The sequence below is a fragment of the Bacillus aquiflavi genome, assembly GCF_019915265.1.
Lineage (GTDB): Bacteria > Bacillota > Bacilli > Bacillales > Cytobacillaceae > Bacillus_BT > Bacillus_BT aquiflavi.
The window spans coordinates 1,960,831-2,018,501 of the sequence record NZ_CP082780.1 but is presented as its reverse complement, the minus strand read 5'-3'; the positions used below and the strand labels follow the sequence as shown (position 1 = coordinate 2,018,501).

Sequence of the window (57,671 nt, the reverse complement as noted above, 5' to 3'; positions counted from 1 at the left end):
GATGACAGCATTTGCAAAGGGAGACCCTATTATTGATATACCTTATTCAAAAAAAAAATGAAATCGGAACATTGATTACTCATTTTAATAAAATGAGGAAACAAATAGAAAAAACGAAAGAAGAAGCGAAAAATCACCAAAAAGAAAAAGAGTATATCGTTGCAGCGCTATCGCACGATTTAAAAACACCTTTAACAGCAATTCGTGCTTATACGGAAGTTCTCCAAGGTAAAATGCATATGTCCCAAGCAGAAAAACAAGAGTATACAAAGATTTTATTTACAAAAATAGATTATATGAAACAAATGCTTGATGACTTAGTCATGTATACAGCCTTACAGTCATCACATCATGAGGTAAATTTTGTGGAAGTTGACGGAGAAGAGTTTTTTGATATGCTGCTTCCAAGCTATAAAGATCAATGTGAGCAAAGAGGGATCTCGTTAACAGTCTCTCAATGTGTAAAAGGTACTTATTACATTGATGCAAAACAAATGATAAGAATTGTCGATAATTTAATGGCGAATGCGATTCGTCATACAGAGCGGGGAAATCATATATGGATTGGTATCATTTCCAGTCAGAGTAAGCTGCCCGATTGGGTATTTCTTCCTTTTCAAACTTCTATTAACGAATGGCGTAGCAATGGAACTGTACTTATCATTCAAAATGAAGGCAAAGCAATTGCGAAAGAAAACCAGAAGCGAATTTTTGAACCGTTTGTCCAAGTTGAAGAAGCGAGAACAAAAAGTGGAGGCTCAGGTCTTGGATTAAGTATTGCAAAAATGTTAGTCGAACAACAACAAGGGAAAATTGCACTATGGTCGACACCTAAATTCGGCACGGTGTTTGCCTGTTTGTTAAAAGAAAGGAAGGATAAAGGGAATGGAAATAAAAAGCATCCTACTTAGCAGTGTCATTACATTAGGACTATTATCAGGTTGTTCAGAAGATATGGCAATGTCAACAGATAAGATGATTTCAAATGTATTAGAATCAGACAATAAGCTCGAATCTTATTATGCTGAAGGCAATATGAATGTCTATGAAGGGGACACTCTTATAGAAAAAATGACTTTCCAAGAGTGGCACAGCTCAGACGGAAAAAAGAAAATTGTGACAAAAGATGAAATAAAACAGAAGTCATCATATGTTATGAATGATGGGAAGCAATTGCTCATTTATGAAGAAGGTAGCGATGTTGCTAATTCAATTGATATTTCCGATGAGGAGTTTGTAAGTTCAATGCCGTCACAGCGGGAAATATTAATACAAATGTTAGAGCAGCAAAAAGACACACACTCGTATGAATTCACCGGAGAAGAAGAGGTGAATGGGGTCAAAACTAACCATATTAAAGTAACTAAAAAATCAAAGAAATCGATTCTTGGAGATATGGAGCTTTGGATTGATCCAAAAGGATGGTTTATTATGAAATCTAAAATGGTGAATGGTGAGAATAAAATTGAGCATGAATATACAAAAGTGGATGCCTCTCCTCAGTTTACTGATGATACATTTACATTAACTTTACCAAATGATGTAGAAATTCAACCGGTAAAGGATGAGACTGTTACGTTAGAAGAGGCTGAAAAAGCGCTCGATACATCATTTTTAACCTTAAATAAGGAAATAGCTGAAATAGAGAAAATCGAGTTAGATGAATTAAAGGGTGAAATAAATCGATCTGAAGTTACTGTCTATTATAAAAAGGATGATATTCCTTTACTAATGTTATCAATTTTTCCAACACCAAAGGACGATGAAGATGAGGTAGGTTTTTCTGAGGAAGAAGAGATTACCGTACGTGGATTAAAAGGTTTAGCGATGAAAGAACTAAATATGTTTCAATGGGATGAGGAAGGCTTGCGCTACTCGCTTATAATTGAACATCCAGATATGTCGGTAGATGAAGTCATCACACTAGTAGAGAAGATGGAATGGAGCTCAGATCGTTAAATAATGTTTGATGGTGAATAATGAATAATAAGGACTGTCCGAACTTATAGACAGTCCTTTTGTGTCATTCTTAATACTCAAAAGCATGACGAACGGAATTAGTTATCATGTACCTTTAGACTATTGACAAACGCTCGTATTCTTCGATGAAAGCTGATGACCGGCTTGTTCTCTTTGCTCCTGCCTCGTTTGCTCGGCGTCTCGACTGACAAGCGTTTTTAAGAAATCTTTTGGGGATTTGCTGTAAATATTTGACCTTGTCTACAAGCTGGAACGAAATTCATTATCATTTGCTTCTAAAAAGAAAGCGCTCACAAAATATTCATTCAATTTTATTGTTAAATATCATTAATTTTCAAAAATATGATAAAATAGTGAAGATATTTATTTGTTAATGTTTTGTAGAACTACAATTCATAAAATAGTGCTTCGTTCTAAAAGACATTGATGATGAATAATTGAACGATTGCATTTTATAGCAATGAAACTTATTATTCAAGGAGGAAAAGTAATGTCAGAGATAAAAAAAATAGAAACAGAGTTTTTAAATTATGTAAAAAAGATGACTGCTTATCAAGAAGCTATCCATTTAATTTATTGGGACTTGCGGACAGGCGCTCCAAAGAATGGAGTAACTCACCGTTCTGAAGTGATTAGTTTACTTTCCTCTGAAGTATTTCAGATGTCGACATCTGAAGAAATGGCAGCATACATAGCAAAGCTTTCACGTTTCAAAAATGAAGTGTCAAAAATAACTCAAAAGACATTAGAAGACTGTAAACAAGAATATGATCGAAATAAAAAAAACCCTATCGAAGAGTATAAAGACTATGTAATGCTTCAATCAGAAGCTCAAAGTATTTGGGGAGAAGCAAAGGAAAAGTCAGACTTTAACTTGTTCCGACCATATTTGGAGAAACTCGTTGACACGAATAAGCGTTTTATTGAATATTGGGGATATGAAGGTAATAAATATAATACACTTTTAGATCTATTTGAACCAGGTGTTACCGTAGCTGTTTTAGATAAAGTATTTGAAGAATTAAGGGAGAACATTGTTCCTCTTGTTAAAGAAGTTTCTGAATCTCCGTATCAGCCAGAAACAGCATTTTTGTTTGAGCACTTTTCTAAAGAAAAACAGCGTCAATTCAGCGTAGAAATTTTAAGGCAGATCGGATATAATTTTCATGCGGGCCGTTTAGATGAGACGATTCACCCATTTGCAATCAGTTTAAATCCTGGTGATGTTCGCGTGACGACGAACTATAATGAAAAAGATTTTCGTTCTGCTGTGTTTGGAACAATTCATGAAGGGGGACACGCATTATATGAGCAAAATATTTCCAAAGAATTGATCGGTACATCATTATGTACAGGGACATCTATGGGAATACATGAATCTCAATCTCTTTTTTATGAATATTTCATCGGCAGACATTATTCTTTTTGGGTAAAAAATTATGATTTACTTAAAAAGTTTTCAAACGGACAATTTGACAATGTAACGTTAGAAAACTTTTATCGAGCAATTAATCAGTCAAAACCATCACTAATTCGAATTGAAGCTGATGAACTGACATATCCACTTCATATTATTATCCGCTATGAAATTGAAAAAGGCCTTTTCAATGATGAAATAGATGTGAAGGATTTGCCGCAAATTTGGAATGATAAATATGAGGAATATCTCGGAATTCGACCAAAGAATGACGGTGAAGGTGTTTTACAAGACGTTCATTGGGCCGGGGGAAGTTTTGGTTATTTTCCTTCATATGCTTTAGGCTATATGTATGCCGCACAATTTAAAGCAGCTTTAGTAAAAGATATACCGAGTTTCGATGAACTGCTTGCAAAAGGACATTTGCAGCCAATTAGAAAATGGTTTACTTATCATATTCACCAATATGGAAAAATGAAGAAACCGTTAGAAATTTTAACGGATGTAACTGGTGAAGGTTTAAATGCAAAATATTTAATTGACTATTTATATGATAAATATCGTAAAGTGTATCAATTAATCTAGTATTTAACAAAGGATGACTACAATGCTACCTTATATGATGATTGCAGCCGGTGCTGCTTTATGGGGGTTAATTGCCATCTTTGTAAGGGGGCTATCCGAGTATGGTTTCACTGCGATGGAAATTGTTACGATTCGGGTAATTACAGCTTCACTATTATTAATAATCATTGGACTTATTCGCTATCGCAGTGAAATGAAAGTGAAAGTAAGAGATACTTATTTATTTATTGGGACGGGAATATTAAGTATTGTTTTTTTTTACTGGAGTTACTTTACAACTATTAATGAAATGAACGTTTCTTTAGCGGTGATTTTGCTGTATACATCTCCAGCTTTTGTTACAATCTTATCTTATATTTTTTTAAAAGAACCATTGCATATGAAGAAAGTGTTTGCGGTAATTGGAACGATTTTCGGTTGTGTATTAATAGCGGGTGTTTCAGTCGGAGAAGCAAATAATGTAACAATGCTAGGGATTGTAATCGGTCTTTGTTCGGGATTAGGTTATGCTTTATATAGTATTTTTGGTAAATTCGCATTAAGAAAATATGAACCATTTACAGTAACATTATTCACATTTGTCGTTGCAGCTCTTTTTCTGTTACCAGTTACACGGATTTGGGAAAAGGGAGCATTGTTGCAGCCTGAAGTAATCGGTCATGCAATTGGATTAGGGCTTTTTCCAACAGTTATTGCTTTTATTTTATATACGAAAGGGTTGGAAAAAGTTGAAAGCAGTAAAGCAGGAATTATTGCAACAGTTGAACCGCTTGTTGCGACTTTTTTAAGTGTTTTCCTTTATCATGAATCATTAACGATCTTTCAAATCATTGGCTCTGTTTTCATTTTATCGTCTGTTTTAATCGTTAACTTTCCAATAAAAATGAAAAAACATCGTACAGTAACATAATAGAGTAGTAGCAATTAATAAACGCCCCCCAGCGACTTTTATTTTCTCTGTGGGGCGTTTTTATTTCTTTTATCATGCTCGTCATTTAGAAGAGTTTAAATCCTTTTGCTCCAGGAGGCGCATTTTGGATCATATCGATTAACGGGATTGTGTACGCAAATAGAATTAATAAAGCTGTGATTCCAAGCCATAATTTCCAGTTTTCGAAAACAAGAGGTGTAGCTTCAGCCTTTTCAGGAGCTTCCGCAACCGGAAATTCTTCCTCACCTTTCGGAGCAAAGAAGGCTAGGTTGATAAAGATGATTAGGACTAAAATGATCCCGATAAACAAAATCGTTCCACCTACTGCTTGAGCAATTTGATAAGGAATCCATTCAAGGGCTTGTGGTGCATCACCATAAGTTGAGAAAGAAGAACGGCGCGGTGCACCTAACAGTCCCGCAAAATGCATTCCTCCAGACATAAACGTCATTCCGACAGCCCAAACAATCCCTTGAATGATTGCAAGTTTGTTCATTTTCTTTGTTAGCTTTCTTCCAGTTAAGTGTGGAATGAGCCAGTATGAGATTCCGAAGAACGTTAAGACAACTGATGTTGCAAGTGTTAAGTGAAAGTGTCCTGTAACCCATACAGTATTATGAACAACTTGGTTCATTTGGAAAGAAGCGTTTACCATTCCGCCTGCACCTGCTGGAATGAATGCAACCATTCCGATAAATGGTACTGTAAAACGAGCATCGCCCCATGGGAGTTTTTTAAACCAGCCAAGTAAGCCTTTTGCTCCTTTTGCTCGGCCGACTGTTTCAAACGTTCCAAATAATGAAAATGCTGTCATTAAAGATGGTATTACAACTAAAAATGTTAAAATAACCTGTAAAAACTTCCATGCAGGGTCAATTCCTGGCTCTGTTAATTGATGGTGGAATCCGACAGGTATTGAAAATAATAAGAATAAAATAAATGACATACGTGCTAACGAGTCTGAGAATAGCTTTCCGCCGATTACTTTTGGGACAATGACATACCAAGCCATATAGGCAGGTAACAACCAGAAGTATACAAGCGGGTGACCAAAGTACCAGAATAACGTCCGGCTTATTAATACATCAATCGTATCAACTAATCCTAAAGACCAAGGCAGGATTTGAACAAGGACGGTTGTTGCTACACCAATTGTCGCAACGAACCACATCGCCGTATTAATAATGGCCATAAACGTCAATAATGGACTTACTTTCCCAGGGTTTGCTTTCCGCCATTTTACGTAAGAGGCGATTAACGCACTACCTTCAATCCACGTTCCGACAATCACTAATGTTAAACCAATATAGAAAATTGGATGTGCTTGCAATGGTGCATAGAACGTGAATAATACAGAAGCTTCATTTAAAAGAATCATAGTTGCCGCAAGCAATGTACCAATTGTCAAAACGAAAAACCCAATCCAACCAGCTTTACGTGCTCCGTTTGACAATGTACCTGCAGTCCGGCTTACAGCAGATATTTGAAACCCAAAAATAAAGTACGTTGTCATAATGAGTGCTAATAGTACCCCATGAACGGTTAATACTTGATAGTAACCAATTCCAAAAGGAAGTTCGAATTTGCCAGAACGTACGAGAACTTGTAGCAATCCTGCTAACCCACCTAATGCTAAGGCGATAAATGACGCATAGAAGTGAGCCATTGAGAGCTTAGCATCGCGGCGATCAACCTTTGCTTTTGTTTTTTTAGAAGAGCCAAGCATTATTCAACCACCTCAATTTTTGAAGACATCATGTGGTGCCCAACACCGCAATATTCATTACATAACACTAAGTATTCGCCAGCTTTATCAAATGTTGTGACAATCTCACTAATAAAGCCTGGCTCAAGCATCATGTTAATATTAGTTCCTGCAACTTCAAAGCCATGGATGACATCTTTTGTCGTTGCAATGACTTTTACCTTTGAACCTTTTGGAACTTGAACTTCACCGGGGTTATAAGCAAATGCAGAAGCAACAAAAACTAACTCATAATCCCAATCTTTTCCTTCTACTTTATTAAGCCCTGGTTTAGTAAACGGAGCTGTTTCGTCCACTTTTTCAGGGTCAATAGTTGCCAAACAACTTGGCGGTTGGTTGCCCATGTAGAATGCACTTACACCTAAAACAGATAAGAAGACGAGTAGCGCACCTACCCCAAAAATAAGCCAAATCTTTTCAAATTTGTGCATGTGCATGGCTTTTTTTCCCCCTTTTAATTCTTAAAAAAAACGATCTAAGAATACGAAATAAACGCTTACCCAAGTAGTAACAACAATAAATAATCCTACAAAGAAAACGGAAACTAAAGTCCCTTTTAAAGAAGAATCGTCTTCAACCTCAATGTTCGATTTACGATCGAGTTCCGTTTTCGCCATCCTCCCTCACTCCCCTCATCTATCTGAAAAAAACTTATGAATACACTTTCATAATACAAAACATTTTCAAGAATTCTATCGAGTTTTGGGGATTTCACAAATATTTCATACCTCATTTTACAACTATGGTAATAGTGTAAAATTGATAAATCAGTAAAAATTAACGCATATTCTGACGGATAATTGTGAAAAATATGTGAAGCTTTTGAGGGTAAAGTAAGTTTTTTAAAGGAATTTCGATTAAGCAAAAATATAAACTCACACTTATTAACATATAACTTTGTTGATTTATTGGTTTGTCTCCCTCCTGAATGATCTAAGTCGAAAAAGGAAGCAAGATTTTTTTCTCGTTCCAGATCATTAAAAAGGTTCTTTTAATTGAAGCCGCGCAGGACTGCAGTTTGACCCGAATGAGTTAGAGCAAAAGTAGATACGTGAAAAACTCGCTTTATTCATAAAAATAAGCTATAATACATCCATGTTAATTTCATATTTTTACTCTCTCATATAATGGCGGGGATTGGCTCGCGAGTTTCTACCAGATTACCGTAATAATCTGACTATGAGTGAGCAAAACGTCTTTTTTATAATGTTTTTTTTTCAAGCCTAAAGGTCGTTGCTTACTCATTTATTTTAAGTAATGCAATAGACCTATAGGCTTTTTTTGTGAGGAGGAATAGGATGAAAGCACTAAAAGATAAAATTCTGACAGAGGGGATTGTACTGTCAGATCACGTATTAAAAGTAGATTCATTTTTAAATCATCAAATCGATCCGTTTTTAATGATGGAAATCGGAAAGGAGTTTGCGAATCGCTTTAAAGAAGCAAAGGTGACAAAAATATTAACGATAGAATCGTCTGGTATTGCCCCTGCTGTAATGACTGCATTAACGTTAAATGTCCCAGTCATTTTTGCAAGAAAAAGAAAGTCATTAACTCTTATTGATGATTTATTGACAGCACCGATTTATTCATTCACAAAAAAAGAGACAAACGAAATTTCGGTTTCAAATAAATTTATTGAAGCTGGGGATCAAGTGTTAATTATTGATGATTTTCTAGCAAACGGAGAAGCGGCTAACGGATTAGTAACAATCGTTAAAGAGGCGAATGCTCATGTTGCAGGAATTGGAATTGTAATTGAAAAATCGTTCCAAAATGGAGGAAAAAAGCTGCGGGAGCTAGGGTATAGAGTGGAGTCGCTTGCAAAAATTCAAACGCTTGCAAATGGAAAAGTAAATTTTGCAAATGAGGAGGCACCCCTTAAATGAAAGAGCATCCTTTGAAAATTGCATCATTAGGGTTGCAGCATGTTTTAGCTATGTATGCTGGAGCGGTCATCGTTCCGTTAATTGTTGGCGGTGCTCTAGGTTTAACAAGTGAGCAGCTAACTTACTTAGTTTCGATTGATATATTAATGTGTGGAATCGCGACAATCTTACAAGTATGGAAAAATCGTTTCTTTGGAATTGGCTTACCCGTTGTATTAGGTTGTACGTTCACCGCTGTTGGTCCGATGATTTCAATCGGGGGAGAGTACGGCATTTCTGCCATTTATGGCGCCATTTTAGTTTCTGGATTATTCGTTGTTTTAGTTGCGAAATATTTCGGGAAGCTTGTAAAATTTTTTCCGCCCGTTGTAACAGGATCAGTAGTCACAATTATCGGAATTACATTAATTCCTGTTGCAGTAAATAATATGGCTGGAGGAGTAGGCAGCCCTGATTTTGGATCATTACAAAATATTGGACTTTCGTTCGGCACGCTATTATTTATTATTATTCTGTATCGTTTTTTTACTGGATTTATTCGCGCGGTCGCTATTTTATTAGGATTGCTTTGTGGTACAGTTGTCGCTTACTTTATGGGGATGGTTAATTTTTCAGCGGTTTCAGAAGCATCAATGTTCCATATTATTAAACCGTTTTATTTTGGAATGCCTACTTTTGAAGTGACAGCGATTTTAACAATGATTCTTGTAGCAATTGTCAGTTTAGTAGAGTCGACGGGTGTTTATTTTGCACTAGGAGATATTTGTAAGCAACAATTAGGAGAAAAGGACTTAGCAAATGGATACCGTGCAGAAGGGCTTGCGATTATTCTTGGCGGGATTTTTAACGCATTTCCATACACAACATTTTCGCAAAACGTTGGGCTTATACAGCTGTCGGGGGTAAAAACAAAGAATGTCATTTATACTGCAGGTGTCTTTTTAATCATACTCGGTTTAGTGCCAAAAATCGGGGCTATAACAACTATTATCCCTGCATCTGTTCTTGGCGGTGCAATGATCGCGATGTTTGGAATGGTCATTGCTTCAGGGATTAAAATGTTAAGTCATGTTGATTTTTCATCACAGGAAAACTTGCTTATTATCGCATGCTCGGTTGGAATGGGTCTAGGAGTAACAGTTGTTCCTGACTTATTTGCAAGTATGCCAGCAAGTGTTCAAATCTTGACAGAAAACGGGATTGTAGCAGGCAGTTTAACTGCAATATTTTTAAATATTATTTTTAATATAACGAAAAAAAATAAGCAGGAAATTCCTATTTTAAATAAATAATCTAAAGTGTAAGGATAGGTTTAACAAAAATTTCATTTCATCAAATTGGTTGAAAACACTTGTCAGTAAAGGCGCTAAGTAATAGAACAAGTCGTTCATCAGCTTTCAACAAAGTGCCAAGTTATAATGAATTCGTGCGTTTGTCAACAGCCTAAAACCACTTCTTTTTAAATAAAGAGGTGGTTTTTTAGTATATTTTACATACTTTATTAGAACGATTTTATGTATAAAGTAGCGATAAATGTAAATATTAAGGTAAAAATATAAGGAGAGAAAAATATGCCTACAATTGTTTCTGTTGCTGAAGCTGTGCCTCCATATGAAATTGATCAAGAAACAGCGATTCAATTTGCCAAACAGTTATTTTCAGGTTCTTTTCGGGACATCGATAGACTGCTACAAGTGTTTCAAAATGGCCAAATTGAAAAAAGTCATTTTATTAAAGGGATTGACTGGTTTCGTCAAAAGCATGGCTTAGCTGAAAAAAATAAGGCATATATTGAAGGGGCAGTGCAATTAGGAACAGAAGCAATTCAAAAATGTTTAGGTGAGAAAGCCTATATTAAAACCCGAGTTCCCTACGATGAAATTGATGCGATCTTTACTATTTCAAGCTCAGGCATTGCGACTCCAAGCATTGAAGCAAGAATTATGAATATTCTTCCTTTTAAAGAAAGTGTAAAAAGGATTCCAATTTGGGGTCTTGGCTGCGCTGGTGGAGCAGCAGGCCTTTCACGGGCATATGAATTCTGTCTAGCTTTTCCAAAAGCAAAGGTACTCGTTCTATGTATTGAATTATGTAGCTTAACGTTTCAGCACAATGATCGTACGAAAAGCAATTTAATCGGGACAAGCCTATTTGCAGATGGAGTAGCATGTGCTCTTTTGTGCGGTGATGAGGCATTTGATGATAAACATTTCCAACAAATTTTATATCCGAAAATTTTGGCAACGGAATCAATTACAAAACGAGATTCGTTAAATGTCATGGGATGGGATGTCAAGGATGAAGGATTATATGTTGTATTTTCTAAAAGTATTCCAACCATTATTACGAATTGGTTAAAGCCAAATGTTGATTCTTTTTTACAAAAAAATAATTTGCAAATGAAGCAAATGAATCATTTTATCGTTCATCCTGGCGGGAAAAAAATATTAGAAGCTTACGTTCATGCTTTAAATATTCCACAAGAGATGGTAAATATTAGTTTTAATATTTTACGGCAATACGGCAATATGTCATCTGCGACAATTCTTTACGTATTAAATCGTTTTATGAGGCTCAATCACAAAGAAGGGGAGTACGGCCTTGCTCTCTCCCTTGGTCCAGGGTTTAGCTCCGAATCTTTATTGTTAAGGTGGGGAAGGTAATTGGCACTATTTTTGTTCCTGCTGTTTATTATACTGCAACGGCTTAGTGAGCTATTGATTGCTAAGCGAAATGAAAAGTGGATGAAACAGCAAGGCGCTTTAGAATTTGGCGAAGATCATTACTTACTTCTGGTCATGATGCATGTATTCTTTTTTATCTCTCTAATTGTTGAAGTTCAAGTACTTGAAACAACAATTTCGCCTATTTGGCAACTGTTGTTAATTTTATTTTCCCTTACGCAAGTATTGAGATTGTGGGCACTTACATCACTAGGGAAGTATTGGAATACAAAAATAATTGTCCAACCGAAGGCAAATATTGTGATCAAAGGTCCGTACCGTTTTATGAAGCACCCTAATTATGTTGTCGTTACTTTAGAATTGCTCATCATTCCCTTTTTATTTCAAGCATATATAACTGCGGTAGTGTTTTCACTCATGAACGCGATAATACTTTCAATTCGAATTTCTGTAGAAGAACAGGCGTTAACGGAATTAACCGAATATCGTTCTGCTTTTCACGAGTCACGCCGATTTATACCGCGCCTTTCCAAAAGACTGTGACAAATTAATGAACGGATTGAAAATCATTCTCGATCATGGTATGATATAAGTGAAAATAATTCTCAATATCATTTCATCGAAGGAAGGTGTTACATATGATTTGGTTATTCATTTCTTTTATAGCAATGACTTATATCTTTGTAACTAAATATATATTAAATCACGTATTACAGCCGTGCCCTATTGAGCAACACGACGAAAATAAGCTTGATTTAAATCGTAAATAATGTTTCAACTTATTTACCCTGAATGCAAACGCTTTCAATAACCTTAGGGAAAGCTGCATTAAAATCTTACTTTTTAAATATGCCTAAAGATTCGAATTGTGCGCAACGAGCCAATAAGTCAATATTCAGGTCTCAAAAAGAGGAATTGTCCGATAAGTTATCAACAGACTTATTAGATAATTCCCTTTTTGTATAATTTTAGATATTTATGCAGAAGTATCTTGCTTTTTCCGATGTTTTCATCATCCTAATGATAGGAAAAGTTTTAAAAATCGTTTAAAATAAAGACATCGATAAATAGTAAGGGGATTTTTATTCATGGTTCAAACAATAGAACAACAAAATACAAGTTTATTAACAAAAGTAACTGCGTTGCACACATTATTTCAGAAAGCTGGTGATAAGGAAGTTCGTGAAAAAAGTGCACAACTAGCTTTAAAGCTACATGAAGGAGAATTTTCAATCGCTTTTTGCGGTCATTTTTCAGCTGGAAAATCAAGTATGATTAATAAGTTAACTGGCGGAAATTTACTTCCGTCAAGTCCAATTCCTACAAGTGCCAATCTAGTAAAAGTAAAAGCGGGAGACGACTATGCAAAAGTGTATTTCCATCACGATAAACCCAGTCTTTATCCTGCTCCATACGATTACGATGAAGTGAAGTCTTATTGTAAAGATGGAGATCAAATCAAATCAATTGAAATTAGCTATTCACATTCTAACCTTCCGAAGGGAACAGTGATATTAGATACACCTGGGATTGATTCAACTGATGATGCCCATCGAATTGCAACCGAGTCTGCTTTGCATTTAGCGGATCTTGTATTTTATGTAATGGATTATAATCATGTTCAATCAGAATTGAATTTTTTGTTTACGAAAGAATTGACGAGCGCTGGAAAAGATTTATATTTAATCATTAATCAAATTGATAAGCATCGTGAAGAGGAATTAAGTTTTGAAAGCTTTCAAGCAGGTGTAAAAAATTCATTTGCTTCGTGGGGAGTAGAGCCGGAAAAAATCTTTTATACATCATTAAAAGATGAAAATCACCCGCTTAACCAATTTTCTGAATTGCAGCAATTTATTCAGGAGAAAATTAACATAAGGGGAGAGTTGTTGCCAAAAAGTGTGTACTACTCGTTAAAAAAGCTTACTGAAGAACATTTACAATATCTTTCAGAACAAAATGAAAAGCTTTTGCATAAGCAGGAGCAAGTTTTAGCGAACTTATCAAAAACTGAACGGGATAACGTGAGAAAACAACTGCCAGCTTTAAAAAAAGAACTTAAAGAGCTGCAGTCGATGTTAGAAAACAGAGTTGACCATTTTGATAAAGAAACGAATGAAATTTTAAAAAATGCATACTTAATGCCATATCAAACGAGAGAGTTGGCTGAAAACTATTTACAAGCTTGTCAGTCTGACTTTAAAGTAGGATTATTTTTCTCTAAGCAAAAAAATGCCGCTGAGCGTGAAAAAAGATTAAATGTTTTTTATGATGATTTAGCGGAAAAAGTAAAGTCGCAACTTGAATGGCATTTAAAAGAACATGTTTTAAATACGTTAAAAAAATACGAGCTTCATAGAGCTGAATTAGGAGCACTGGCACAAAGTTTTTCACTTACGTTTCATAAAGAATTTCTTGAAAAAATAGTGAAAACAGGGGCAAGGCTTTCAGGAGATTACGTCTTAAATTATACGAATGATGTTGCAAACGAACTGAAACGATTAGCAAAAGCTGAATTGTCTCATATACGGACAGAGCTAATTAGCGCTTTAAAACATAAATACGAACAGCAAGAACAGTTATTAAATAGAGAAATACAACGTCTTAACAAATTATTTGACGCATTAGCTCAAATTGACGAAATTGAAGCAGAGCTTGTTGCTATCAAAATAAAAATGGAGAAATTTTTACGAGGCGAATTTAATGAAGCTGATGATCAAGCGTCAGTTAATGAACTGTTAGATGAAATAAAGCAGGAAGAGGTTAACGTTCAAACAGGACACAAAAAGAAACAAAGTATGAAAAATAAAGTGAATGAGCAAAAAGAAACAGAAATAAGTGAACCGAAAGCGACAATCGAAACGAATGAGGCCCAAGTCAAACAAGTGTTAAATCAATTACAATTAACAGCAAAGGAAATTCAAGATGTCCCCGGCTTTAAAAAGATTGCAGCACAATTAGAGGAGAAAGCGAATCGTCTAAAAAGTAAAGGATTTACTGTCGCTCTCTTTGGCGCATTTAGTGCAGGAAAGTCATCTTTTGCCAACGCGTTAATCGGTGAAAAGCTACTGCCAGTTTCTCCAAATCCAACAACTGCAACAATTAACAAAATTATGCCTGTTGACGAAGAACATCCAAACGGAACAGCCCTTGTAAAGCTAAAGGATCATGATGCTTTATATGAGGATGTATCCCGCTCATTAAAAGCTTTTGATCTAGCGGCAAATGATTTAGATAGCTGTTTTGTGAAAATAGAAAAAGTATTAAACAATGCCAATGATTATGATTCGTCAGTGAAGACACACTATGCGTTTTTACATGCATTTTACAGCGGATTTCGGTCGTATCGTCATTTATTAGGGGAAGTCCTAAAAGTGGATTTGCAACAATTCCAAGAATTCGTTGCAAAGGAAGAAAAGTCATGCCTAGTAGAATGGATTGAAGTTTATTATGATTGTGAGTTAACACGGAAAGGAATCACTTTAGTTGATACTCCCGGAGCTGACTCGATTAATGCACGCCATACAGGGGTAGCGTTTGACTATATAAAAAAATCAGATGCCTGCTTTTTTGTAACGTACTATAATCATGCCTTTTCAAAAGCTGATCGAGAATTTTTAATCCAATTAGGCCGTGTAAAAGATACATTTGAATTGGACAAAATGTTTTTCATAATTAACGCAATTGATCTTGCCAATAATGAAGAAGAAATGGAGTCAGTAATAGATTATGTAAATAATCAGTTAATGACTTATGGGATTCGCAAACCAAGCCTGTTTCCGGTTTCCAGTCTGCTCGCTTTAGAGGAAAAAATAGCAGGAAAAAGTACAGATTTATCAAGGATGAAGCAGTTTGAGCAAGCTTTTTATTCATTCTTATCTAATGATTTAATGAATATTGCCATTTCTTCAGCACAAGCGGAAATAGATAGAACGGTTGAGCTGTTAGATAATATGATCGCTTCTTCATATGAAGACCAGGAAGTGAAAGAAGAGAAAAGGCGCCTAATTAAGGAAGAGAAAGTGTTTATAAATAAGCTGCTTGACGAACAGAATTCACTGTTTTTGCAAAATCGACTCACACAAGAAACAGATGAGCTAGCTTATTATATCAAACAGCGAGTGTTTTTCCGCTTTGGTGACTTTTTTAAAGAATCATTTAATCCATCAATATTAAAGGATGATGGCCGTAACTTGAAAAAAGCAGTCCAAACTGCACTTGAAGATTTTCTATCATTTATCGGTTTTGATTTTGCTCAAGAAATGAGAGCGACCACTTTACGTTTGGAAGCATTTATTCATCAGCTCATGCGGGAGTATCAGCAAACGTTAACGAAACAAATAGCGGAAATTAATCATAATTTATCTTTTTCACAATATGAAGCATCTTCGTTAGAAAGTATTGACTTTGAATCAGCGTTTATCAAGACTGATAGAGTTATCTTTAAAAAAGCATTATCTTATTTTAAAACCCCTAAAGGATTTTTTGAGAAAAATGAAAAACAGCTTATGAGCGACGAGCTTGAAAGGCAATTACAAGAGCCGGCAGAAATGTATTTACAGTTAGAAAGTAAACGAATGAAAGATCATTATTTAAATCTTCTTAACAAGGAATTTGAAACTTTTCTTCAAAATATCAATGAACAAGTTAGTGAATTTTACGAAGGTATTTTAACCGTACTTGGAGAAGGTTTCCCAGTGGAGCGTTTACTAGAGATTAAGGAAACAGTTTTAACATCTCGCCAATAAAGGAGCTTTCATTCTATGAAAAACAAGTTTCATGCATGTGCTTCTTGTGTTCATTTTAGAGCACAACGGATCGGGGCGAAGATGAAATATGAATGTGCTCGTCTTCGCTACGAGACAAATCCAAAATATCAATTTAACTGTTGGACTCCGAAGGGATCTGTAAAGAAATTAATGGAGAAAAGGGGTATGTAAGATGAAGCACTTTACCGTTGAAAAAGAATGGCTATTGGAACAGCTGGCTGATCCAAAGATAAAAATTGCTGATTGCCGTTTTAATTTAGCTAATCCTGATGAAGGAAGACAAGCTTATGATAATGGACATATTCCAAGAGCCGTCTATTTCCATCTTGAAGAAGATTTATCCGGTCCTGTAAAAGAGCATGGGGGACGTCATCCTTTGCCAGAGTTGGAACAGCTTAAGAAAAAGCTTGAAGCAGCGGGGATAACGAATCAAACAACTGTTATTGTATATGACGATGGCGCCGGGGCATTTGCAAGCCGGTTTTGGTGGCTGTTAACATATATGGGACATACGAAAGTGTATATTTTAAACGGAGGTTTTTGCGCTTGGAAAGAAGCTGGTTATGTCTTGACTGAAGAAATTCCTAAAGCGGAACAAGCTTCATTTACAATAAATATCGTTCCTAATATGCTAGCTTCTTATCAAGAAGTAAAAGATATTGTTTCTACTGAACAAAGTGAAACGGTATTAATAGATTCAAGGGAAAGAAATAGATTTCTAGGCATTGAGGAACCGATTGATAAAAAAGCTGGTCATATTCCTGGTGCTATTAATAAATTTTGGCTGGATGGTTTTGAAAATGGCTTTTTTAAATGTAAATCAGAACAAGAAAAAAGGTTTCAAAATATTGATAAACAAAAGCCAATTGTTGTCTACTGTGGTTCAGGAGTAACCGCAACCCCTAATTTTATTGCGCTAAAATTAGCCGGTTTTCAAAATGTAAAATTATATGCAGGCAGCTTCAGCGATTGGATTTCTTATGATGAAAACAAAATTAATACAGGGGAAAACTAACAATATCTTTCCGGGAGACCGTGTCTCGTGACACAAAAATAAAAAATATAAGTTAAATATGCAGGCGTACAGGCAAAAGCGAACCCGAGCAATGTGAACGTCATCATAATGTAAGCTCACCTTTTCATAAGGTGGGTTATGATTATGTTATAATTCATAATGGAAGAGTAAATAAACAGTCTGGGGGCATTTATAGTGAATTCGAAAAAGCCGTCACTTATGCTTGTTGATGGAATGGCATTACTGTTTCGTGCTTATTTTGCGACAGCTGTGACAGGTCAATTTATGTTTAATTCAAGGGGAATCCCGACAAACGGAGTTTATGGTTTTATAAAACATTTCATGTCAGCAGTTTCTGCATTTCAGCCAAGTCATGTTGCTGTTTGTTGGGACATGGGGAGCAAAACGTTCAGAACAGAGATGTATTCTCAATATAAGGCTAATCGATCAGAGCCTCCTGCCGAATTAATTCCTCAATTTGAACTTGCTAAAGAAGTAGTAGAGGCATTTGACATACCAAGTATCGGTTTGAAAGGTTATGAAGCTGACGATTGTATCGGAACAATCGCTCATCAACACCGTGATAAGGCAATGATCTCGATCTTAACAGGTGATCAAGACATATTACAACTTATTGATGACGATATATCCGTTATTTTATTAAAAAAAGGCTTTGCAAACTATCTCGTTCATACGAAGGAAACTTTTATGACAGAAAAGGGAATTTTTCCCAAGCAATTGATCGATGTGAAAGCTTTTATGGGTGATCCGAGTGATAATTATCCTGGAGTGAAAGGAATCGGTGAAAAGACAGCGCTCAAATTAATAAAAGAATTTAACAATGTCGATGGTGTTTTACAAAACATCGATAAACTAACAAAGAATCAAAAATCAAAAATTGAAGCAGAAATTGAAATGTTGTATTTAAGTAGAAGGCTTGCTGAAATAAAATGTGACGTTCCAATTCAATGCTCATTAGATGAAACGGAATTTAAATTTAACTGGAAAAAAACGTTTTCAGCATTAGCGGAAATCGAAATAAAAGGTTTACATCGACTGCTAAATGTCCATAAAGAAACTGCGGCATTAAAAAAAGCTGACTAATAGTTATAAAAGTCAGCTTTTTTTACCCCTTATAAAATATAAGGATTGTATTACTTTGTATTTTTCTTTTTTGCGGCATTTTCAAGTTTGCTTTTCGGATCTTCTGTAAAATCAGCATCTTGACCATATCCTTGCGGGGTTACACTTGGAGCTTTTTTACCTTGATTGTTTTTTTGGCTCACGGTTATGATCACCTCCGATTTATAGTATTTCATTAAAATGGGATTCTAATCATAATGGTCAAGCAATGAAAGAAAAGCACTATAAAAAAGGGTAAAATCGGAAAAGATCAATCATCGAGATATGGGAGAGAGGGATGTTGAAGTTTATTCAGACAGTAGAGGAATATTTGCTTTATTTAAAATGGAAGGGGTTTCATTTTCATGAAGATGCCATTGGATTTATTTACTTTGGTAAGCATTACACGAATGCATCTGACAAGCTCGTTAACATCGCTATTGAACTTACATTAAAAGCCCAAAAACGATTTGACGGGAGCTTTTATGTTTCGTTGCTGGAATTGTTTGCGGAAAACAAAATCCATAATCGACAAGCAGCCATTTTATTTGCGCAAAATAAAGGCTTGCTGCAAGTTCAAAGTAAAGTAAGAAACAACTAAATACATTTTGAAATGATCTATTTCAGTAAGCCCCTAAAAAAGCAGGCGGAGAAAAACGATTTTTTGTTTTCCCCATCTGCTTTTTTTATCGTTTTCATTTCTTTGCTTTATTCGTAAAAAGACTGCGGTTTTAATATAAAAGAGTTTACATTGCATTTTTACGTTGAAACAACATGTTTTTCTTTGGTAATTCAGCAAAAATCATCCCAAATAAAATAAGTAAACATCCGAAAATTGCGCTTCCGGATAAACGATCACCTGCCCAAAAGTATCCAGTTGCAGCGGCAAACACGGGCTCAGTTGCAAAAATTAACGCTACTCTCGTCGGTTTTGTATATTTTTGGAAATTTGTTTGGATAAAAAACGCTACTGCAGTTGCAAATATAGAAGTAATCACTAAAGCGACAATGACCTCACCCGTTAATAATACGTCAGTTCGAAATGCATCTTCCCAATCTTCAAATAGAAAGGCAAAAATCGACGATAAAAAGGCGACAGTTAAAATTTGAATAGCTGTTAAGAGCAATGTTGGAAACTGCTTGCTGAATTTACCTATAAAAATAATATGAAGCGCAAAACCAGCTGCACATATAAAGACAAATGCATCACCGACATTTAACGATGCAGAGTCAGTCATTGTTAATAAATATAATCCAATTGTTGCGATAAAAACACCGACTATTGCAAGTATATTCGGACGCTGTTTTAATAATATGTACGACAGGAACGGTACAATGACAACACTTAAGCCTGTAATAAAACCAGCTTTAGAGGAAGTTGTATAAAGCAGACCGAGAGTTTGAAATGCATACCCTAAAAAGAGCCAAAACCCAATGAACATACCAGAAAATATTAATCTTTTATTTATATAAGTAAATTGGTGCCGCTGGAATAAACAAAGCCATCCAAAAAGAAGTAATCCTGCCAAAAAAAAGCGAACGCCGTTAAATGAAAAGGGCTCCAAAAAAAAAAGTGCATTTTGTACTAATACGAAAGTTGAGCCCCAAACTAACGCTACGAACAGTAAACTAATATCTGCAAATAATGACTTATTCAATGTCTTCCTCCTCATTTTTTCGAATTGCCATTCTCGCTAGTTCATCTGCCACTTTATTTTCTCGGCTGGGCACCCATTTTATAAAAAATAAATCGAACTTTTTTGTCAATTCAAGCGCTTGATAAAGAAGGGGTGCAAATTGTTTATTTTTTATGTATTCTTTTTCAACTGCTCGATTAACTACAGCCGAATCAGTCCGAAAGGAGACGATTTTATATTTCTTTTCAAAGCAAATTTCTAATCCTTTTATCAAAGCATAAAATTCTGCTTCATGGTTCGACATCATCCCCAGTGGAATTGAATATCTGTCTACATGACCATTTGCTTTAATAAAAACACCTGCACCACTAGGTCCAGGATTGCCTGCACTAGCACCATCGATATATACCTCGATCACATCATTTCCCTCCATTAAAATATTCTAACATGTATTGATCCCCCCGCTATTTGCGAGGGGATCTTGGGTGAAACAGTAACAATCAGCTAATCCTACATATTCTCTCTAGTTTATTTCGGGAATTTTTTAGCTATATATCCAAATGGAGTGTCTAAAAGGGCAACAATCCATTTTAGTAAATATGTCGTAATAAATATTTGTGTCCATTCGTTAAACGGGACAACACCGATGAAGGCAATACTTGTAAAAATGAGCGTATCTAATAATTGGCTCACCATCGTACTGCCATTATTACGAATCCAAAACTGGTGATCTTTTGGAAACCTTTTCCTAATAAGATTAAAAAGGTACACATCAGCAAACTGACTTACTAAGTAAGCACATAAACTGCCAAGTGCAATTCTGGGCAAAAGGTGAAAGATTGTACTTAAGGCATCTTGTGCAAAATCAATTTCATGGGGTTTAAATAATAAAAATAGCTGCATAATAACAGTCATCGATAATAATGTTAAAAACACAAGCCAAACCGCTTTTTTTGCATCTTGCTTGCCATAGCGTTCGTTTAAAATATCTGTAACGAGGAAAGCTGTACCGTACATTGTATTTCCGAGAGTCGCTGTTAAACCAAAAATTTCGATCATTTTTACAACTTGAAGGTTTGCTAAGACGGTCGAGATCCCAATCCAAACAAACAATCCTGTTTTTCCAAATAATCGATAAAACATTAAAACAAAACAGAAGTTGATGATGACGAAAATCAACCCAAACCATTCATTAAACATGTTTATTCCTCCTGTAGTTTTGATAACGCGGGAGATCACGAACCGCGAATAGGATATATTTGATTGTCCTTGACCATTATAGCTTTAAATATTCAAAATGAATATAAATTAACATCTTTTTTTTTTTTTCGCTTGAAAAAATTGGACCGGTGAAAAAGAAAAGATATAAAACCATATAATATATAAAAATAGAAAATTTTATGATACTCATCGTTTGAAAAATGTTTAAAGGTGAGTGAACAAACTTCTAGAGAAAGGAAATTTATACTTTATTACAAGAGACCTTGACTAATTATTGCAATCATTGCTTTTTATCTAAACATGATAAAAAAGAATTTGGGCGCAGCTATGCACACCGCTTTTGTATGATAAAATGTACTGTGAGCAGTAAATTAAAACATACGGGAAAAAGTAGTAAGTTGATTTCATTCGCTTTAGCTGATGTATCGCCCAGATGTTTTGGCAAAAGCGTGGAGAAGAGTGAAGCGATATGGCGGAAGTAGCGGTATCGAAGGATAAGTGATTGATTAAATAGGAGATCGAGATTAGTATTCAAATTGAGAAGCTAGTCTATTTTTCTTCCTAATTGTCAAAACTAATTAGAAATATTAAGCAGTTTAAGAAGATATCAAAATTGATAGAAGATTTAAACTATAAATTTTTTTAACACAAAAAGATGATATTCTGCTATACTCAGATAATAATAAAAACAATTAAAATACTTTGTTTAAATTCATTGACGAGATAGAGTAAGTTGTGAAAACTGTTCCACAGAGAGCTGATAATTGGTGAAAATCAGCATTCAGTCCATAGCTGAAAATCCTCTCCGAGAAGACATGCTGAACAATCTGAGTAAGTGTGTTCGGGTTTCCACCGTTATTTCGGAACACGTATGAATTCGTACGTTGCAGAGTGCCGCGGTTTATTTACTGTACGCGGAACCAGGGTGGTAACACGGGAAACTAATCTCGTCCCTTTTAAGGGACGAGATTTTTTTTATTGTCTTTTTCAGGTGTTTGGAAACCAAGTTTATTTTTTCAAGGAGGAATGATAATGGAACGTTTATCCAAAAAGGATATGTTGTTTATTAGCCTAATGCTCTTTTCGCTTTTCTTCGGTGCTGGTAATTTAATTTTCCCGCCATTTTTAGGGCAATCAGCTGGTACGTCTCTATGGGCTTCTATGGCTGGCTTCATCCTTTCTGCAGTTGGATTGCCGATTTTAGGCGTCGTTGCAGTTGCAAAAGCAAATGGTTTACATTCACTTGCTAGCCGTGTCCATCCCTTATTCGCAGCCATTTTTACATTCATCATTTATTTAGCAATCGGCCCGTTTTTAGGGATTCCTCGGGCAGGAAGCTTAGCATTTGAAATGGGAGTCAGCCCATTTTTGCCAAAAGATATGAATTTAACTTTCGCTTTATTTATTTATACATTTGTTTATTTTGGTTTATCATACTGGCTCGCCTTATCTCCATCAAAGCTTGTTGACCGGTTTGGGAAATTGCTGACGCCGATCATTCTTTTGTTAATTTTGTTTATTTTTGTTCGAGCTTTAACTCATTCATTCGGTGCTCCTGCTTCACCAACAGCAGATTATGCTAAAATGCCATTTGCAAAAGGATTTTTAGATGGCTACTTGACAATGGATACAATCGCAGCCTTGAATTTCGGAATTGTCATCTCGCTCACTCTAAAACAAAAAGGGGTGAGCCAATCTAAACAGATTGTCTCGTATTCAATCCGTGCAGGTCTGTTAGCGGGGCTCGTTTTAACGCTTATCTATGTCATGCTCGGATACCTTGGTACAAATAACCACGGAACGACAGAAAATGGAGCTCAAACTTTAACACAAGTCGTCTTAACATTATTCGGTTCATCAGGAGCCGTTTTACTGGGAGTTGTCTTTTCACTTGCTTGTTTAACAACATCAGTCGGACTCATTACATCATGCAGTCAATATTTTACGACCATCATTCCAAAAGTTAAGTATCGCACTTGGGTAACGATACTTACAGGGTCAAGCCTTGTTTTTGCAAACCTTGGCTTAACAAAAATTTTACTGATCTCAGTTCCTGCCCTAACGGCTATTTATCCAATTGCGATCACCTTGATCATTCTAACACTGTTGAATGACTTGTTTGGGGGGAGTCGTACGGTCTACGCAACAACAACACTTTTTGTATCAATCGTCAGTATTTCTGATGCATTTATACAATCAGAGGTCAATCTCGGTCCAATTAATACTTTAATTCAATCATTGCCATTATATATTTTTGGTTTTAATTGGCTTGTCCCGGCGGCAGTTGGAGCGCTAATCGGTTTTATTATCAAAACTTTGACTAAACAGCAATCTATTAAAAAATCCCAACAAAGCAAGGTATGAACCACTGCCGTGGAGTTATGAAATGCTAATAAAACTGACCGGCAGCTACCTTCTCCCTTTAAAAAATGGTGTTTAATTTTTTAGGAATCATCTTAAAAAAGTCTGGTCATGCATAACCAATGGATTGATTTTCATGGTTATGCATGACAATATAACTTATAGGGAATTCATACAAAAAAGGGAGTTAGACTATTCACATGAATCTGTCCACTGTGCAGTTTAACAATGATAATATCAATTGTTAGCCTTCATCCTGTTCGCTCAACTGTTCGTGAGCGTGCGGTATCGACTTGATAAAAACGATTAAAAATTCTTTTCTCTTCAATTGATACTTGCATTAGATTTATAATATTTGATGGAATTTGTTAACAGGTTATTCCCTTAGAGCAATAAAAAAAGCCAGTGATCGATCAAATCACTGGCTGGTCATTTGTCTTTATTTATAAAGAAAAGAAACCTTACAGTTTTACAACATTAGCTGCTTGAGGTCCACGGTTTCCTTCAACGATTTCAAATGAAACTTCTTGTCCTTCTTCTAATGATTTGAAGCCTTCTCCTTGAATTGCAGTGAAGTGAACGAATACATCGTCTCCGCCTTCAACTTCGATAAAACCGTAGCCTTTTTCGTTGTTAAACCATTTTACTTTACCATTTTGCATATTACTTTATTCCTCCTAAGCCATTCAAGACACATTTAGTGTCAGGGTTAAATATTATCATTTAACGTCAATATAAGACCAAAAAGCAATTAGAAGTATATTTATGTTAAATGATGTTTCTAATATACACGAATGTATGTCGTCAGTCAAGAAATGAAGGTAATTTTTTCGAAAAGAGGTTATAAAATTCTAAATATTTAGGATTATCTTAATTTTAAATCAAGGAAAATTAAAAAATGTTATCGATATGATGATCTAAAAAATTGTTCATAAATCGTCGCCCTATTGCGGACTTTAAATACATTCCTTCATCATTTCTTGTTTTCTGTTTATGAAGTGCCATATAGTATAAAACATATGATATGATTGTTTATATAATTGATTGAACAAAAAGAAAAGTAGTCCATTAAACTCCTCATAGTTATCATAGTTTGCGTTATGAGAGGAATTAGAAATAATCTTCAATGGATACCCCGTCTTTTCAGCCCAGTTATTACAGTACTTTTTAACATAACCTGTATTGTCATATTCTCCATAAGTAATCAAAACTGGACAATTAAATTGAACTTCATCATCTATCTTCAAAAACTCACCATAAACTCGACTAACCGCCTTCAACATGTCTTTTTTACCCAAACTAACTAAGGTTTTGTACATACTTGTCCTTGCTTCATCAGTTACTGTAATAGCTTTTGCACCTGCTTTACAGTAATAACTAAATGGGTACAGTCTGGCAATAGTAGAATAATGCTTTATCCAAAACAGTTCTGATTTTTTATAATAACATTTATCATAAGGAGTTGTGCCTATTCCGATAAACCCTATTACCTTGTCCCCATATTCATGAATAAAGGATTGTGCAATATAACCTCCCGCTGACTGTCCCACTAAGACGATTTTTTCTATATTCTCCTGTTCGAGTATAGTTAACATCTCTTCATTCACATTTGCGAAAGAGAAATCTTTATACGGTCTTGATTTTCCATGCAAAGGAAAATCCCAAGTTATCAACTTATATTCAGCAGATAAATGCTCAACTTGTTTATCGAAAAGGGTGTGGTCTGCTGTTAATCCATGACAAAAAACAATAGCAAATTCTTGTGGAGGAACTATTTCATTCGTCCAGTAATAGATCGTTCCTTTTGATGATTGTATCTTTCTCTCAATCATTTGCTGCCCCTCCCTATAATTATTGTATTTTAAATTTTCTAATGTTTTCTTATATTAAATCATTTGTATGTCAGTATCTTGTAACCACTGCTACTTATAGTGAAGAACATCTAACCTGCTGCGTTCAATAAATTCTTCAATAATTGCTTTGACTCTTTCATCTGCTGTAACGACACCATTTCGCCTGATAATAGCCAATCATAGATACGATAGCCCTTTTTGTTCGTGAGATAAATGCTCTAATCATTTCTTAGGTCTCCATATCCTAAATCCATTGTGAAATCCTCCCGAAAATATATGTTTATATTTCAAAAATTCAATACTAATCGCTTAAATTCCTTCTTAAAGTATTCTGCTTCGTTTTTAGTGTAGTCCTTCACAATTTCAGTTATTATTCAACATGAATACGTAAGGGCGTTCCTAACAATATGGCTCGTATGCGGAACTGTCACAATCCTGCCCATTAACTTTTGTATTAAACCTTTTTGTGAATTATAGGACTTTATTCCAAATGATCAATCCTTATTTCAAAGCTTTACAGGCTTTTTGTTTTATAAACACCTTATCTAAAGCTCATTATTTTAATCTATTTAAACATTAACCTGTTCTATTCTTCATATTTGAAAAGAATGTCAGCACTTACTTTTAAAGAATGAACTAATTTTAATTTTTCAATTTCGGATTTGTTGGGGAAAAATAAAATATATGGAAAAGGGGGGGGAAGGGAAAAAGAATCGGAGTAGAAAAAAATCCCCCAAAGCAATGTTTTTGCTTGAGGGGATTTAATGATGAAACGCTCTTTAAGAGCCTATTCCAGAGCGTTTAACTACAATGTAACTGATTCGGGAGACCATTCTGGGAGCATACTTCGCAGCTGCTTATCTTTCCGATAGCCGAGCACGTATTCTGCTTGCATAATCGTATGAATTTCTCGAGTACCTTCGTAAATAACCGGTGCTTTTGAATTTCTTAAGTAGCGCTCCACTGGGTATTCACTTGAATAGCCATATGCTCCGTGGATTTGCACAGCGTCATCTGCGGCTTTGTTGGCGAAGTCGCAAGCTTGCCACTTTGCAAGCGAAGTTTCTCGGGTGTTTCGTTTTCCTTGATTTTTCAAAACGCCGGCACGGTAGACGAGAAGACGGCTCATTTGAAGTCCTGCTTCCATATTTGCAATCATTTGTTGAACGAGTTGATGGCGGCCGATCTCTTTACCGAAAGTTTCCCTTTCATGACAATACTTTAAGCTTGCTTCAAGGCTAGCCATAATGAGACCGACAGCTCCAGCAGCAACAGTAAAGCGGCCATTATCAAGCGCTGACATTGCAATTTTGAAACCTTCTCCTTCTTCACCAAGAAGGTTTTCTTTAGGGACGCGAATATGATCAAAGAAAATTTCTCCGGTGTTGCCTGAGCGAATCCCAAGCTTCCCTTTAATGGCTTTAGAAGAAAAACCGGGCATTGTGCGTTCAACGATAAAGGCAGAAATGCCATGATGTTTTTTCGCTTTGTCTGTATAGGCAAACACAATAAAGTGGTCAGCGAGGTCACAAAGGGAGATCCATGTTTTTTGTCCATTCAGAATATAGTCATTTCCATCGCGGACTGCTGTTGTTTTAAGCGCAGCAACGTCAGAGCCTGCACCTGGTTCTGTTAACCCGAATGCACCGATCTTTTCCCCTTTTGCTTGTGGAACGAGATATTTTTGCTTTTGTTCTTCTGAGCCCCATTGAAGGAGGGTCATACTGTTAAGCCCGGTATGGACAGAAACGGCTGTCCGAAAAGCAGTATCGCCGCGCTCAAGCTCTTCACAGACGATGGCAAGCGAATTATAGTCCATCCCGGCACCGCCATATTTTTCAGGGATACAAACACCCATAAGATTTAAGTCGGCTAAACGTTTCATAATGTTTGTATCGAAATAGCCGCGTTCATCCCATTCTTGCATATAAGGGATAATTTCTTTGTCAACGAATTTTCTAACGGTGCTGCGAAGCATTTCCTGTTCTTCAGAAAAGTCAAAGTTCATCATCTTTTATTCCTCCGTTTTTGTTATGATCGCTTTCTGTTTTAAGCCTATTTCTTTAAAAATTTCTTCATTATGCTCCCCGGCAAGTGGTGGGGGCAGGCGATAAGATACTTTCGTATCCGACATTTTTAGCGGGCTTCCGACAAGCTTGATGTTTCCGACTTCTGGATGGTCCATTGAAACTTGCATTTCTCTAGCCGCCGTTTGCGGATCTTGAAACAGTTGCTCCATCGTATTCACTGGTCCGCAGGGCACTCCTTTTTTTGAAAGGAGCTGCTGCCATACAGCTTTTGATTTTTTACGAATTTCCTTATTTAAACGTTGATTCAGCTCTTCACGAAACTGTAGCCTCCCGGCGTTTGTTTGAAAGCGGGGATCGCGGCCAATTTCAGGATCCGAAAATAGTTCACATAGCGACTGAAATTGTCGATCGTTTCCAACAGCGATCACAAGCTTACCGTCGCTTGCTTCGTAAGTGGAGTATGGAACGATATTTGGATGATCGTTCCCAAGGCGTCTTGGGACTTTACCAGTCATTAAGTAGTTTGATGCAACGTTAACGAGTGTGCTGATAGCTGAATCAAAAAGTGATAAATCAATTTTTTGTCCCTTGTTCGTTTTACCACGTGCAAGCAGTGCGGCTTGGATAGCAATTGCGGCATAAAGCCCAGTAAAAATATCTGTAACAGCAACACCGACTTTTAATGGTCCAGATTCTTCTGTTCCCGTAATACTCATCCATCCGCTCATCGCTTGGATAATGTAGTCGTACCCTGGCAGATGACTATTTGGACCTGTTTCCCCAAATCCGGTAATCGAGCAATAAATAAGGCGCGGATTAATAGTAGACAGCTTCTCATAGCAAAGTCCAAATTTCTCCATAGTTCCAGTTTTAAAGTTATGGATGACAACATCAGCGGTTTTCGCTAGACGGCGAATGACTTCTTTCCCTTTTTCCGTTTTTAAATTAACAGTAATACTACGTTTATTACGGTTTGCACATACATAATAAGCACTTGCGCCATTTTGAAAAGGCGGTCCCCAGAATCGTGTGTCATCAGATCCGCCGGGAGCTTCCACTTTAATGACATCTGCGCCTAAATCGCCAAGAATCATTGTCGAATATGGTCCCGCGAGAACCCTGGTCATATCGAGAATACGGATGCCTTCAAGAGCTCCTGCCATTGGTTCACCTCCTCATGAATAGAAAATAAAAAGCCGCTTCACTTCCTAGTCTTATAAGTTAAGAGGTTGGAAGGAACCGGCTTGATGATTTGGGAGATGGTTTCGGTAAAGAAACTACTGCCAAATCAGAACAGTTCTCGTAAAATATAAAATTAGAAAAGCTTAGGCCGCTCGATTGTTACCGACTGAAGATCGGTTAAAGAGACGGTTTTCTGTTAGATGTAATTATAATGGAGAGTAAGACAAATGTAAACACTTTTCTGTCAAAAAACAATATTAAAAATTATTTGACAATTACAGGTCATTTGTTTACAATAAAAACAACATAAAAATCTTCACCAAAAAAACTGTGGAATCTATTGAACTCGTCTTGCCAGCGAGCACTAAAATGGATGCTAGCCAGTTTGGTCATTATCTAATTAATGATTAAGCTGGCTTTTTTGTTTTTTTCAAAAAGTAAAGGAGGCTTTATTAAAATGTCAGTTTTTCAAACAATGTCTACACCCCAATCAGAAAAGTGGATGGAAAGAAGAAATATTGCTGTTCCCAGAGGACCGTATCATGTTACTGGCTTGTTTATAGACCATGCTAAAGGAGCAACTGTCATTGATATCGATGGCCGTGAATACATCGATTTTGCTGGCGGAATAGGTGTTCAAAATATCGGTCATTGCCATCCAAAGGTTGTTGAAGTAGTACAACGTCAGGCAGAAGAGTTTCTTCATCCATGCTTTCATGTGACTGCATACGAGTCTTATGTTGAGCTTGCAGAACGTTTAAATACATTAATACCAGGTGAATTTTCTAAAAAATCAATTTTTTTAAATAGTGGTTCAGAAGCTGTAGAAAATGCGGTTAAAATCGCCCGTAAATATACTGGACGCCAAGGAGTGATTTCTTTTGACCGGGGCTATCACGGCCGGACACTTCTTACAATGTCGCTAACAAGTAAGGTGATGCCTTATAAAAAAGGCTTCGGTCCGTTTGCCCCGGAAACGTATAAACTCCCTTATCCTTATTATTATCGCGATCAACATCTGACAGAAGACGAAATTGATGACATGTTCATTAAACAAATAGAACATTTTTTTGTTGCTGAAGCTGCTCCAGAAAATATTGCCGCAATTATACTTGAGCCTGTACAGGGAGAAGGCGGTTTTGTCGTACCATCGAAACGTTTTGTAAAGGCAATTCGCGACATTTGCAATAAGCATGGCATTGTGATGATCGCCGATGAAATTCAGACCGGATTTGCTAGGACAGGGAAGCTATTTGCGATGGAACATTTCGATGTAGCGGCTGATCTTGTTACTGTTTCAAAATCGATGGGTGCTGGTATTCCAATTAGCGGTGTTGTCGGTCGAGCCGAGATCATGGATGCACCTCTAGGAGGGCAGCTTGGCGGAACATTTGCTGGAAGTCCTCTAGGCTGTGCTGCTGCATTAGCTGTTCTTGATGTTATCCAAGAGGAAAATCTCGTTGAACGAAGCCGAATGCTCGGTGAGAAGATGCAGGCACGTCTTAGAGCGATGCAAAAAAAAAACGAAATAATTGGAGATGTCCGCGGCCTTGGATCAATGTGTGCTATTGAGCTCGTAAAGGATCGTAAATTGATGACGCCAGCCAAGGAGGAAACGGCTTATATTGTAGCGAATGGCTGGAAACGGGGAGCTATTTTTCTAAGTGCAGGTATTGATAGTAATGTTCTTCGCTTCTTACCTCCTCTCGTTATGACTGATGATCAACTTGAAAGCGGTTTCGACATTTTAGAAAAACTATTAGCTGAAGTGCAAAATGGAGGGAACAACGAATGAAAAAGACAGCAATAAAAGAAACTAGAAACTTTATCGGTGGCCAGTGGATATCCGCTAAAGATGAATCCATTGCTGTTTACAATCCTGCAAACCCTGAAGAACTTGTTGCCGTTTTGCAAAATTCATCGACTGAGGAAGTGAATCTTGCTGTCGAGGCAGCAGTAGCAGCAAAGGAAAAATGGGGTTTTACCTCTGGTCCTGACCGAGCTAAATGCTTAGAGCAAGCAGCTAGCTTGTTCGAAAAATATGCTGATGAATTGGCTGAATTAGCAACGAAAGAAATGGGAAAACGTTTGGCTGAAACGAAAGGAGAAGTGTATCGAAGTGCAGCTATTCTCCGTTATTTTGCTGGTGAAGGATTTCGCAAGAGTGGGGAGTTGCTTCCTTCAGCCGATCCGACAAATCTATTTTTCGCAAAGCGAGTGCCTGTAGGCGTTGTCGCCGTTATTGCACCATGGAATTTCCCCCTCGCTATTCCGGTGTGGAAAATGGCTCCGGCATTAGTGTACGGAAACACGGTCGTTTTTAAACCAGCTTTAGAAGCAAGTGCAACAGGTGCTCGGATCGTAGAGATTTTTTCAGAAGCTGGGTTCCCTCCTGGCACGATAAATCTTGTCATCGGTCGAGGAAGCCGAATTGGTGATGCGATTGTTGATCATAAGCAAGTTGATGCCATTACATTTACCGGATCGAATGAAGTAGGCAGTGAAATTGCGAAAAAAGCCGCTGCCCGCGGTGCGAAATACCAGCTTGAGCTTGGTGGGAAAAATCCTGCTATCGTTTTAAAAGACGCCGACATTGATCTTGCAGCCCGCTTAGTCGTTGAAGGAGCGATGAAACAGAGCGGTCAGCGTTGTACGGCAACAAGCCGCGTGTTTGTGGAAAAAGAGATATTATCGGCTTTTCAGGAAAAAGTGCTGGCAGAAATTCAATCTATTCAAGTTGGAGACGGCATGAATCCTGAAGTAACGATGGGGCCTGTTGTCTCTAAAAGACAATTTAATTCTATACTTCGATACATTGAAACAGGGAAAAGGGAAGGTCGTCTCCTTACTGGTGGGAAGGCATGTGAAGGTCTTGACGGATGGTATATAGAGCCGACGGTATTTGATAGGGTGCGTAGTGACGCCGTAATAGCTAAAGAAGAAATTTTTGGACCAGTCCTCGCTATCATTGAATCCGCTTCGCTTGATAAGGCGATTCAAGAAGCTAACGATTCAATTTACGGATTGAGTGCTTCTATCTTTACGAATGATCTATCGAAAGCGTTGTATTTTATTGATCGCATCGAGGCTGGCATGATTCAAGTGAATGGAGAAACTGGTGGTGCAGAACCACAGGCTCCATTCGGCGGCATGAAGCAATCAAGCTCAGGAACGAGAGAACAGGGGCAAGCTGCTGTAGAATTTTTTACTGCCTATAAAACCGTTTCGATTCGATCTCATTGACGATAAAATTTTCCTGCTCTCTTGCTATCGACAAGGGATGCAGGAAAAATTAATAACTCTAGTAATGTCCGTTTTAAAAAATATATAAATCGACTAAATAGAAATGATCGATGAAAGGAGAGAAACCGTGGAAAAGAAGCCTGATGTGCAGTTTGATCGAGTGTTGACACGAGTTGATGTGCTGTTTCTCGCATTCGGAGCAATGATCGGCTGGGGATGGGTTGTTTTATCAGGAGAGTGGATTATTGGTGCGGGATCAGTCGGAGCAATTATCGCATTTTTAATTGGCGGATTGCTTGTAATGTTTGTCGGCTTAACATATGCAGAGCTGTCTTCTGCGATGCCAAAAGCAGGAGGGGAGCATTCTTTTGTTTTAAGAGCTTTAGGACATAACGCTTCGTTTATCGCAGCATGGGCCATTGCCCTCGGATACATTTTTGTTGCTGCCTTTGAAGCTGTTGCTTTGCCGACAGTAATTGAATATGTTTTTCCAAACTTTAAATTTGGCTACATGTGGACGATTACAGGCTGGGATGTATATGCTTCTTGGGTACTCATTGGTGTAATCGGTTCCATTTTTATTACGGCTATAAACTACAGGGGGATAAAAGGAGCAGCCCTTATACAAACAATTCTTACAGTTGTCATATTTATTGTTGGGATCATGCTTATTGGTGGTTCAGCAGTAAGCGGTGAGAAAGAACTGCTTCAACCTCTATTTAAAGATGGCTTTGGCGGACTTTTAACAGTCATGCTAATGACGCCGTTTATGTTTGTCGGTTTTAACGTCATCCCGCAAACAGCCGAAGAAATGAACATTCCTTATAAATCGATCGGACGAATTCTAGTCTTTTCTGTATTCCTTTCCGTTCTCTTTTATATCGGCATTATTTTCGGGGTTTCTTATGTTTTGCCATTAAGTATAATTAGCAGTTCATCGCTGCCGACAGCAGATGCTATGGGCGCCGCTTTTGGAAGTTCGATCTTTGCAAAAGTACTTATCTTCGGTGGATTAGCAGGAATTTTAACAAGTTGGAACGCTTTTATTATTGGTGGGAGCCGTGTTCTGTATGCGATGGCAAAATCAAAAATTCTCCCGTCTTGGTTTGCGAAAATTCATCCAAAGTATAAAACTCCAGCGAATGCAATTATTTTTATTGGTATTTTAACGACGTTTGCCCCGCTTTTAGGTCGACCGATGCTTGTTTGGCTCGTTGATGCTGGTGGATTAACAATTACATTAGCCTATTGTATGGTTGCTTTATCGTTTATCGTCTTGAGAAAAAAGGAGCCTAATATGATTAGACCGTTTAAAGCTGGAAGGCTTCCGATCGTTGGATGGATTTCTTTCATTCTTACGATAGGTTTTGTAATACTGTACATGCCGGGTATGCCGTCTCAGCTAGTTTGGCCGTATGAATGGATGATTTTCCTCGGCTGGTGGCTTATTGGCGCCATATTTATCGTAAGGATGAACCGAGCGGAAAACAGGGAACATCTTAAAGAATATTTGAATGAAATGATAGATAGTTTGAAATCAGGAAAAATTGATGCTTAAAAGGAGGATGAATGGTTGATGGAACGTTACCGAGTAGCTATCGATGTAGGCGGCACTTTTACAGATGTGTTTATTTATAATGAAAACACAAAACAAATGTATGTTACGAAAACATCTTCAACGCCTGCAAACCCAGAAATCGGCATGCTTCAAGGACTTGAAAAATCAGGTGTGAAGGGAAATGAAATTATTTCCTTTTCCCATGGGACGACAGTAGGAACGAATGCTTTAATTGAAAGAAAGCTTCCGAAAGCAGCTTTTGTTACAACAAAGGGATTTCGGGATGTGCCAGAAATCCGCCGAGGAACAAAGCTTGATCTTTGGGATGCTTATGAAGATGTAGCTCCTCCGTATATCCGTCGCCGCGACCGTTTTGAAGTGACAGAAAGAGTGGATTATGCTGGGGTTGTAGTCGAGGAAATTGATGAACAGGAAGTTCGTGCTTTAGCAAAAAAGTTGCAAAAGCGGGGAGTTGAAGCGATAGCGATCAGCTTTATAAATGCTTACATGAATAGCTCTAATGAATTAAGAGTGAAGGAGATTTTCCAAGAGGAATTGCCAAATGTCTATATTTGTACATCGAGCGAGACGTTACCAGAAATATTTGAACACGAGCGAACGAGTACAACGATCGTGAATGCGGTTCTCGGTCCTATTGTGAGCCGCTATATTCAAAAGCTTGAAAATGAGATGGAGAGCCGCAATTACGAGGGCGACATTCTTGTGATTCATTCAGGAGGAGGTGTTATGACAAGCGAAACGGTTCCGCGCTATTCAGCCCGTCTAGCAAGTTCTGGTATCGCAGCTGGGGCGATTGCGAGTAAATATATTGCTAATCTTTGTGGATTTCAAAATGCTATCGGTCTTGATATGGGTGGAACAAGTACCGATATTTCTCTTATGTATAATGGGGAGCTGAGGGTAACGAAAGACTGGTATATCGAATATGGCTATCCAATTGGGTTTCCTTCGATTGAAATTTTAACAATTGGGGCTGGAGGCGGCAGTCTTGCCTGGGTCGACCAAGGTGGTTCGTTAAGGAATGGACCGCAAAGCGCTGGTGCAGCACCTGGACCTGCCTGTTATGGAAAAGGAGGAACGGAACCGACAAATACTGATGCCAATCTCGTGCTTGGCCGTCTAAATACTAGACTGCTAGATGGGCAGATGGAGTTGGATAAGAAAAAATCGCTTGAAGCAATAAATAAAATTGCAAACGTTTACAATTATTCTGTTGAGGAAGCGGCAGACGCTATTTTAAAAGTAGCAAACGCTAATATGTGTGATGCTATCCGTCTTATTTCTGTACGTCGTGGCTATGATCCTCGGGATTTTGCTCTTGTCGCTTTCGGCGGCGCCGGTGCACTTCACGGTGCATATCTTGCTAAGGAAATGGAAATTCCGACTGTTATCGTTCCCCCTCATCCAGGAGTGGCGGCTGCAATGGGTTGTCTTCTTGTTGATGTCCGCCATGACGTAACGAAAACGTTTTTAGCGAACGCCAGTAAAGTTTCTGCAAAAGATCTAGAAGAACAATTTACGGCAATGGAAAAAGAAGCGGATGCCCTTCTTGCTGAGGAAGGAGTGGAAAGAGAAAACCGCCATCTCGTTCGTTATATGGATATGCGCTATGCAGGTCAATGGCGTTCGCTTGCCGTAACAACTGCCCGTCCGCTTCAATCCCTTGCCGAAGAGCTTGATCATTTTCACAAGGAGCATGAGCGAGAATTCGCTTTCTCTGATCGGAATCAACAGGTAGAAATTTACGGTCTCCGAGTCGCAGCTATCGGCGTTGTGCCGAAGCCAGAAATTCCAGCTAGTGAGCCTTTAGGTAACCTTGCCGATGCTCTTAAAGAAGTACGTCAAGTGTATTTTGAAGAAGCTAGCGGATTTGTGCAAACAAATATTTACAGCCGGCTTCATATCCCTGTTGGAGCTCTCATTAACGGACCTGCTATTATCGAACAACTTGATTCAACGATTGTTGTTCCGCCGGAGTTTACTGCGGAAGTTGATCGCTATGGAAATATTTTAATTCATTCAATGTAAGGAAGGAGAATCGTATGGAAACGAAAAGCGTATCGGAGTTTCGCAGCAAGCTAGACCCGGTTACTTTTGAAGTGTTGAAAAATGCCTTTGTTAACCTTGTCGATCAAATGTCTGAACAAATTTTGCGGACGTGTTACTCTTTTGTCATTTACAACCGCGACTTTAGCTCGGCACTGTGTGATGCTAATGGAAACACGATTATGCAAGGAACGCAAGACATTTCTGTTCACGTCGGTACATTGCATTTAACGGCAAAAGCGGTACTCGAGGATTTCGGTGATGATATTCATCCAGGAGACATTTTTATTATTAACGATCCTTACAGAGGAGGAACCCATTTTAATGATACTCGTCTCATTCGTCCTGTTTTTTGTGAAGGAAAAATCATTGCCTTTATGCAATGTAATGGACATTGGGCGGATATGGGAGGCTCTGTCCCAGGATCATTTGATATCCAGTCAAAAGACCATTACGGAGAGGGAATGCGGATTCCGCCGCTTCGTATTTATTCGCAAGGCGTCTTTTTAAAAGATGTAGCTAACATGCTCGTTTCTAACATGCGTGTTCCTGAGGAGCGTCTCGGTGACCTTCGTTCCCAAGCTGAGGCAACAAAAGTCGGGGAGAAGCAGCTTCTTGTCCTTGTAAAAAAATACGGTTTAGAAACAGTCCTTACTGCTTTTTCTGAGGTTCAAGATTACGTAGAAAGATTAACCCGTGCTAGAATTCGTGAACTTGCAGATGGGACGTGGGAGACAACTGATTTTATTGATATGGATCCGGTTCAAGGAGATGGATTGATTCCGATTAAAGTGAAAATGACGATTCACGATGATGAAATCGAGTATAATATGAGCGGTAGCCATCCGTATATTGGCTGTTTTTTAAATGCTGGTTTCGGGGCCTCTCTTTCAGCTGCGTATGCTGGGACGAAAACCTTTTTCCCTGATATCCCTCTTAACTCAGGTTTTTATCGAGCCGTGAAAGTTTATTTGCCTGAAAATTCAGTCGTTAATGCCCCATGGCCTGTAGCAGTGACTGGATTTTGTTCAGGTGCTTATGAAAAAATTTTAAATTCATGTTTTGAACTTTGGTCCCATATTATGCCGGAACGAGCAATCGCATGTTCTTTTAATCTCGAGTATCTCCTTATTGGCGGTTGGGATAAGCGCCCTGACAGAGATCATTATTTTATGTGGTATGACTGGATGGCAGGAGGACATGGAGGTCGTTCCGATCGAGACGGAGCAAATGTGATGTCGCCGGTATTTGGCGTTGGACTTAGCATTCAGCCGTGTGAAGGACAAGAGCGCCTTTCTCCTGTTCTGACGACGAAACATGAAATTATTCCTGATTCAGGAGGGCCCGGCCAATTTCGTGGCGGCTGCGGTTTAGAAAAAGGCGGGATGATTACAGAGGCATCTAACACGGTTATGTCTTATTGCTGTGATCGTTCCCGTTCAATCACTTGGGGAATTTTTGGCGGCCTGCCGTCCAATCCCCATGGGGCAGTGCTAAACCCAGGTACGGATAAAGAAAAATACCTTGGCGCCATTTTTTCAAACGTAAAAATCCAATCAGGCGATGTTTTTACACGTCCATCCGCTGGAGGAGGAGGCCTTGGAGATCCGCTAAAACGCGATCCAAAAGCCGTACTTGAAGATGTAATTGACGGTTATGTAACGATTGAAAGAGCAGAAAAAGATTACGGCGTTGTGATTATTGAAAAAGACCGCGATTTAGATTTATTTGAAATCGATGAAAGTAAAACTGAAATTGCCCGCCATTTCATTCGTGAAAATCGGCTCCAATGGTTGAATGAAGATCCAGAAAAAGTAGTTTCGATGTATCAGGAAGGAAAGATTGATAAATTTGATCTTATTCGCTGTTATGGTGTTTTGATCGATTTTTCAAACGGGGAACTACTTCCGCGGTCAACATCACAATTTCGCAAAATGTTAAAAACTCGCTCAGCCCACTATTGGAACGAATAGTAAATCCCGTGCTTTTGCACGGGTTATTTTTGATTATTTATATGATATAAGATCATAATAGAATCATTAATACTATCGTTGAAATTGCAACTAATGCATCTGATAATACAATTAGCATTTTCCGATTGTAGCCATCAGCCCATACCTCGAAACGGAGATAGAATAAAAGTAGGCGAATCCACATAAAATCGAAATTGTCATCATGACACCTGACTGCGTATTTAGAGTGATATACCGCGTAATGGGATACTGAACTAGAGATGATACCCAAAAAGTGATAAAGTTTGGCCGAATGGAAAAAGAATAATGTTCTTTTTCCAATCATTGAACATTTAATCCAATTAATATATCTAAATCGACTGTAACCTCAGATGAAGCCCGATTAATAAATGAATCAATATCTGTTCTTTCCGAATTCCAAGAAAGGGGAGACATTTGAACTAAATTAATTTGTTCTGCTTGGTTCAATTTTTTTGTATAACATAGGTTATAAACAGCTTTTAATTTGAAATGTTTTTTAAAAAGCTCTGCTGTATCGCTACTTTTATAAATCACCTTTTTTGTATTTTCGAAAAGTGTTTCTCGCAGTTCCTTTAAATAATTCGGGCGAGGGACCACTTTGATAACAAGACCATTCGGAACTAAAATTCTTTTAAATTCTTTGTAATTTGATGGCGATAAAATATTAAGAATGACATGAAACGATTGATCTTTTAATGGTGATTTTGCTAGATCACCCACAAGCCAAATGGGTTCTTTATAATTTTTGGCGGCCATTACAATGCCAGCCTTAGAAATATCTAACCCAACCCCTGTTATTGCTGTATTTCTGCAATCATCTAAAACCTTGTGTAAATGTGAACCTTCGCCACAGCCTGCATCAAGAATTAGGAATGGAAAACGGGGGAAATCATCCAAGTGGTCATTTATCATCTTCGAGATCTTCTTATGAAGCAATGCGAATAAGTTACTTTCCATAATGATTCTCTGCCTTGCTTCAAATAGTTTTTTATCGTAAAGACTTTTAGAGGAATGAGTTGTCAAGTTCACATATCCTTGTTTAGCAAAATCAAAAGTATGATTTTTAGTACATTTTAGGCTTTTTAAATCAACAACCTGAAAAGGACCCTTACAGTGTGGACATCTAAATGCTTCTACAAATTCTCTAAAAACTTCAATGCTCTTTATTTTTTTAGTCATGTTTCTCTTCCTTTCAGATAATAAAAAATCACAGGCAATCTGCCTGTGATTTCAGAGTAAAGGGAAGAAGCCCCATCCTTATTAGGTTTGTTTGAGCTGATAGAAGCCGTCCTCAAATAAAACCTTTCTTTTGAGAAATAATGGTGGTAAATTGGACATAAATAAAGAAAGGCAGAATCATCAGCCTTTCTAAACATTACATATTTTTACTATCATCGCACTACGATAGTATGAGAAAACACACCGTAAATATTCTGATGAACAAGAAATGTGTTTTCCTAATATGAAATGAAGATTATTAAAAAAGGACAGACTAATCCCGTTTACTCTGTATACACAAAACAGAGTCTTTGAACGTATTTAATTACTGGTTCAAAGTTGGGAATCGTAGTCTCATAAACTGTGTCATTTTTTAATAATCCTCCTTAGAATGTAAAAGTACAGTGATAATTATAGATTCTCTTTTAAAAAAAGTCAAAAGAAAATCATACTCACCTTTTACTTTAAGTGCATTTTTTCACAATCTCTTTTTTAAACTTTAACTTAAATATTTTAACGTTGTGATATCTTTAATTGTATTCTTACGTATTTATTCAACCCAAGCCCCATAATTTACACCGCCCCATCAGGTAGGGTTTCGTCAGCCAAACTGTTAAGGTAAATTCTCGCACTTATTAGCGGAAGCTTATAGCACGCTATTTCTTACTAAATAGAGTGCTATTCGACGCAGGGGGAGCCCCTTTCACAGCGTTCCCTCTAATTAGAGAAACGTGGCTTTAGCTGAATAAGACTATACTACGAATTAGAACTTCCTGATCATTGGAAGTTCTAATTTTTTTAAAATCAACATGAAACTTTAACAGAGCCCTTATTTTAAATCGTGTTAATTTCAATTTCTTTTTTTTACTTCTTGCTTTTCAAGAAACTCCAGCTTCCAACTAAAATATTCGTTATCAGAATTTTTCTCATATCGTAAATATGCATCAAACTTATTGCCTTTTTTACTCGTTAGTCCTTTAACCAAAACGACTCCATTTTTTAAAAGGCTTTTTACCATTGTTTTTGTTGGTTTCTTTTTCATCGATGCTAAATATTTATCATTTTTCCAAATGACAAATTTACAGCCATTTTTCCAGTTGCTGCATCCAAAGCCTTTTTGCCCTTCAATAATTCCATGCCCGCAAAGAGGACACTTTCCAAGAACCTCAATGGTTTTCTTTTCATTTGATACTTCATTAATAATAATGTCTTTTTTATTTTTAATTGTTTTAACAGCATCTGTTGTAAAATCAAAAATTAAGTTCAAGAAACTTTCTTTATTAAGGTTTTGCTTTTCAATATCAAACAATGTTTTTTTCAATCTACCGGTAAATTCTAAATCAAATAATTCTTTTACCGGAAATGTTTCAACTAACTTTCTTCCCAGTACCGTACAAATTAAACTTTTATTTTGAGTAGTAATATAGCCGACATCTTTTAACTTTTTTATTGTTTCAGCTCTCGTAGCTGGAGTACCAATGCTATAACCACTTAAAATAGCAGCCATCATTTCTTCACTGTCTTCATCCTCTTTGCCTTTACCCTTGCCGCATGTTTCCATTACTCTTAATAATGTTTTTTCTGTATGGTGCTTTGGTGGTTTGGTCACATGAGAAGTCAATTTGTGGTCTACAATACTCACAATCTCATTTATATTAACTAAAGGTAGAATAGTATCCTTTGATTCGATTTTCTCAATCTTTTTCCATCCCTCAATGAGCTGTACTTTCCCTTTTGATGTAAACAGACCTTTTATTTCATCATGATTAACTTTGGTGATAATATTAGTTTCTTCATGCTCAGCAATAGGCATAAACTGCATAATAAAGCGATTTTTAATAGCATGATAAACAATTTCTTCATCCCCCGATAATGATTTTGGAAGTAAATATGTCGGAGTTATTGCACTGTGACTTTCTACTTTTGAATTATTAAAAAAACGTTTCTTTTTTGCAAATGTAATTTCATTTTCATATGGCAGTCCTTTTTTCAGATTATTGAGTACCTTAGCTGCTTTATCTACTAAACTTTCTTCCAATACTACACTAGCAGTACGTGGATACGTAATATATTTCTTTTCATAAAGAGATTGAGCCACTTTCAGGACTTTGTCAGAAGTCCAGCCTTTATATTTACTCGTTATAAAACCTTGTAAGTTCGACAAGTTAAATAAATATGGAGGATATTCTTTTTTTCGTTCAACTTTTTTGTCTAAGATTGTGGCTGTTTGATTACTTAGAGCTTGTTGGATGAATACCAAAGTTTCCTTATTCTTAAATTTATCTTTTTCATCTTCCACATATGTCCCTTCGTACTCATTACCATCTTTTGTTTTAAATGTGGTAGCTAATTTAAAATAATCTTCAGGTACAAAGTTTTCAATTTCCTTATCTCGATCATAAATAATTTTTAGCGTTGGAAGTAGCACTCTTCCAATGTTCAGTGCCTTTCCAGAACCCTTCTGAAACTTCAAGGTTGCCACAGAAGTTAAATTAATTCCAATTACCCAATCAGCCCACTGACGGCTAATACCAGCGTCTAGAAGAGGTCTCATTTCCGTATTTGGTTTTAAGTTTTGGAGTCCTTTTAACACTTCATCTGGCGTCCATTCGTTCAATAATAAGCGATAAACTTGTTTTTTTGTTTTTAGATTATAAATAATCGTATCCCCAATAACTTGTCCTTCACGATCATAATCACAAGCTGATATCACTGAATCTACATCATTTCGATTGATCAAGTGATATATGATTTTCAACTGCTTTTTAGCACCAAGATCTTCTTTTTCTTTATGACGAGGGTCACTTTTTATTTTATAGCGAAAATGGGAAGGGATAAAAGGGAAATTTTCCATTCTCCACTTTGCCATTCCCTCATCGTAATCCTTCACATCATAAAGTTGTAATAAATGTCCAAAAGCCCAAGTAACAATATAGTCTTTTCCTTCAAAATATCCATCTTTTCTATTCTTTATATTTAACGCATCCGCAATGTTTTTTGCGACGGATGGTTTTTCTGAAATAATGACACTAACCATTTTTATACCTCCATTTACCCTCTTTTTTAGTGAAGGAATTCTAAATTTTTTGCTTAGAAATGAAATAAATCCAAATAAAATTGGGGGCGTACAAGCTATATATATCAAAGGATTTTTTTAAACGCCTAAATATTTAACGGATACAATTGAACTCGCCCTATCGAAAGACTTTCGCTAAAACCCCTTTGTTGTAGGAAAATGGAATAGAGTCGACGAATAAGCCAGTCGCTAATTTGTCGTGTTTTCGCTTCAAAATAGAGGAGCAGGTCTTTTTTATTATCCTGAATGTTATTCAATTTTTTTCAAACTTCATCAATTTCTAATGAGTTAATCCAAAAAGAAAAGATATAGTACTACAAAGTCACGAATCAACCGAGAATAGAATCTTTAATTTAGTCCAATGATGAAAGAAGGTGTGTTTACTATTTCTCCTCCTTATTTTCTAGGGTATTTTATCACTTTTCATACGAATCTGTAGTTCCCAGTTTCCATATAGCTACCTCTAGTTTTTTTTTGACGAACGTACATTCTTTTCATTAGATTGGACGATTTGGTCAGGAAAGTCAATCAAATAGGTGAGGCTTACAAAACAAACTTAATTCATTATGTGAAATATTAAGAAACAATGATTTTGAGTTATTGGTTCGTAATGTCAAAGTAGATGTACGAAATGCAATTAACCACGGGGGTGTATTTTATAAAATTGTTAATGGTAGCCCTGTCATAGAATTTCAATATGTAAAAAATCGAAAGACTCAGATTTTACACATGCCCATATATGAATTTGATGAATTAATAGATAAGTCTTTTGCTGCTGCTGGTGCAATTATCTTAGGATTGGCAACATTTTTTAATAACCATAAAAATTTGTTCGAGGTTAATTTAAGTGAGAAACTATTTATTCCATTTTCCCTTTTAGCACTTGAGCTAAGTATTCCGGATGCTAGATGTCGTAGTATAAGTGATATTCCTAATAACAAACAAATCAACATTGACATGTATATAAAAAATACAGATAGAGGTTATATACATGAGATGGCTATCATGGTTTCATTAATGGTTTACGATAGATATAGTGATTATGATCAATATATGATTTTTTTTAGTAATGAGCGGCTACAATCTAGTTGGATACGATTTACAAATACGGAAGTAAGCCAAATGCTTTCAGATACTGAAAATTTCGATAGGGTATTGAAACAAGTCATAGATAGAGGGGATAGTGTGGTATGGAGTCCATCTACTGAAGAGATGGATTTGAATGAAATTAAATACTTCCGTTTTCCTAATTTTAAAAATGAGACATATTCAATTAATCATGTTGAAGATGCTAGTATTGAGGGCAGAAAAAGATTGAAAGCCCATTTATACATTGGAGATATAGATACTAGAGAAGAAATTATAAAAAATATTAGAGAAAGTATAGATTGGTTAAAACACTTAAAAAATGTGCCATCTCCAATTTTTCCTGTAAAAAATGGAAAAATGGAAGCCGACTCAGTTTATCTAAACGTCTATAGAAAAGATACTAGGAAAAATAAAGCCACAATACCAAGTAATAAAAACTTTGTATGTAAGGTTGATTATAATATTGATGGGAAAACAACGTTAAAACACGGGGGCATCGGTGGTAAGATTTGGAATCAATTAAGTAGAGAAACCATTGATAACCTGCTAATTGCTTGGAGCAGTTCTAGATATCGAAAAATAACAAAGAAGAAAATAGGTAGAAATGATGCATGCTCATGCGGAAGTGGGAAAAAAAATAAAAAAAGTTGCCTAATATAGAGGGTATTTCAAGAGAGAAGTTGTGTTTGAATCGCTCTTATTTCAGGCAATGGTTGATATGTTAACTGTTTTATGTACTTTTCCTGCTTGATAAAGAATTACTTAATGATTCCTATTGATATTATATCTAATCAGATACTCTTGTTCTGTCATAATTTCCATAATATCTCTTGGATCAATTTTTCCCTGTGGGTGTATATATGAAAAAAACTCGTATAGGGGTACCGTCAGGAAAATGCGGATTTACAACGTTAAGCCCATTTTCAAGACGATTCCCCTGTTTTTAACAACGTTAAGAAATTTTCAGTGGTCTTAAAGAATCTAACGAGACCATTTTCTCCAAATTAAAATGGTATTCTCCTAGTAAATTGATATGTTCCCAACCTAGTGGTGACATATGGTGCAATAATTCTTCATTAAAACGACCTGTCCGTTTTTGATATTCAACTGCTTTTGTTAGATGTAGGGTATTCCAGATACTGATGGCATTGATAATTATGTTTAAAGCACTGGCCCTTTGCATTTGATGCTGTATGGTTCGTTCCCTAAGCTCTCCTTGTTTTCCAAAGAAAATAGCTCTTGCCAGTCCATTCATGGCTTCTCCTTTATTCAATCCTTTTTGTATTTTTCTTCTTAATGATTCATCCGAAATGTAATTTAAAATAAAGATCGTTTTTTCTATTCGGCCCATCTCACGTAAGGCTGTAGCTAAGCTGTTTTTTCTTGAATAAGAACCCAGTTTACCCATAATAAGGGATGCTGAGACTGTTCCTTCTCTTATTGAATGAGCTAATCGCAAAACATCCTCATAATTTTCTTTAATGATCTTTGTATTTATTTGTCCACGTAAAATGGCTTCTAGTTTTGAATACTCACTTGCTTTATCTATTGTAAATAATTTTGAGTCCGAAAGATCTCTTATCCTTGGAGCAAATTTAAATCCTAATAAATGGGTCAATCCGAAAATTTGGTCTGTGTAACCAGCAGTGTCTGTATAATGCTCTTCTATGTTGAGATCCGTCTCATGATGCAACAAACCATCCAAAACATGAATCGCATCTCGTGAATTAGTATGAATAATCTTTGTGTAGTAAGAAGAAAATTGATCACTTGTAAATCGATAGATGGTGGCTCCTTTTCCAGTTCCGTAATGTGGATTTGCATCTGCATGTAGCGAAGAAACCCCTAACTGCATTCTCATTCCATCCGACGAAGATGTTGTGCCATCTCCCCAATAAGAAGATAATTGTAATTTGTGATGAAAATCCACTAATACTGCTTGGGCTTTATTCATTGCGTCTTCATACATGCGCCATTGAGACACATTGGCTAGTTGCTTATATGTAAGTCCGTGTGTGGCTTCAGCCATTTTACTCAATCCAATATTCATCCCCATTCCTAAAAGGGCAGCCATGATAATGATTGTTTCTTCTTTATCTGGTTTTCGATTATTAGAAGCATGAGTAAATTGCTCATGAAATCCGGTTATATGAGCAACATCCATAAGTAGATCGGTTAATTTTATTCTTGGCAACATCTGATAAAGGCTTGCACTAAATTTCTTTGCTTCTTCTGGAACATCTTTTTCTAATCGTGAAATTGATAGCTTTCCTTTTTCAAGAGAAACTCCATCTAACTTGTTGAAATTGGCAGATAACCACTTTAATCTTTCATTAAGGCTGCTGGTTCTCTCTATCATATAGTCTTCGAATGATAAACTAACTGATAACCTCGTATCTCCCTTCGTTTGATTCCATGTATCCTCTGAAAACAAATATTCCTCAAAATCTCTATATTCTCTACTGCCCGCAATGGAAACATCACCAGCCCGAACATGTTCCCTTAGTTCTGTTAAGACGGCCATTTCATAATAATGACGATTAATTGTACCGTCATCCTCATATAAGTGTTTTTTCCAACGTTTTGAGATAAAGTCTACAGGTGATTCATCGGGCACTTTTCGCTTCCCAGATTCATTCATTCCTCGGATAATCTCTACAGCTTGCAAAAGTGGTTCATTTGCCTTTGTAGAATGAAATTCCCATACCCTTAATAGCGTCGGCGTATATTTTCTAAGTGAATAAAATCGTTTTTGTAGTAAGTCTAAATAATCATAGTCAGCAGGACGTGCAAGCTCCTGAGCTTCTTCCACCGAAGAAACAAAAGAATTCCATTCAATAACGGATTCTAAAACCTCAAAAACGTCTAATTTTTCCACTTTTGCTTTGATTAAAGCTTGTCCGATGTTCGTAAAGTGTATAACTTTCTCATTCAGCTTTTTACCGTTTTGTTTCTGAATTTCCTCTTGAGCCTTACGGCCTTTTGATAACAGACTGAGTATTTGTCTGTCATGAATTTCAAAAGCTTTATCCGTTAACTCCTGAGTAAGATGTAATAAATAGACGGTTAATATCGAGTAACGTTTATTTTCTTGAAAGTCACGGAATGCATAAGGCTCATATCTTGAACCTAAGCGAGATAGCTGTAACAGGCGTTTGCGATGCAAATGACTAATTTTTACTGTTTCTAATTCCATTCCTCGTATGTATTCTAGTCGTTCTATTACTTTTAGAAATGTTTCGGGTGATGGATGACCCGGTGGTTCCTTTAACCAACCCAATATAGTTTTATTGGATTCGGATGAATGCTGCGAAGTAATGATCTCTTCAAGCTTTTCTTTTTGCTCATTTGTTAGAGATTGACTAACCGTATTAAATAGCTTCCTTTCAGCCATTGCCCTTGCCTCCCACACCATTCTTTCAAGTGTAGTGAAAGCAGGTAATATGATTTTGTTTTTTCTTAGAAAATCTATGCATTCATGTAATAGATGAATAGCATCACCATTTTCCAAAGCCAATTGATGAAGGTGCTTAAATGTCATTCGATATTCTTTTAGAGTAAAAGTTAGAAAGTCGTATTCACTACGAATTTCTTTCAAATGATCCCAAAGTGTATTTTCTCTTTGAGGATAAAGACTAAGCGAAGATGGAGTGGCACCGATTTGTTTCGATATATAATGTATGACTGAACCCGGGATGTTTTTGATATGAGTGTATGGCCAACCAGGATACCGAAGAACAGCTAATTGAACAGCGAACCCTAAACGGTTTTCTTCTCTCCTTCTCTTATTTATAATTTCTAAATCTCGTTTGGAAAAAGTGTAGTAGGTTCCTAGCACCCACTCATCTTCAGGAATTTGCATAAGAGCCTGTCGCTGTTCCGGTGTAAGCAATTCTCTACCTCTCGCAATTTTCATAAAGTATCATCTCATTTCTGTAATTATTCAGTTAATTAATTCAATTATATATCAATAGAGTGTACTCTATTGATACAAGTGTAGGAGACTGATAAAATCATAGTTAAGAGCGTCTCATAAGACTTGTCTCAAAAACGAGGTGATATTTTGCGGAAAATTGGTTATATACGTGTCAGTTCGACTAGCCAGAATCCTTCAAGGCAATTTCAACAACTGAACGAAATCGGCATGGATCTTATTTTTGAAGAAAAAGTTTCTGGTACTACAAAAGATCGTGAACAACTTCAAAAAATGTTAGGTAATTTACAAGAAGGTGATATCATTTATGTTACAGACTTAACTCGGATCACTCGAAGTACGCAGGATTTGTTTGAATTGATTGATTTAATACGAAGTAAAAAGGCAAGCTTAAAATCACTCAAGGATACATGGCTAGATTTATCAGAAGATAATCCATACAGTCAATTCTTAATTACGGTAATGGCTGGTGTTAACCAATTAGAGCGAGATCTTATTCGTATGCGTCAACGTGAAGGGATTGAGCTAGCAAAGAAAGAAGGAAAGTTTAAAGGCCGAATAAAGAAATATCATAAAAATCACGCAGGAATGAATTATGCAGTGAAGCTATATAAAGAAGGAGGTATGACTGTAAATCAAATTTGTGAAATTACAAATGTGTCTAGAGCTTCATTATATAGAAAGCTATCGGAAGAGAACAAATAATCATTCCTTATTCCATTGATATGAACGAAACTGTCAACCCACCGTACCCAAATGTTTTTAGATGGTGTTTCATTCAGCACTGAATAGAGTTATTCCTTGTCTTATAGGGCCCCTGTTTAATGAACAAAATTGTAAGAAGCCCAAAATAAGTGTTGCTATTTATAGAAATTTATTGTAGTATGTAAAATAATTAAATGAATTATTTGAATTTAAATAGCACTGATAAGGACATGAGTTACTTTTTACGGTTTCCAGAGAGGGAAGGAAAGCTGAAATCTTCCTAACGCAGGGAAGTATCTTACCGCCTTTGAGCTGTATTGGGGAATTAATTATCCAATACCGTTTATGCTACGTTACAGCACCAGAGCTGTAAGCTATCTTTTTAGCTTATGGGAAATTGGGTGGAACCACGAGTATAACGCACTCGTCCCTTATTGAGGGATGAGTGCGTTTTTTGTTTTAATCATAAAATATAAGATTAAAGCGATGAAAAGGACATGAATTATTTTTACGGTTTTCAGAGAGGGAAGGATAAGCTGTGATCTTCCTAACTTAGGAAATAATTTACCACCTTGAAGCTGTATTGGTGAACAAAAGTATCCAATATCGTCTATGCTACGTTACGGCACCAGAGCCATAAGTTATTTTTTAGCTTATGGGAAATTGGGTGGAACCACGGGTTATAACGCACTCGTCCCTTGTTAAGGGATGAGTGTGTTTTTTTTTTATTACTTTAAAGGAGTGTTTATAGTTATGAGTGAACAATTAATTAAAATTCAATTTCTAGATGGGAAAATAAAAGAATTCCCGAAAGGCATTACAGTGGAAAGTGTAGCAGAGTCCATTAGTTCAAGTCTAAGAAAGAATGCAGTTGTAGGGAAAGCAGATGAACAACTGGTTGATTTAAACTATAAGCTAGAAAAAAATGCGAAACTCTCTATTTTAACTCTAGATTCAGAAGAAGGATTGCAAGTGTTAAGGCATTCATCAGCGCATGTATTGGCACAGGCGGTGAAAAGACTTTACGGTAATGCGAAATTGGGTATAGGACCAGTCATTGAAGATGGGTTTTACTATGATTTGAAACTAGAACATAGTTTAACTTCCGAGGGCTTACTTGCTATTGAAAAAGAAATGGAAAACATTATAAACGAAAATCTAGAAATCAAACGATTTGAAGTTTCTTATGAAGAAGCTGAAAAGTTATTTGAAGAAAAAGCTGAACCATTCAAGTTAGAAATATTAAAAGACATTCCTAAAAGTGAAAAAATAAGTCTATATCAACAAGGTGAGTTTATTGATCTTTGCCGTGGTCCTCACCTTCCATCTACTGGCTTAATAAAAGCATTCAAATTAAATCGTGTATCAGGAGCTTATTGGCGAGGTGATAGTCAAAACGAAGTTCTTCAACGAGTTTATGGAGTGGCTTTTAAAAAGAAAAAAGATTTAATTGAGCACATAAATTTCTTAGAAGAAGCAGCAAAAAGAGATCACCGTAAGTTAGGGAAACAATTAGAGTTATTTATGTTTTCCGAAGAAGCACCAGGAATGCCGTTTTATTTACCGAAGGGACAAATTATAAGAAACGAGTTAGAAAACTTTTCTCGTCAGCTTCAAAGTGATGCCTATTATGATGAGGTTCGTACTCCATTTATGATGAATCAAAGATTATGGGAGAAATCAGGTCATTGGGACCATTATCATGAACATATGTACTTTTCCGAAGTGGAGCATACAAAATTTGCTATGAAACCAATGAATTGTCCTGGACACATGTTAATTTTTAAAAACAACCATTACTCCTATCGAGATTTACCTATTCGTATTGCAGAGTTCGGGCAAGTTCATCGTCATGAATACAGTGGTGCATTAAATGGACTGCTTCGGGTTCGTACATTTTGCCAAGATGATGCTCACATCTTTGTTCGTAAGGATCAAATTGAGAGTGAAATTAAGCAGGTCTTTCACCTAATTGATCAATTGTATAGCACTTTTGGTTTCGATTACTCAGTGGAGCTTTCAACTCGTCCAGAAGATTCATTAGGTGATGATAATCTTTGGGAGCTTTCTGAAGGAGCGTTAAAAAATGTACTTGATGATTTAGGAATTAACTATCAGTTAAATGAGGGCGATGGAGCGTTTTATGGGCCAAAAATTGATTTTCATATAAAAGATGCATTAAAACGGAGTCATCAATGTGCAACAATACAACTTGATTTTCAAAAGCCCGAAAAATTTGATTTGACTTATATCAATGAAAATAACGAAAAGGTTCGACCAGTTGTTATCCATCGTGCTATTTTTGGATCAATTGATCGTTTCTTTGGTATTTTAATCGAACATTTTGCAGGAGCTTTTCCTGTTTGGCTTGCACCGACACAAGTACAAATTATCCCTGTCTCACAAGTTCACTTGGATTACTCTTTAAAGATTCAATCGGAACTGAAACAATTAGGGGTAAGAGTGAAAATTGACGAAAGTAATGAAAAACTAGGGTACAAAATTAGAGAAGCACAGATGCAAAAGATCCCATATATGCTGGTGCTAGGGGATAATGAAGTGAAAGAAGAAGCAGTAAATGTTAGAAAATACGGACATCAACAATCAGAAAGTGTCCTATTTGAGAATTTTAAAAAGAAAATTGTACAAAAAATAAAAGATCGTAGTATCTATATAAGTTGAATTTATGATTCTAACTCACAGCCGTACACAAAGCCGATCAATGATTGCTTGCGGATGTTGATTAATATCATTGATAAACACTCTGACTTTCAGTGCTATTTTCTGAACGTTTGGGAAGTAGACATTATTAATCACGGATTCTTTTAGCCATTTCCATAATCCTTCAATCAGATTGAGTTTGGGGCTGTATGGAGGTAGGAATACGAGTTCAAGCCGATCTTTATTTTCCTTCAGGAAGGGACGGAGAAGCTTGGCATGATGAATACGGGCATTATCTAAAATCATAACGATCTTGCCTAAAGGATAATGCTTCAAGATTTTCTTTAAAAATTCAAGAAAAGCAACGGCGTCATATTTTTCTTCCTCTGTACAGACTACTTCACCTGTTTCATAATTCAATGTGCCGATTAGTTTCATACCCCTGTGTTGTCCGTACGTCGGGATGTTTCGCTGCTTTCCTTTGATAAACCATGTACACTGAATAGCCTGATAGTCACGGATCATGGATTCATCTTCAAAAAGGATATGGTCTATTTCTTCGTTTAAAAGCTTTTTTTTAGAGAGGGGAAGGTCCCTTCAACAAATTTTTTCTGTTTTTCAGAATCTGCTGTTTCTAATGTATAAGTTGGGCGAGTGTAGCTTAAACCAAGCGCATGTAAAACATTGGACATCCCACGTAGACTGTAGTCAATGTCCCATTCGTGTTTCACATATTCGGAAGCAAGTGCCAAAGTCCAGTTGTACCTTGCTGTAAAACCGACATCTGCGGGAACTTTCGTTGATATAACTTCAACTAGAGCATTTTCCTGTTCTTTTGATAATTTACAAGGTCTACCAGGAGAATGCCCCAGTTCAAGTCCTTCAAGTGAATTTCCCTTGTATGACTTGATATATATACCGACAGTTTGCCGACGTCGATTAATAATTTCAGCAATTTCTTGTCTTTCATAGCCAATTAAATTCAGATAAACAGCTTGATAACGTTCATAAAGACGGGGATTCTTTGCGTTCTTCATCGCTTCCCGTAGTACCTCGATCTGACTTTGAACGTTCACGGTTCACCAGCCCTTTCGTGGTATTTTATAATTCTATACCCGTTTTTCGATTGGTCGAACCTTTTATTCAACTTATATAGAAAGAAGATGATTATTTAAGAAATACAGGGGTTGATTAAATTTAGTTATTCCAGGATGGGAGCATATCTAAAGTACCTCCATCAAAAAGATTGATGGAATGCACTTTTTATCATCGTACACAAGTATATCAAGATAATTAGTTATATTTATTAAGGACTTGACATGGAGTATCAGTAGGTAGGATTGGTCTTAAAGGATGAAGCTGTCGTTTTCAGAGGCAACCAATAATAACATACGGCTCCCCTACGCAAGTACAATTTTTCTATATAATACGAATACTTAGAATCGAGCATTACAGTCAATTGCAAGCAACACTTCACTTTGGCTCTACTCTAAAGCCGTTAGAGTTGCTCTACATAGAAAGTAGTTCTAATTCAAAAGAAAAAAAAATCTATATATTGAAAACTATTGAATATATTTTTTCGAGGTTATAATTCAGACATTTTGTATCAAAAAATACGATAAATACGGTGAAAAAAAATTCTGTATGTAGCTAAAGTTTGTTGAATAAATAAAAAACCCATCTCTAACTTATATTACTAGGAGATTGGGATTTTTATATTGAAATATTCTTAACGTTGTAAATACTGTTTGCTGGCAGAGCACCTTATAGCAATACACTAGTGTTAACTGCTTCTTTTATTTTAGCTATTTCATTTGATATATCATTAAAATTAAAAACATTAAAATCTCTTTCTAATAAAACATATTTAGCATTTGTTTGCGGTAAAATTTCTCTAAGTATTGCAAAGATATTTTCATCTATATCACTTAAGTGAGAATCTTGCAACCTGTTATTTTCCATTATTTCATAACCAGATAAATGTATACATTCTACTTTATGTAGTGGAAAGCCTTTAATATAGGAAAAGAAATCAATGTTATTGTTTTTTGAGGTAACCTACATATTAGTAATATCCAACATTATCCCAACATTAGATCCAAGATTCTGAAAAACAGAATGCCAAAAATCTGATTCTCTCATCGTACTATCCTTTCTTAAATTATTTTGAGTTATATTTTCAATTAATACAGGAGTATCACTAAATTTATGTTCTAATTGAGCAATATTTTTTTGGACTACTCTGATGTTTTCTTCATTGTAAATCAATTGGTTTACTGATGATAAGTAATTACCTAGAATATGAGAAAATGCCATGTGATCGGAAAAATATACTGAGTCACAATAATAATTAACAAAAAAGTATTTATCTGTTTCATCTTTATGTATTCCTTCAACAGAACCTATATTTGAACGGAGTGAATGAATACTCAAGTCAATATTCTTTTCTTCGCAACTCTTTTTAATTAATTTAATTTCCTCAACATCAGTTATATCAGGCATTATTTCAATTATATCTACGATGTCTAGTATTTGGTTTAAGTACTTCTCATGTAACCAATTTCTATAACATAAACCTATCTTAATATTCATGTTCATGTGCTTTCTCCTTTTTTACGGAATAGATTAAAACTGCTAGGGCATTTAAACCTAAAGTAATTTCTGGTGTATGTTTCGTACTAAATGATAATAAAGTAAAAGCAAAAATCATGAATGAAGGTGTCACCTTAAATAACTGTAATAGATACTTTTTATCTGCGTGAGAATTTAATTTTAAGAAAACTGCACGAATATCTATAGAAATACTTATGCTTAAAATAAAAATAAGGTTTATTAGAAAAAAGGATAAGAAGATAAAGTTAAAATAGAAACTAACAAAAAAAAAAAATAAAAAAAAAAAATAAAAATATAAATCGTACTTTTTTAAGAGAAATTGAGGTTTTTTCTTAATAATAGATAAAAAACTAATTGAAAAAATTCCCGGTAGAAGAAATATTATAAAAGAGTACCTCAATAAGTTTTCCTTTTCTAAAACATCAACAAATACCGGAATCCAATAAACAGTGATTGAACCTAACAATGCTAGAATTAGTAAATACTGTTTGTCAGCTAATTTGTTTTTCTTGATATAATCTAGTTCAAAAACTTCATTCTCTTTTTCTTTTAAATTTTTATTAGGAATTTTGAATAGTGAGGAAAATAATAATATGAAAATTATAAAAAGCGCAAAGGCCTCTATACTTAAGTTATAGAATATTGCTCCCATAGAAAAGCCTAAGAGTTTAGAAAGATTATTAAGTACTGTGATATTTGTTAAACCCATTTTATAATTATTAGATGTATTCAAAATATTAGATTCTAACTTTAATAATAAATTAGAAAATAAAAATGTTATAAATGTAAAATGAACGATTAAATGCACCACATCATTATTAAACTCAACTATGATTAGAAGTAATAATAAAAATGAACCACCGAAACTAATACTCTTTATACTAGCGTTTGATATTATTTTTAAATATGAAACTTCGATAAAGACAATAAATTCTACTACTAAGCTTAGAAGTAAAATCAAAAAAATATTTATTTCACTAAGTAATATTATTTTTGTGGTAGCGTATGAATAGGCTAGTCCTTTTGTTAAAATACAAACTAAGTAATATATGTATAGCCATTTAAATTTCATATAATAATCTGACATCCCTACTTAGTGAAAACTCCTTTGCCTCCGAATTCTTATTAAAAAAATATATTTTTTACAGTTATTATCTTCAATGTAGTAAAAATAAAAACCTTCTCTATGTTTTAAGTATATTAACAAACCTTCTTTATCATTTAAAAATTGCGATACAAAAAAATCCAAAAGTTCTTCCAAGCAATCTGGATATTCATGTCTAGACTGCAAATATAAAATAATACCCAGATAGAAATACCTATCTTGTTTACAATTATTATTATAATAGATATAAAATATATATTTTAATAACTTTTTGGAAATACCCCTAAAAAAAATATGATTCGCTTCTAAGGGATATCTAAATTTCTCTATATGATTCATTACATAATGATTAAAGATATACTTTTTGTCATTAACTTGCAATATATCCATTTTGTTCTCCTCCTAAAGAGAACTTTATAAGGAATGATGAATAAAGGACATCAAACCTTATAAAGTTTTATTGCCTATTAGTCAAAGTCATAGCAAGTTTCTACAGCAAGTTTCTTTTCTTCTTTTGCAAATGATTTTACTAACATTCTATCACCCCCCTGCTTTTTTCCAAATATATCATATATACATAATTAAATGAATAGTCAGAAAATAATATTTATCTAAAATGTATCATGTCTTTAGTATCATTAATTCGTTTGTTCTAGTTGTATTTGATTGAGTAAGAATGATTAACCAAAACAAATATACTTAACGTTGTAAATCCGCATTTTCCTGACGGTACCCCGTATATGCCGTCCTTAAGAATATAAAGTGAGTACTGAATTACCCATTTCTTTACCTTAGCTTCAATTGTCTTACTAGGTAAGTACTCTAAAGGGTCTTTCGTAATTCCATAATCATTATCCTCATATTCAACCTCAAATGTGAACCATTTATAGTAATTCAAAGGTTGCTTAAATTTTATTACATGATGTTTTTTGTTTTTTTCTTTAACCCAATCTTGCTCAATCTTTTCATCCTGCAAAAAATTCGCCAAATCCCAAAGTATCTCCGGTCTATCCTTAGTATAACCGCCGTATGTGAGTATATTTTCATGATGAAAAAATCCATTAACTTGAAAGTCATCATAAAGTTTTCGAATTACACGATTTCTATATTCATCTTCCTCACTTAAATAAAAACCATTAGTTTTCTTACCTATGTCCAATTTATTCCCTTTAAATAAAATGCACTTTTTGTCAATATTAATTTGAATAAATAAGTCCGTAATTGGGTTTCTTGTGATACAGTATCCTGTAGGTTAATTATTCCTTTCTCTTTAATTGACTGGCAATTATCAATACTGGTAGTACTATGGAGGCTAACTAATTCTACGTCCTTGTCCAACAGCTTTTCATCTTCAATATTAAAAGCTTCAGAAATCCATTACATCTGTGCTTTCAAAAACAAACTCTTGTATTTCTTCTTTAGTTAAATCTAAAAATTCTGCTAGAGACCTAATGTTGCTATTATAATCAGTCATATCAAATATCAAACTTGAACACCCTCCAAATTCTAGGTGAAGAAATGATCTTCTAAGAACCTTTCATTTGTTCGACTCTTTCTCGTTAAAAGCCAATCATACGTATAGTCCCTTTCTCTTATCTAATAAGGATTAATACACCTTTTACTCAAGATTGGATATTGCTTGACTCTTGTCATCCACATAATAAAATTAATGATTTTCCCATTTGTTGGTCAACTTCCTTAATTAAATTATTTCACATTTTGTTTATATCAGATAAGCGTCAAACAATATCACGTATTAGCAAATACGTCTATTATTTGGCGCTTTTACTATTAGGAGTTATTAATTGATTTACTAAAAATATTATCATATGTACATTACTAAAGATCATACTTTCGAGATAAAGACTAATGCTTATGCTTATGCATGATTAAGAGCATTGAGGTTTTTAGCTATCAACATTATATCACCAATTTTTTTTCCTCATATTATTTCAGTTTGAATATTTCATTTTTTGAATAAATTAATATCGCCAGAGCAATGTACCTGTTTGGTAACCAGAGCCTAAAGTCCAAAATACGATGTAATCTCCACGTTGAATTTGTTTAGCTTCAATAGCGGTATATAGTGCGAGAAACGGACTGCTAGTTCCTGTGTAACCATACTGATCTCCAATGTAAACGATCTGCTTGTCTTGTAAATGAAGGCTTTCTTGAATTAATTTAATATTGGCTAAAGTAAATTGAGATAAACAAAATGCCTTAATGTCATCAAGTAATAGGCCATGCTTGTTTAACATAGCTCGAATTGATTTCTCTGCAAACTTTAAACTGTCTCTACCGCTAAAGTGTCCCCAGTATAAATAATCATGCTCAGCTTGTTGTCGCAGAGATTTAGCCATGCCATGTGCAGGATAGACGATCTCCTCTTTAAAATCTCCATTTGTTTCATAAGCAACATCTATCATCCCGCTAAGGCATGAGATATCTTTCTCAATAATCATTGCAACTGCGGCATCTCCAAAAATTGAATAAGTTATTAAATGTTCAGGATATGCTAACAGATTAAGGAAGTCAGAACCGATAATCATTGCTCTTTTCATTTTTGGGTTCGTTTGCAAGGTTCTAGTTGCTTGTTCAAGAGCAATGAACATACCTATACAGTTCCCATTCAAGTCAAAACAAAGGGTATCTTCTTTCCCTTCAATTGCTTTTTGAATCATCAATGCATTAGTTGGAGATAAATATTCTGGAGTTGAAGAGGTGAAAATAATTAAATCGATGTCTTTTGCCATAATATGAGCAGCTGATAAGGCTTTTTTAGCGGCTTTAATAGCCATTGTTAAGCTATTTTCTCCTGTGTTTTCAATAATATAGCGTGTTTTCCGGCCGGTTTTTTCAAGTACTGGTGTTACATTTTTCCCTTTTTGGCTAAAGTGCTCAATATAATAATTGTTGTCTCGTTTAGTAGAAGGATGATAAACTGAAATTTGCTCAATCTTGAACATAAAAAAACACCTCCGAATTATTCGTGAATAAAATATTCTTCTATACTTTAAAACAAAAAAAGTAAAAAAACCATATTTAAGCAAAAATATTTTAAATTTACAGTTTGATTTAGTTAATTCGTCTATTAAATTCTTTCTTTTAAAATTTTTTATAAACGTTTTCATAGTTCTATCGTTCTACTTATTTTTAATAAAATGAGAAAAATTATGCTTAGCTTGATTATTTATGAATAGATAGGGAGGATTTTTCTGGTGAAAACAATAGTTGTTATTTGTAGGTGTTTGAGAAAAAATCTTATAATCGTACCATTGGTATATGGTTAAATAATGTTATCGTCCGAATTGCCACCGATTTCTAATAAATAAAAAAAGATCTTTTATCTTAATTAAGCGAAATGTAACAGAATCCTCTGTATTCCTCTGTTTTTAATAGAAAACAAGTTGACTTAATTCAAGTAAGCTCAGGGGGGATTTGGCACTGCTTTTTCTGAAATGAAAATTACATAAAGATTTATAGCAATTTATTGATTGGATCAATCATACTTTAAAAAATCATAAAGATAAAATGACAGCTATTTAAATGACTTCTCCATTTGTTGCTCAACCTCCTTATATATTAATTTTTATAAAGTAAGCTTCTTAAGTTGAAACTCTATGATTTTATAATCAAGGGGTTTCCTTTATTTTTAAAAAATATTATGATCAAAAACGGAGGTGTTATCATGAAAGATTCTTATATTGTGTCATCAGATAAAAAACAGTTAAATATAGACGTGATCCATCACTTTCTTTGTTTTCATTCTTATTGGGCTAAAGGAATAACAAAGGAAATCGTCCAAAAGTCTATTGATCATAGTGCTCTATGTTTTGGTGTTTATAAAGTTAGTGATGATCAATTAGAACAAATTGGGTTTGCTAGAGTTATTTCTGATTTATCTACGTTTGCATATTTAGCTGATGTATTCATCCTACCAGATTATAGAGGAATAGGATTGTCTAAA

At 35.7% G+C, this 57,671-nt stretch carries 43 protein-coding genes, 2 pseudogenes, 1 riboswitch and 3 other annotated features (1 of these 49 running past the window's edge); of the genes and pseudogenes, 24 read left to right on the top strand and 21 right to left on the bottom strand.

Annotated features, from left to right (window positions below; all coding sequences use genetic code 11):
* Positions 1–32: 32 nt before the first annotated feature.
* From K6959_RS09625 to K6959_RS09610, 4 genes are all read left to right on the top strand, one after another.
* The gene (locus K6959_RS09625; protein ID WP_223086367.1) at positions 33–911 is read left to right on the top strand and encodes a sensor histidine kinase; all 879 of its coding nucleotides are present in this window, start codon (positions 33–35) and stop codon (positions 909–911) included.
* Entirely contained in the window at positions 886–1,959 is a 1,074-nt protein-coding gene (locus tag K6959_RS09620) for a LolA family protein (RefSeq protein WP_223086366.1), read from the top strand. Before K6959_RS09625 ends, K6959_RS09620 begins: the two co-directional genes overlap by 26 nt.
* A gap of 511 nt (positions 1,960–2,470) precedes the next feature.
* Positions 2,471–3,982, top strand: a complete 1,512-nt coding sequence (locus K6959_RS09615) for a carboxypeptidase M32 (protein ID WP_223086364.1) — start codon at positions 2,471–2,473, stop codon at positions 3,980–3,982.
* A gap of 22 nt (positions 3,983–4,004) precedes the next feature.
* On the top strand, positions 4,005–4,892 hold the full coding sequence (locus tag K6959_RS09610) for a DMT family transporter (RefSeq protein WP_316252471.1): 888 nt from the start codon (positions 4,005–4,007) through the stop codon (positions 4,890–4,892).
* Between the two features lie 85 nt (positions 4,893–4,977).
* Here the strand turns inward: K6959_RS09610 and K6959_RS09605 are convergent, their stop codons facing one another.
* The 3 genes from K6959_RS09605 to K6959_RS09595 are packed head-to-tail and all read right to left on the bottom strand — an operon-like array spanning position 4,978 to position 7,295.
* Positions 4,978–6,639: a b(o/a)3-type cytochrome-c oxidase subunit 1 gene (locus K6959_RS09605; RefSeq protein WP_163239982.1), complete on the bottom strand. Its 1,662-nt coding sequence runs from the start codon at positions 6,637–6,639 to the stop codon at positions 4,978–4,980.
* Positions 6,639–7,115: a cytochrome c oxidase subunit II gene (locus tag K6959_RS09600; protein WP_163239984.1), complete on the bottom strand. Its 477-nt coding sequence runs from the start codon at positions 7,113–7,115 to the stop codon at positions 6,639–6,641. The genes K6959_RS09605 and K6959_RS09600 overlap by 1 nt, the downstream gene beginning before the upstream one ends.
* Before the next feature lie 24 nt (positions 7,116–7,139).
* Complete coding sequence (locus K6959_RS09595; RefSeq protein WP_223086361.1) at positions 7,140–7,295, bottom strand: cytochrome c oxidase subunit 2A; 156 nt, start codon at positions 7,293–7,295, stop codon at positions 7,140–7,142.
* 483 nt (positions 7,296–7,778) lie between these two features.
* A riboswitch (purine riboswitch) is annotated at positions 7,779–7,878 on the top strand.
* Positions 7,879–7,976: 98 nt separating this feature from the next.
* On the opposite strand from K6959_RS09595, the gene K6959_RS09590 reads away from it, so the two are divergent.
* The 8 genes from K6959_RS09590 to K6959_RS09555 all read left to right on the top strand — a co-directional run bounded on the left by K6959_RS09590 (position 7,977) and on the right by K6959_RS09555 (position 18,139).
* A complete protein-coding gene (locus K6959_RS09590) occupies positions 7,977–8,567 on the top strand; it encodes a xanthine phosphoribosyltransferase (protein WP_163239988.1) in 591 nt (196 codons plus the stop codon).
* Positions 8,564–9,859 carry a nucleobase:cation symporter-2 family protein gene (locus K6959_RS09585; RefSeq protein WP_163239990.1) on the top strand — a complete coding sequence of 432 codons (1,296 nt, stop codon included), beginning with the start codon at positions 8,564–8,566 and terminating at the stop codon, positions 9,857–9,859. The genes K6959_RS09590 and K6959_RS09585 overlap by 4 nt, the downstream gene beginning before the upstream one ends.
* A gap of 279 nt (positions 9,860–10,138) precedes the next feature.
* Complete coding sequence (locus tag K6959_RS09580; RefSeq protein ID WP_223086359.1) at positions 10,139–11,230, top strand: type III polyketide synthase; 1,092 nt, start codon at positions 10,139–10,141, stop codon at positions 11,228–11,230.
* Positions 11,231–11,794, top strand: coding sequence for an isoprenylcysteine carboxyl methyltransferase family protein (locus tag K6959_RS09575; protein WP_163239994.1), 564 nt, complete (start codon positions 11,231–11,233; stop codon positions 11,792–11,794).
* 545 nt (positions 11,795–12,339) lie between these two features.
* A complete protein-coding gene (locus K6959_RS09570; protein ID WP_223086358.1) occupies positions 12,340–15,999 on the top strand; it encodes a dynamin family protein in 3,660 nt (1,219 codons plus the stop codon).
* 15 nt (positions 16,000–16,014) lie between these two features.
* Positions 16,015–16,191 carry a hypothetical protein gene (locus K6959_RS09565; RefSeq protein WP_223086356.1) on the top strand — a complete coding sequence of 59 codons (177 nt, stop codon included), beginning with the start codon at positions 16,015–16,017 and terminating at the stop codon, positions 16,189–16,191.
* 1 nt (position 16,192) lies between these two features.
* A complete protein-coding gene (locus tag K6959_RS09560; RefSeq protein WP_163240000.1) occupies positions 16,193–17,035 on the top strand; it encodes a sulfurtransferase in 843 nt (280 codons plus the stop codon).
* A gap of 195 nt (positions 17,036–17,230) precedes the next feature.
* The gene (locus tag K6959_RS09555; RefSeq protein WP_262421761.1) at positions 17,231–18,139 is read left to right on the top strand and encodes a 5'-3' exonuclease; all 909 of its coding nucleotides are present in this window, start codon (positions 17,231–17,233) and stop codon (positions 18,137–18,139) included.
* Positions 18,140–18,189: 50 nt separating this feature from the next.
* On the opposite strand, the gene sspL is transcribed toward K6959_RS09555, so the two are convergent.
* Positions 18,190–18,321, bottom strand: coding sequence for a small, acid-soluble spore protein L (gene sspL / locus K6959_RS09550; protein ID WP_374058340.1), 132 nt, complete (start codon positions 18,319–18,321; stop codon positions 18,190–18,192).
* 134 nt (positions 18,322–18,455) lie between these two features.
* Here sspL and K6959_RS09545 point away from each other — a divergent pair, with 134 nt between their 5' ends.
* A complete protein-coding gene (locus K6959_RS09545) occupies positions 18,456–18,758 on the top strand; it encodes a DUF6123 family protein (protein WP_179959006.1) in 303 nt (100 codons plus the stop codon).
* Between the two features lie 145 nt (positions 18,759–18,903).
* Here K6959_RS09545 and K6959_RS09540 read toward each other — a convergent pair whose 3' ends face one another.
* The 3 genes from K6959_RS09540 to K6959_RS09530 all read right to left on the bottom strand — a co-directional run bounded on the left by K6959_RS09540 (position 18,904) and on the right by K6959_RS09530 (position 20,994).
* Positions 18,904–19,815 (bottom strand): DMT family transporter, encoded by a 912-nt coding sequence (locus K6959_RS09540; protein ID WP_262421760.1) that lies wholly within the window; start codon positions 19,813–19,815, stop codon positions 18,904–18,906.
* Positions 19,808–20,212: a reverse transcriptase-like protein gene (locus tag K6959_RS09535; RefSeq protein WP_163240008.1), complete on the bottom strand. Its 405-nt coding sequence runs from the start codon at positions 20,210–20,212 to the stop codon at positions 19,808–19,810. Before K6959_RS09535 ends, K6959_RS09540 begins: the two co-directional genes overlap by 8 nt.
* Before the next feature lie 110 nt (positions 20,213–20,322).
* A complete protein-coding gene (locus tag K6959_RS09530) occupies positions 20,323–20,994 on the bottom strand; it encodes a queuosine precursor transporter (protein WP_223086353.1) in 672 nt (223 codons plus the stop codon).
* Between the two features lie 260 nt (positions 20,995–21,254).
* On the opposite strand from K6959_RS09530, the gene K6959_RS09525 reads away from it, so the two are divergent.
* Positions 21,255–21,497 carry a zinc-finger domain-containing protein gene (locus K6959_RS09525; protein ID WP_163240074.1) on the top strand — a complete coding sequence of 81 codons (243 nt, stop codon included), beginning with the start codon at positions 21,255–21,257 and terminating at the stop codon, positions 21,495–21,497.
* Between the two features lie 224 nt (positions 21,498–21,721).
* Positions 21,722–21,973 (top strand) — a binding site (T-box leader).
* 74 nt (positions 21,974–22,047) lie between these two features.
* A complete protein-coding gene (gene brnQ / locus K6959_RS09520; protein ID WP_163240012.1) occupies positions 22,048–23,379 on the top strand; it encodes a branched-chain amino acid transport system II carrier protein in 1,332 nt (443 codons plus the stop codon).
* Positions 23,380–23,837: 458 nt separating this feature from the next.
* Here the strand turns inward: brnQ and cspD are convergent, their stop codons facing one another.
* The 4 genes from cspD to K6959_RS09500 form a co-directional block, all read right to left on the bottom strand.
* Positions 23,838–24,038 carry a cold-shock protein CspD gene (gene cspD, locus K6959_RS09515; protein WP_028396624.1) on the bottom strand — a complete coding sequence of 67 codons (201 nt, stop codon included), beginning with the start codon at positions 24,036–24,038 and terminating at the stop codon, positions 23,838–23,840.
* Positions 24,039–24,332: 294 nt separating this feature from the next.
* A complete protein-coding gene (locus tag K6959_RS09510) occupies positions 24,333–25,208 on the bottom strand; it encodes an alpha/beta fold hydrolase (protein WP_223086351.1) in 876 nt (291 codons plus the stop codon).
* Positions 25,209–26,034: 826 nt separating this feature from the next.
* Positions 26,035–27,240, bottom strand: coding sequence for an acyl-CoA dehydrogenase family protein (locus K6959_RS09505; RefSeq protein WP_179959007.1), 1,206 nt, complete (start codon positions 27,238–27,240; stop codon positions 26,035–26,037).
* Between the two features lie 3 nt (positions 27,241–27,243).
* The gene (locus K6959_RS09500) at positions 27,244–28,422 is read right to left on the bottom strand and encodes a CaiB/BaiF CoA transferase family protein (protein WP_163240016.1); all 1,179 of its coding nucleotides are present in this window, start codon (positions 28,420–28,422) and stop codon (positions 27,244–27,246) included.
* A gap of 476 nt (positions 28,423–28,898) precedes the next feature.
* Between K6959_RS09500 and gabT the strand changes: the two genes are divergently transcribed.
* The 5 genes from gabT to K6959_RS09475 all read left to right on the top strand — a co-directional run bounded on the left by gabT (position 28,899) and on the right by K6959_RS09475 (position 37,282).
* On the top strand, positions 28,899–30,236 hold the full coding sequence (gene gabT, locus K6959_RS09495; RefSeq protein WP_223086350.1) for a 4-aminobutyrate--2-oxoglutarate transaminase: 1,338 nt from the start codon (positions 28,899–28,901) through the stop codon (positions 30,234–30,236).
* Positions 30,233–31,684: an aldehyde dehydrogenase family protein gene (locus K6959_RS09490; RefSeq protein ID WP_163240020.1), complete on the top strand. Its 1,452-nt coding sequence runs from the start codon at positions 30,233–30,235 to the stop codon at positions 31,682–31,684. Before gabT ends, K6959_RS09490 begins: the two co-directional genes overlap by 4 nt.
* A 127-nt stretch (positions 31,685–31,811) precedes the next feature.
* Positions 31,812–33,242 (top strand): APC family permease, encoded by a 1,431-nt coding sequence (locus tag K6959_RS09485; protein ID WP_262421759.1) that lies wholly within the window; start codon positions 31,812–31,814, stop codon positions 33,240–33,242.
* 18 nt (positions 33,243–33,260) lie between these two features.
* Positions 33,261–35,291, top strand: coding sequence for a hydantoinase/oxoprolinase family protein (locus tag K6959_RS09480; RefSeq protein WP_163240078.1), 2,031 nt, complete (start codon positions 33,261–33,263; stop codon positions 35,289–35,291).
* Positions 35,292–35,305: 14 nt separating this feature from the next.
* A complete protein-coding gene (locus K6959_RS09475; protein ID WP_163240023.1) occupies positions 35,306–37,282 on the top strand; it encodes a hydantoinase B/oxoprolinase family protein in 1,977 nt (658 codons plus the stop codon).
* A gap of 58 nt (positions 37,283–37,340) precedes the next feature.
* Here the strand turns inward: K6959_RS09475 and K6959_RS19130 are convergent.
* From K6959_RS19130 to K6959_RS09460, 3 genes and pseudogenes are all read right to left on the bottom strand, one after another.
* A pseudogene (locus K6959_RS19130) lies at positions 37,341–37,614 on the bottom strand (MFS transporter); the annotation flags it as partial.
* On the bottom strand, positions 37,604–38,482 hold the full coding sequence (locus K6959_RS09470) for a putative RNA methyltransferase (protein WP_163240025.1): 879 nt from the start codon (positions 38,480–38,482) through the stop codon (positions 37,604–37,606). The pseudogene K6959_RS19130 and the gene K6959_RS09470, both read right to left, overlap by 11 nt.
* A gap of 889 nt (positions 38,483–39,371) precedes the next feature.
* The gene (locus tag K6959_RS09460; protein ID WP_223086346.1) at positions 39,372–41,558 is read right to left on the bottom strand and encodes a type IA DNA topoisomerase; all 2,187 of its coding nucleotides are present in this window, start codon (positions 41,556–41,558) and stop codon (positions 39,372–39,374) included.
* Between the two features lie 639 nt (positions 41,559–42,197).
* Here K6959_RS09460 and K6959_RS09455 point away from each other — a divergent pair.
* Entirely contained in the window at positions 42,198–43,346 is a 1,149-nt protein-coding gene (locus K6959_RS09455; RefSeq protein WP_223086344.1) for a YecA family protein, read from the top strand.
* A 292-nt stretch (positions 43,347–43,638) separates the two neighbouring features.
* On the opposite strand, the gene K6959_RS09450 is transcribed toward K6959_RS09455, so the two are convergent.
* Positions 43,639–46,602 (bottom strand): Tn3 family transposase, encoded by a 2,964-nt coding sequence (locus tag K6959_RS09450; RefSeq protein ID WP_223086342.1) that lies wholly within the window; start codon positions 46,600–46,602, stop codon positions 43,639–43,641.
* Between the two features lie 147 nt (positions 46,603–46,749).
* On the opposite strand from K6959_RS09450, the gene K6959_RS09445 reads away from it, so the two are divergent.
* Positions 46,750–47,325, top strand: a complete 576-nt coding sequence (locus K6959_RS09445; protein ID WP_163240031.1) for a recombinase family protein — start codon at positions 46,750–46,752, stop codon at positions 47,323–47,325.
* A gap of 210 nt (positions 47,326–47,535) precedes the next feature.
* Positions 47,536–47,760, top strand: a binding site (T-box leader).
* A gap of 42 nt (positions 47,761–47,802) precedes the next feature.
* Positions 47,803–48,027, top strand: a binding site (T-box leader).
* A gap of 51 nt (positions 48,028–48,078) precedes the next feature.
* Positions 48,079–50,007, top strand: coding sequence for a threonine--tRNA ligase (gene thrS / locus K6959_RS09440; RefSeq protein WP_223086341.1), 1,929 nt, complete (start codon positions 48,079–48,081; stop codon positions 50,005–50,007).
* Between the two features lie 15 nt (positions 50,008–50,022).
* On the opposite strand, the gene K6959_RS09435 is transcribed toward thrS, so the two are convergent.
* The 6 genes and pseudogenes from K6959_RS09435 to K6959_RS09405 all read right to left on the bottom strand — a co-directional run bounded on the left by K6959_RS09435 (position 50,023) and on the right by K6959_RS09405 (position 56,670).
* A protein-coding gene (locus K6959_RS09435; protein WP_258561152.1) for an IS630 family transposase occupies positions 50,023–51,023 on the bottom strand; the annotation gives its coding sequence in 2 pieces (ribosomal slippage) (positions 50,023–50,562 and positions 50,565–51,023; 999 coding nt in all).
* 727 nt (positions 51,024–51,750) lie between these two features.
* Positions 51,751–52,578 (bottom strand): annotated as a pseudogene (locus tag K6959_RS19120) (multinuclear nonheme iron-dependent oxidase).
* Positions 52,568–53,671, bottom strand: coding sequence for a hypothetical protein (locus K6959_RS09420; RefSeq protein WP_223086337.1), 1,104 nt, complete (start codon positions 53,669–53,671; stop codon positions 52,568–52,570). Before K6959_RS09420 ends, K6959_RS19120 begins: the two are co-directional and overlap by 11 nt.
* A gap of 21 nt (positions 53,672–53,692) precedes the next feature.
* Positions 53,693–54,094: a hypothetical protein gene (locus K6959_RS09415; protein WP_223086336.1), complete on the bottom strand. Its 402-nt coding sequence runs from the start codon at positions 54,092–54,094 to the stop codon at positions 53,693–53,695.
* Between the two features lie 262 nt (positions 54,095–54,356).
* Positions 54,357–54,863: a hypothetical protein gene (locus K6959_RS09410; protein ID WP_223086334.1), complete on the bottom strand. Its 507-nt coding sequence runs from the start codon at positions 54,861–54,863 to the stop codon at positions 54,357–54,359.
* An 823-nt stretch (positions 54,864–55,686) separates the two neighbouring features.
* On the bottom strand, positions 55,687–56,670 hold the full coding sequence (locus K6959_RS09405; protein ID WP_223086333.1) for a 3-oxoacyl-[acyl-carrier-protein] synthase III C-terminal domain-containing protein: 984 nt from the start codon (positions 56,668–56,670) through the stop codon (positions 55,687–55,689).
* 722 nt (positions 56,671–57,392) lie between these two features.
* Here K6959_RS09405 and K6959_RS09400 point away from each other — a divergent pair.
* Positions 57,393–57,671, top strand: partial view of a GNAT family N-acetyltransferase gene (locus K6959_RS09400; RefSeq protein ID WP_163240044.1) — the 5' portion only. It continues 150 nt past the right edge of the window; 279 of the gene's 429 nt are visible here — the first part of the coding sequence; its start codon is at positions 57,393–57,395; its stop codon lies beyond the right edge, outside the window.

Coding starts and splice junctions, on each gene's coding strand:
- K6959_RS09600 (WP_163239984.1), bottom strand. CDS start 7,115: ATGCACATGCACAAATTTGAAAAGATTTGGCTTATTTTTGGGGTAGGT.
- K6959_RS09490 (WP_163240020.1), top strand. CDS start 30,233: ATGAAAAAGACAGCAATAAAAGAAACTAGAAACTTTATCGGTGGCCAG.
- K6959_RS09470 (WP_163240025.1), bottom strand. CDS start 38,482: ATGACTAAAAAAATAAAGAGCATTGAAGTTTTTAGAGAATTTGTAGAA.
- K6959_RS09560 (WP_163240000.1), top strand. CDS start 16,193: ATGAAGCACTTTACCGTTGAAAAAGAATGGCTATTGGAACAGCTGGCT.
- K6959_RS09545 (WP_179959006.1), top strand. CDS start 18,456: ATGTTGAAGTTTATTCAGACAGTAGAGGAATATTTGCTTTATTTAAAA.
- K6959_RS09480 (WP_163240078.1), top strand. CDS start 33,261: ATGGAACGTTACCGAGTAGCTATCGATGTAGGCGGCACTTTTACAGAT.
- thrS (WP_223086341.1), top strand. CDS start 48,079: ATGAGTGAACAATTAATTAAAATTCAATTTCTAGATGGGAAAATAAAA.
- K6959_RS09565 (WP_223086356.1), top strand. CDS start 16,015: ATGAAAAACAAGTTTCATGCATGTGCTTCTTGTGTTCATTTTAGAGCA.
- K6959_RS09610 (WP_316252471.1), top strand. CDS start 4,005: ATGCTACCTTATATGATGATTGCAGCCGGTGCTGCTTTATGGGGGTTA.
- K6959_RS09585 (WP_163239990.1), top strand. CDS start 8,564: ATGAAAGAGCATCCTTTGAAAATTGCATCATTAGGGTTGCAGCATGTT.
- K6959_RS09450 (WP_223086342.1), bottom strand. CDS start 46,602: ATGAAAATTGCGAGAGGTAGAGAATTGCTTACACCGGAACAGCGACAG.
- K6959_RS09530 (WP_223086353.1), bottom strand. CDS start 20,994: ATGTTTAATGAATGGTTTGGGTTGATTTTCGTCATCATCAACTTCTGT.
- brnQ (WP_163240012.1), top strand. CDS start 22,048: ATGGAACGTTTATCCAAAAAGGATATGTTGTTTATTAGCCTAATGCTC.
- K6959_RS09505 (WP_179959007.1), bottom strand. CDS start 27,240: ATGATGAACTTTGACTTTTCTGAAGAACAGGAAATGCTTCGCAGCACC.
- K6959_RS09590 (WP_163239988.1), top strand. CDS start 7,977: ATGAAAGCACTAAAAGATAAAATTCTGACAGAGGGGATTGTACTGTCA.
- K6959_RS09570 (WP_223086358.1), top strand. CDS start 12,340: ATGGTTCAAACAATAGAACAACAAAATACAAGTTTATTAACAAAAGTA.
- K6959_RS09460 (WP_223086346.1), bottom strand. CDS start 41,558: ATGGTTAGTGTCATTATTTCAGAAAAACCATCCGTCGCAAAAAACATT.
- K6959_RS09580 (WP_223086359.1), top strand. CDS start 10,139: ATGCCTACAATTGTTTCTGTTGCTGAAGCTGTGCCTCCATATGAAATT.
- K6959_RS09510 (WP_223086351.1), bottom strand. CDS start 25,208: ATGATTGAGAGAAAGATACAATCATCAAAAGGAACGATCTATTACTGG.
- cspD (WP_028396624.1), bottom strand. CDS start 24,038: ATGCAAAATGGTAAAGTAAAATGGTTTAACAACGAAAAAGGCTACGGT.
- K6959_RS09415 (WP_223086336.1), bottom strand. CDS start 54,094: ATGGATATATTGCAAGTTAATGACAAAAAGTATATCTTTAATCATTAT.
- K6959_RS09615 (WP_223086364.1), top strand. CDS start 2,471: ATGTCAGAGATAAAAAAAATAGAAACAGAGTTTTTAAATTATGTAAAA.
- K6959_RS09620 (WP_223086366.1), top strand. CDS start 886: ATGGAAATAAAAAGCATCCTACTTAGCAGTGTCATTACATTAGGACTA.
- K6959_RS09405 (WP_223086333.1), bottom strand. CDS start 56,670: ATGTTCAAGATTGAGCAAATTTCAGTTTATCATCCTTCTACTAAACGA.
- K6959_RS09605 (WP_163239982.1), bottom strand. CDS start 6,639: ATGCTTGGCTCTTCTAAAAAAACAAAAGCAAAGGTTGATCGCCGCGAT.
- K6959_RS09475 (WP_163240023.1), top strand. CDS start 35,306: ATGGAAACGAAAAGCGTATCGGAGTTTCGCAGCAAGCTAGACCCGGTT.
- K6959_RS09500 (WP_163240016.1), bottom strand. CDS start 28,422: ATGGCAGGAGCTCTTGAAGGCATCCGTATTCTCGATATGACCAGGGTT.
- K6959_RS09420 (WP_223086337.1), bottom strand. CDS start 53,671: ATGAAATTTAAATGGCTATACATATATTACTTAGTTTGTATTTTAACA.
- K6959_RS09595 (WP_223086361.1), bottom strand. CDS start 7,295: ATGGCGAAAACGGAACTCGATCGTAAATCGAACATTGAGGTTGAAGAC.
- gabT (WP_223086350.1), top strand. CDS start 28,899: ATGTCAGTTTTTCAAACAATGTCTACACCCCAATCAGAAAAGTGGATG.